Consider the following 57671-nt stretch of genomic DNA (forward strand, 5'->3'; position numbering starts at 1 on the left):
CCCTATCCTCAAGGTCATCTTCGGTCAGATAATGCAATAACTGAGCTTGGTAAATATGTAGGGTCATTTATAGGTCTCGTATTGATTGGTAATGTAGTGAATACTAAATAAAATAGATACAACACCTCAACTCGCAAGGCTGGCAGGTCTTTCTCGCTTGCTATGCAGCTGCGCCACTTTTCGATGCTTCAAAATTCCCCACAACCACGCTCGCTGTAGCGCCTTTAGAGTAGACCAACGTTGAATTAGAAGACAGTGGGTTATGACTGATGATAATTCTGCAAAATTTGAGAGGCAATAGATACGGCAACGGCCATCGGCTCTTTACCACCGATCGGCAGTCCGATTGGCATGGTCAATTTATCGACTATATGCTCACTATAACCACGATGAAGCAGACGGTCTTTAAAACGTTTTGCTTTGGTTACTGAGCCAATACAACCAATATAGGGTATTGAGACTCGTGGATTGTCGCTGTCTGTTATAGCGTTATCGTTATCCAAATCGTTATCCAAATTGCTAGCTAAGATATTGTTATCTAAAATCACATCTACAGACGCACGTACCAGTTCAAAATCGACACCGTGGTCATGGGTCATGATAAGAATAAAACGCTGAGTGCCTGAGCAAGGTGAAGAATTTTGAGAGTTATTAGTGATAAACGGAAGAATAAAATCAACAGGTTCATCACTAACATGCGGACGAATATGCGCAGGAAGTTGATAAAGAACAGGTTTCTTTAAATTTAAAGTGGGTTGATCGGTTTGATTCGATGTATCTAATAAATAAGGCTCAAACATCTCAGCGCGACTGTCGACCCAGTCCACTTGGCAAGGCAATTCAGCAAGTACAGTCATCAAAGCCGCTGCCACATGCCCTGCCCCAAATACCAATATCGATAGCGGGGGTGTCACATTAAAGCACTCAAACATGACGGTGACACTACCCCCACAGCACTGTGCCAACTTGGCACCAAGGGGATAATGCTTGGTGTAAACCGTATCGCGGCGTACTGCTTTGGCTGACTTCGATTCCATTTCGCTGTTGAGGTTTTTTTTAGAAATCTTTTCTTTTTTAGAGCTCTTTGATGCGGTTGCCTCTATCTCACCATTGAGTAATTGCCGCGCAGTAGTCATAACGTCATGCTCAAGCCCGCCGCCGCCCAGCGTGTCACAACAGCTATCAACAGTGATAACCATTTTGGCCTGTAACGCTCGGGGCGCTGAGCCATTGACCGCGACAACAGTCGCCAAAACGTGCGCAATACCTTGCTGCTGGTATTGCGCTAGACCGTCATACCAACGTGTGGGCGGCATTGTCGAAGCTGATGATGAATCATTCACTGTGTGCAGGCCCTCTAGCCGTTGACACGTTAGGATGTTCTATCGCTTCAGGCTGGTCGTCCGTTAATTTACCTTCGACCTCTGGCGGATTGATATCTTTACCATGAGGCACTTGCTGCGGCATCACTCGATCATCATCAATACCACAATCATCATCAACCGGAGTCAAGCTATCAATAGTGTCAGCGTCTACCTTAATGTTAATTTCCCATTCTTGCCCTTGCATGCGCATCACCGCTTTTAGCACGGCTTCTGGGGTCGCAGGCATGGTAAGCTCTGGGTTTTTCTTATAATGACCCAAGCTTGCTACCGCATTATTAATAGCGCACCAGACGCTAGCGGCTAACATCAATGGCGGCTCACCCACTGCTTTAGAATTGTAAATCGTCTGCTCTTCATTTTTACGCTCAAACAGTTTAACCTGCCACTGCTTCGGCAAATCGTGAGCGGTAGGAATCTTATAATTGGCTGCACTATTGGATGCTAAATTTCCCTTTTTATCCCAAGTAAGTTCTTCAGCCGTGAGCCAACCCATGCCTTGAATGAAGCCCCCTTCAATCTGACCGATATCAATGGCAGGATTAATCGACTGCCCCACATCGTGTAAAATATCACAGCGCAGTACCTTGTACTCACCCGTCAAAGTATCAATCTCAACTTCAGCGCAAGCCGCACCCAATGCAAAGTAAAAGAACGGTCGACCCCAAGCTTTGGAGCGGTCATAAAATATCTTCGGTGTTTTATAATAACCGGTAGAAGACAGACTGATACGATGCTGATAAGCCAACTGAACCATCTCAGCAAAGGTGACATTTTCTTTATCACCGATATAAACATGATTACGCTCAAACCGTATATCCTCTTGTGCAACCTCAAAATGCTCAGCAGCAAACTCGACTATGCGCCCCTTAATCGTTAGACAGGCGTTTTGCGCCGCTTTACCGTTGATATCCGTACCCGATGAGGCGGCAGTCGGTGAGGTATTGGGTACTTTATCCGTCTGCGTTGCTGATACTTTAACGGTGTCTAAATCAACGTCGAATTCATTGGCGACGATTTGGGCAATTTTGATATATAACCCCTGCCCCATTTCCGTACCACCATGATTGAGGTGGATACTACCATCGGTATAAATATGTACTAGAGCGCCCCCCTGATTCAGCGTCTGCACTGTAAATGAGATACCAAACTTCACAGGCGTTAAAGCAAGACCAAGGCGCTTATCGCTACCTTCAGCTTCGGCTTGCTGATTGGCCTCCATAATTTGCTGGCGGCGCTTATCATAATCACAATCTTCTGCCAGCGTATTGATGATAGTTGCCAAATCAAAATGCTCAATCGGCTGGCCGTAATGGGTGCTTTGACCATTTTGATACAGGTTATTTAGACGCACTTGTAACGGGTCTTTTCCGAGAGTATAAGCGATATCGTCCATCATGTATTCAGCAGTGATCAGACCTTGCGGCCCGCCAAAACCTCGAAAAGCAGTGTTAGATACCGTGTGGGTCTTGCAACGATGTCCTGCGACATGGGCGGCAGGATAATAATAGCCATTATCACAGTGAAACATCGCTCTATCGACGATAGCATCGGATAAGTCTGGTGCATAACCACACAATCCTGCCAACTGCATATCGACCCCAAGCACTTGGCCTGACTCATTCACACCGACTTCATAACGATTGGCGAATTCGTGACGCTTGCCGGTCACTACCATGTCATCTTGCCGATCTAGACGCATACTGACTGGCACATTATAGCGTTTGGCGACGATACCGCACAGGCAGGCCCATGCTGCTGCTTGGGTCTCTTTACCACCAAAACCGCCGCCCATTCTGCGCACCACGGTATTGACTGCATGAAAGGGTAAATCTACCACTTCAGCGACCAGCTGCTGCACTTCACTCGGATGCTGCGATGAGGTATAGACCTCTAACCCGCCATCATCACAAGGCACTACGTACGACACTTGACCCTCAAGATAAAAGTGTTCTTGGCCCAGCATATGAATGTGCCCTTGGATGCGAACAGGTGCACCTTCAAGCGCAGCCTCAGTATCGCCACGCTGCATAGTATGGCTGGGACGAACAAAAGAATCCTGTTCTAACGCTTCATCAACACTAAGCACTGCTGGTAATATCTCATATTCTACAATGGCTTTGAGCACCGCTTTTTTTGCGGCACGGTGATTGGTGGCTACCACCACAAATAGCGTCTGACCTGCATACTCCGTGATTTCATCCACCATTAAGGGCTCACCGTCAAACACCGCACCGATATCGGTCTTGGCAGGCAAGTCTTTAAAACTTAAAACATCCACCACTCCGTCGGCATTTCTCACCGCACTCAGGTCCATACTCAATACGCGTGCATGAGCATGATTGCTTTTACCCACTGCTAGATGCAAAGTTTCTTGCGGCTTTAAGATATCATCCACATAAGTTGCCGTCCCCATGACATGACTGATCGCACTGTCATGCTTGGCTGAAGTACCGATTTTATTTTTGGCTGGACGTACTCGGCGGATGCTGTAGCTGTCAAATAACGAAGATTCATGGCTCATAGTGGCGCTCTCTTTTATTGATGCTCTTTTATTTTAATAAGATTTGTGCTGTAGCAACTTTATAGTTGGCAAATCATAATTAGTACTAAATAAAATGGATGCCAATAAATTTTCGTATAGCAGGTAAAAATTTTTCTAGCTTACTGTGTGACTGCGTCACTCCAGAGGCTTCGAAAATTTCTCCCAGCCATACTGACTTTTTTAAAGTGACTAAACTGTAGCCTGTTAGGCCTTCTCAGTTTGCAAATTTCTTACTAATTTCTTGCCACACTTAATCAATAAACGCTGTACCACATGCAAGCGATATTCACGACTGGCTCTAACATCCGTTAATGGTGAAACGTCTAGAGGTAGCGCTTGTGCCGCCTTCTCAAAACTTGCAACTTCGATAGGTTGGTTGGTAATCACTTTCTGACAATGTGCCGCTAATAAGGGTATCGCTGCCATACCGCCTAGACCGAATCTTGCTTGATTAATGGTTGTACCATCCGCTGAGAGTTCTATTTTTGCCGCGACTAGACAGGCAGAAATATCATCTTCGTAACGCTTACTAATCTTGTGAATAAATAAATGCTGATTATCCTGCATAAGTGGAATATGAATAGCGACCACATAACTGCCGGCTCGCAGCTTAGTCTTTTTATAATCTAGGAAAAACTCTGATAAAGGTATTATTTCGTCAGTACAAGACTGTTCGTTACGGTCACTGTCACCGTTAGCCTTGCTATTAGTATCAGGGCCGCAATGACGCAAATGAATACGCGCTTCCAATGCCAGTAAAATCGGCGGTAAATCACCGATTGGAGAGGCATTGGCAACGTTGCCACCAATGGTACCCATGTTACGGATTTGCGGGGAGGCAATACGCTCGAACAGCTGAGCAAATTCAGGAAAATACTGTTCAAGTACCGGTAGCATTCCCTTATAGCTCATGCCAGCCCCAAACACCAAATCCTGCCCCACCGTTTGAACTGCTGCTTGCTTAGCATCACTGTCAGTGGACTCATCTACATCGGACAGCGACCAAGATTTCAGCTCCTCAATAGCCGACAGCTGAATAATCACTTCATGATCGACCAAGTGCTGAGTCACGCTCAATCCCAAGTCCGTGCCACCTGCCCAAATAGTCGCTTTTGGATTCGCAGCTAGAACCTGATTAAGTTCCTCAATAGATTGTGGAATAAATAGTTTCCGCGATCCTTCAGTAAGCGCAGGTTCTATAGATGCGGTTGATGACTCTTTCGTGCTTATCTTATTATTCGTGTCAGTACTTATACTTGTGTCAGCACTTATATTGGTACTTATATTGGTACTGCTATTGCTACTTGCCATCGCATCAGTAGCTAAGTTTATGGTTAGATCTTTCACTGCCGTCTGATTGGCTTCTCTTTGCTGACCAATTCCCTCCATCGCCAGACCTGCCTCAATGATAGGTCGATAACCAGTACATCGGCACAGATTGCCTGATATTGAGGCAACGATTTCATCATAACTTAGGTCGTCATAACTTAAATTATTCTCGCTTGGCTCATTCAGCCCTTTTTGTACACGATTATTTTCATAAACGCTTGCTAGCGACATGACAAACCCAGGCGTACAAAAGCCGCACTGCGAACCATGACACTCAACCATCGCTTGCTGTGCCGGATGCAATAGCGCACGCTCTGGGTGATTCTCAGGATTGTCTGCCAGATAAGAAGCCGTCATAAGATGATGACCATCCATCAACGACAATAGAGTAATACAAGAATTCAACGTATAGAAAGGTTCTATGCTATTGCTAGCGTTGCTACTAGAGCTATCAGTAGCGTTAACAGGTAAGCGTTGCGCCATAATAGTACAAGCACCGCAATCCCCACTGCCACAACCTTCTTTGGTATCCGTTTGACGCACGTGTAAGCGTAGGTACTCAAGCACCGTCGTATTAGGGTTGAGGTGGGTTAGCTCGTGGCGCTTTCCGTTCAGATAGAAATTTATCATAGCAAGACTCGGCTAAAGTAGAATAATAAGACGACACTTAACGACATCTGAAAACTCAAATGGTTTTTGAAAGCTCAAACGGTTAGCGCTGGCTCTTAATAAAAAGTAGGAGTAAAGTTAGCAATCATAGGGACAGAGGGTATTATAAAGCAGTAAAGCGAGTAGCCCAAAAGCTAGGCTTATCATTTAGCTGATACATACACTCGGAACTATATTGTGATACTAAAATTTGTGATAAGAAAAATTTAAATATGATTAATCATCCTTGATTAATATGGCCGTAAATTGATGCATAGGCCGTTTTTTATAATACACACTACATAAAAAAGCGGTTCTAACTGAGTTATATTATTTGTTATCAGCGTTTACACAGCTCTCAAATAGTGCTTGGACAGTGTTAAAAAACACTTAAGAGATTTTAAAAGTTGAAAGTTTCAAGTCAACTGACACTTGACTATATGGTCAGCTATTAACATATTATCACTACTTCTATTCACTTTACAACTTTTAAAAAAGAACAATAGCGATGATTAAACCAAATGAGTTTGATAAAAAAATAGATTTAACTTAGACGCTCATAGCTACATTTTTGATTTGCGGTATTGGTTAGCGTCCGTCCAAGATATTTACATCCACATCTTTATCTAACAACTGAAAACAGAACTGAATTACGGGAGCATCGACCATATTACCGTCGATTTTAAATACTGCCTGTCCACTGCTCTTGTATTCCTCTACTACACGTTTAGCAAATTCAATCTCGGCATCTGATGGTTGCAGAGCTTGCTGGACGATAGCCACTTGCTTAGGATGAATACAAAGCATGCCGGACATACCCATCTGTGACCACAACTGCACTCGCTGCCCAAGACCTTTGTCATCGTTAAAATCTGTATAGACGCTATCGATAGGCGCTAATAACTGATGAACCTTTGAGGTAAGCAGTAGCTGATAGCGAATTTGATTGGCAATAATATCGGCTGCAGCCGTACCTACCTGTACTTGTAGATCGTTGCATAAGTCTAGAAATCCATAGCTAAATGCGACCAGTCCTGATACTTTTGCCATGCTATCGATTTGATACAGGCCAACCGCACTCTCTACTAATGCAATTACCGACAGACCAGTAAATTCATGGACACGGTCAATGTTTGAAGCCCGCTCAGCTTTAGGTAATATGACTCCAGCAAGTTTAGGCATCTGCTGACAGATTTCTAAGTCTTCCTCGAAATCTACACTACCCGCCTGATTGATCCGAACCCAAATAGGGTGATAGTCCTGACTGTCATAATAGCTTCGTAATGCTTCGCGAGATTTTGCTTTGTCTTGCTGGGCAACCGCATCTTCTAGATCAACGATAACCGCATCTGCGCCACTGGCGAATGCTTTTGCAACCCGATCTATTCTAGTGGCAGGGACAAACAACCAGGTCTTGATGTTAGTAAAATCGTTTTTAGAAACGGCTGTATTATTAATATTGTTGTTACTGTTTCTGTTATTGTCGATAAGTGATTGCATGCTGGGCTCCGTCCTTGAGTGTTATGATCGATTCAAAACACAAGAGATACATTTGTAGCAACGTGCCACTATGCCATTTCTAAATTAGATTAACTATAGCCCTTACTATAACTAAATAAAAAACCGCATGCTATTTATATAAGCATACGGTTTTTAGTAATAAATCTAGTTCTGGGTGACGAGAGGTTAACTAAGCCAACATGCCGCCATCAACTATTATAGTTGCGCCGGTCGTATAACTGGATGCATCAGATACCAAATACAAAACCGTTCCCGCCATTTCGTCAGGGTCTGCAACGCGCCCTAGTGGGATTGCTTTAAGCGCCATATTTAATACTTTATCATTATTGGTTAAGGCAGAGGCAAACTTGGTATCCGTAAGGCCGGGTAACAACGCATTAACGCGAATATTTAATGGGCCACATTCTTTAGCAAAAGACTTAGTCATACTAATAACCGCAGCTTTGGTAATTGAATAGATACCTTGCTTATCGCCAGCCACCACGCCATTAACCGATGCGGTATTTAATATGACACCACCGCCCTGCTCTCGCATCATTTTGCCAGCAGCAGTCGACATAAAGAAATAACCGCGAATATTCACATCGACTGTCTTTTCAAAAGCTGCTAAGTCGGTATCTAAGATATGACCATAGTAAGGATTTGCCGCCGCATTATTCACTAAAATATCAATTTGACCAAACTCGCTTTTGATATGTTCAAAGATAGCGGCTATTTGCTCCATTTCTCCCACATGACAAGGGAACGCACTGGCCTTGCCGCCATCCACGACAATACTATCCGCAACCGCTTGGCAAGCATCTATTTTACGGCTAGAGACAATAACGTGGGCGCCTCTTGATGCAAGCAAGCGCGCAATAGACTCGCCAATACCGCGGCTTGCGCCGGTAACTAAAGCAATTTTTCCGGTTAAATCAAATAAATCTTTCATAATTATTCCTTATGTCTTTTTGAAAAAGCATCTCTATTAAAAAGCATGTCTATTAAAAGTATCTTTATTAAATAGCGTCTCTATTAACGTTGCTAATAACGTCTTTGATAAACAAACAGTTTCTTTGTAAAAAAAGCCCAATCAAGAATTAGGCTTCTAATCGTCTGTTTACGTCTATTTATAGGCCGTTACGCCAGCATGCCGCCATCAAGCGTAAAGGCATGACCATTCATGAAGCTGCTCTCGTCGCTCGCCAGCCATGCAATAGCCCCTGAAACCTCATCAACAGTCCCTAAACGGCGCAACGGACTCGCTTTTATGGTCGCTTGTTGAGCGCGCTCATCCATATTTGCCATGGTGTTACGTACCATCGGCGTATCGATAAAGCTTGGGCATACGGCATTAAAGCGAATATTTGCACGAGCGTATTCATGAGCAGCAGACTTGGTAAGTCCCATGACCCCATGCTTAGCGGCGCTATAGGCCGAAAGCAAAGGCGCAGAACGTAAACCCGCGATAGAGGCGACATTAATCACGTGCCCGCCGCCATTAGGTGCCATACAACCGACAGCGGCACGCATACAATGCCATACGCCTTTTAGATTGACAGCTATATTGCGGTCAAAATCCTCATCACTAAGCTCATGCATGGGCGCAGGTTTGTGATCAATACCCGCATTATTCACCACCACATCAAGGCCGCCCAGCTCCGTCATAGCAAAAGCAAACAGTGCTCGTACTTCATCGCCACTGGTGACATCTACCTTTTTGAATAATAGGGTATTGCCAGCATCTTGCCCTTGCTTGGCAACGGCATGCCCCAGCTCTTCCGCCAAGTCGCCAATCACTACTTTAGCACCGCGACTCGCCAGCAACAGCGCGCTTGCCGCGCCGATTCCAGAAGCACCACCGGTAATTAAAATCCGTTTACCTACTACATTACTAGCTACATCTGATGCAATTCCGTTTGTTGTCAGTGTCATGATTTATGCCTCTACCTTAAGTACCAGTTTGCCGAAATTTTTACCTTTAAAGAGCATCATTAATGTATCAGGGAACGTCTCTATCCCCTCTACGACATGATCTTTGACGGTCATTTCACCTGACTGTATCCAACCTGCAATCTCTTTCATCGCCACTGGATATTCTTTGATATTGTCAAATACCACAATACCTTCCATACGAGCACGATTGACAAGCAACGCCAAATAGTTTGATGGCCCTTTAACCGCTGTGGTGTTGTTATATTGACTGATAGCGCCGCAAATAACGATACGAGCGTGCAGATTAATTTGCGTGAGTACATCATCTAAAATATCACCGCCAACATTGTCAAAGTAGACATCGACCCCTTTGGGACAAGCTTCTTTTAGGGCTTTTTTCACATTCTCATTCTTATAATCTACAGCCGCATCAAAACCAAGCTCATCCACTAAGAACTTGCATTTTTCTGGGCCGCCTGCGATACCCACAACGCGGCACCCTTTGATTTTAGCAATTTGTCCTACCAAACCACCAACCGCGCCCGCAGCACCAGATACCACGACAGTCTCTCCAGCTTTTGGCTGTCCCGTTTTTAATAAACCAAAATAGCCAGTCATGCCAGGCATACCTAAAACGCCCAAGTAGTAAGGCAATGGCGCTAGATTGGGATCAACTTTGTACAAGCCATTACCATCACTAACCGCATAAGACTGTACGCCATTATGACCACAGACATAGTCACCCGCTACAAAACCATCAAGCTTACTCTCAACGACCTTGCCCACAGTACCGGCGCGCATGACATCACCAATTTGTACCGGCTCTATATAAGACTTTGCATCATTTAGCCAGCCACGCATCGCTGGATCCAATGAGATATACTCAATTTTAATGAGCAATTGGCCCTCTTTAATGGTCGGTATTTCAGACTCAGTATAATCCCAAGTATCAGCGCTAGGTTCGCCAACGGGTCTTGCTTTGAGTCGCCATTGTTTATTCATTGTTGTCATATGTCTCTCCTTAGAACCAGTCAGCTTGCATATCCGTGCAAACAGAATTGGTGTTGGTTAAAATTGCTATATCGCGTTTTATAGTGGGTAATTCCCAATCAATAAAGTATTTTGCCGCTTGTATCTTGCCTTTATAAAAGTTCTGTTTTTCATTGTCTTGCGTATCACTTAGCAACTGTTCGGCTTTGCTGGCTTGACGAATCCAAATCCAACTCACCACAATGGAGGCGAAAATATTCATCAGTGCTTGTGCATTACCGGTTAGCGTTACCGCCTTTTCAGTCGTTAGCACTTTACTAAGATGCACCAATACCTCATGCAAATGACCCATATAAGGGGTGAGTTTGGCCGCGAGTTGTGCGGATTCTGGCGTGCTGATATTTTCTAAATCGTGAGTGATTTCACGTTTTAATATTTGAATACCAAGGCCTTTGTTTTGCCACAATTTACGAAATGACAAATCTAAAGCTTGCACACCATTCGTGCCTTCGTGAATGGGATTAAGACGATTGTCACGCCAAAACTGCTCAGAATAATACTCACGTGTGTAGCCTGCGCCGCCCAATACTTGAATACCCAAGTCATTTGCTTTGGGCCCATACTCAGAAGGCCATGCTTTGATGACTGGCGTTAACAAATCGAGCAACTCTGATAGCTCGGCTTTAAGCGTCTCATCGTCACTGGTGTTGATACGGTCGATAAGGTTTGAGCCATATAAGCATAAAGACATACCGCCTTCGGTATAGGCTTTTTGTGCCAGCAGCATGCGCTTCACGTCACCATGATTGATGATAGCGGTGGCATCATGCTCAGGCTTGTTATTGGGTGCAATTCTGCCTTGCATTCTATCTTTGGCATACGCTAAAGAATATTGATAACCGCGATAGCCAATCATCGCCGCGCCAAAACCAACCCCTATTCGAGCTTCGTTCATCATTTTAAACATATAACGTAAACCAAAGTGTGGCTCACCAACCAAGTAGCCATAACATTCGTCTTTATCACCAAAACTTAATGCCGTAGACGTGGTGCCTCGATAACCAAGTTTGTGCAACAATCCGGTTAAATGCACATCATTGCGCGCGCCTATTGACCCCTCTCCTTCCAAGCGATATTTAGGTACCACAAAAAGTGAAATACCTTTTACACCGCCTGGCCCGCCCGGAATTTTGGCCAATACCAGATGGATAATATTGTCAGATAATTCATGATCCCCGCCTGAGATATAGATTTTGCTACCCTTTATGCGGTAAGAGCCGTCATCTTTTTCGATTGCTGTGGTTCTGATGTCTGATAGCGAAGAGCCAGCATGCGGCTCGGTCAGAGCCATCGTTCCGGTAAATTCGCCGGTCAACATACGCGGCATAAAAGCGTTTTTGATATCGTCACTAGCGAAATGTGAGATTACATTAATCGCTGCTGATGTCAAAAATGGATAAGCCGTGGTTGAGGGATTGGCCGCCATAAAATAACCAGCTACTGCCGTCATTACGGTTTCGGGTAATTGCATGCCGCCTTGTTCGAATGAATAACGACCAGCGATAAACCCCGACTCTCTAAACGCATCAAAAGCGACTTTAACATCGTCTATCATACTGACTTTTTTACCATCAAACTGTGGCTCATTCTGGTCTGCGACGTGGTTGTGCGGCAAAAAAAGATTGGTCGCCATCTTGTTTGCGGTGTCCAATACGGCATCGAAAGTAGCACGATTGTGTTCTTCAAACTTAGCACTATTGCAAAGACTTTCGGCATCCAATACATCATACAATTGAAAAGGAAGCTCAAATTTATTAATAAGCGTATCTGTTGCCATAGTATTTTCTCTTTAATGGGGCTAATAGGTTATGCTGATAGGGTCACATACTCATGGTTTATGGGTTGAGTCTGTTTGCCGACAAGAAACAGTAGAGACAACTCAAAACTAATAAATAAGTGGTGAATTAATACTAGTCTAGTTTTTACCTTTATCGTATTGTCATTTATGACATAATTATGGTGAAATAAGACATCGATAGCCAATAAGATGAAACTATATCTATATTGTCTCGTGTGGCTGGGAAGAATAGCTAAAGGAAGATAAAAAAACCTATGCCCTACTCTAATGCAAAGCCTTTTAAGGTCATTATTCTCGGGTTTGATGGCGTGCTTGGTAGCGTACTATCTGGCGCATTAGACTTATTTTCATTTACTGGTGTCAGTTGGCAACGATTCTTGGGTCAAGCGGTAGAACCAAGGTTCGATGTGCAAATTGCCAGTTTGCATGGCTTAGACATTAGGTGTAGCAACCGTTTGATCCTGCAAGCGCACTGCGCTATCGAGGATGTGACGCACTGTGATTTATTGCTAATACCCACTATTGGGGACTCAATCGATAAGGTACTGATGCAAAACCTGAGCTTACTGCCTCATTTAAAGCGTCTGGCTAACACACAGGCAGATATTGCCAGTAATTGTAGCGGGGCGTTTTTTTTGGCCAAAGCAGGTATTCTTGATGGCCTAACCGCCACCACACATTGGGGATATGCGAGTAAGTTTAAGACAGACTACCCGCTCGTTGATTTGCAGGAGAATCAGCTTGTAACGCAGGCAGGCAATATATTTTGCGCGGCGGGCGGCAGCGCCTTTTATGAATTGGCATTGCTGTTAATAGAGCGCTATTGCGGACGAGAAATCTCCACCCAAGTGGCAAAAACGCAAATCATTGACAGTAAAAGAGGCAGTCAGAACAGTTATACCAACGTGACCCTATATAAGCCTCATTCAGACCATCTAGTAAAACGCGTGCAAGCGTTCATCGAGGACAATTTTGACCAGCTGATACAAGTGAGGGATTTGGCGGCTATGGTTAATATCACGCCGCGGACGTTGAACAGACGGTTTCAATCCTGTATGGCCATGCGTCCTATTGAGTATATTCAAGCAGTAAGGATTGAGCAGGCCAAACGCTTACTAGAATCAGGGGATGTGACGATAAAATCCCTTGCTGATCAAGTCGGCTATAGCGACATATCATCATTTACGCGCTTGTTTAAACGCGCCACAGAGCTGACACCAAAGGAGTATCAAAACAAGTTTTCCCGTATGTCCATTTGATGGTACTTCCACCATATTTTTTACGACATTACTTGTTGCTCTGCGCGCAAATTTTTATTGGTAAAATAGTAACGCTGGGTCAGTAACGTACTATCTAGCTATATAAATAAAAACACCCATAAAATAAAACGCTACCCTAAAGATGGCATGAAAGCCTGCTTCAGGATAGCGTTGATTGACGACGGAGACTTACCAGTAGAACCTAGCAGCTGACTATCAACTCTATCTAATGCGATTAGTTGGGTAAGAGAATGTGCTTGCTCTTTTGATAAGCTGACAGACCATCAGGGCCCAGCTCGCGGCCAATGCCACTTTGCTTAAATCCACCCCAACCTGCTTCAGGAAGGACGATTTGTTGCTCATTAATCCAGAGATGACCTGCCTGAATTTGCAATGCCATTTCTATCGTTGCTTGTTCATCAGCGCTAACAATAGTCGCTGCTAACGCAAATTTGCTATCGTTCGCTAGGCGAATGGCTTCGGTATCATCTACAAAGGTTGTACTCACGAGTACTGGCCCAAACACTTCTTCTTGCCATAATCGGCTGTCCGTTGGTACCTCTATATAAATCGTTGGACTGGCAAAATAGCCTTGACTATCCAACACGTTATTACCGGTGAGGCAGTCAAGGTTTTCTTCAGCAGCAATATCGAGGTATTTTTGTACCTGCATTTGCTGTTGTTGACTGACTAGTGGCCCCATTTGGGTATCAGGATCAAAGCCGTCACCCACTTGCAGGCTGTTTGTTTTAATCTTTAGCTGTGTAAACAGGTTTTGTGCGATATCACTATGGAGTAATAATCGTGAGGTTGCAGAGCATATCTGACCGGCATTGGTAAATATACCACCAATAATTAAATCACAGGCATGGTCTATATCAGCATCAGCGCGAACGATAATGGCAGACTTGCCACCAAGCTCCAGACTGATATCTTTTATACCTTTGGCCGCTTGAATCATGACCTTCTCGCCAACCCCATTACTGCCCGTGAAAGAGATTTTATCAATCAGGGGGTGGCTGGTTATCGCTGCTCCTACTTCGGCGGCGCCTGGTAAGATATTGACCACTCCTTTTGGTAAGCCGATAGCAGACAATATATTACCCAGCATTAATTCCGGTAGCAAGGTCACCTCAGACGGCTTTAAAATTACCGTACATCCAGCGGCCAAAGCGGGTGCTAATTTCCAAGAGGTCGTCACCATAGGAAATTTCCAAGGTACGATGAGCGCACAGACCCCAATAGGCGCTAATGTCTTGAGTAACCGAATGCCTGCCTCATTGGTAGTAACCTCAGTCAAGGTTGATTGACTGACAATCAGATTGGCATAGTAACGATAGCAAGCGATGGCATCACCGACATCTATTTTTGCTTCTTCAATTGGTTTGCCGCTATTTAAAGCTGACAACCCGACCAACTTATTAAACTGTTGCTCCATAGCGTCCGCAATAGCGTTCAGATAGTCGGCACGCTCGCTTACTGTGGTTTGTGACCATGACAGTAAAGCATTAGAGGCGGCAGTAGCCGCAGCATTTACCTGCGCTTTGCTACACAATTGAGTAGTAGCAATGACTTCGCCTACGCTTGGGTCATACAAAGAATGGAGACTGGCCTCGTCACGATTGTATTAATAGTAGTGCACTAATAACTAATACAGCAAATGCGCAACTGAAGTGATGACCACTAAGCTAATGAGCGTACGGATAATAAAGATAATAAACAGCTCTAATACATTAAGCTTAATATTTGACTTTAAAATTAGCGCGCCCACTTCAGACATATAAATAATCTGGGTGATGGATGCCGCCCCGACGATAAATCGCGTCATCTCACTTTCAATACTTTTGCCAACCAATGCCGGTAAATACATATCAGCAAAGCCCATAATCATAGCAGGCGCCGCATCAGCAGCTTCTGGAATTCTTAATAACTCAAGCAGCGGTACTAAAGGTGTGGCCAACCAATCAAAGACAGGGGTGTATTCTGCCAACCCTAAACCAAGTACACCGATAGCAAAAACGACCGGTATAAGTCCAAAATAAATATCAAATAAATTCTTCAAGCTATTCTTGAACACGCTACCCAAACTCGGCATAGAATGTGCGCGCGTCACGGCGCGATTCAACGCCCATTGATAGGTACTGTACTGAGTAGGAATCCCTTCATCTAACAGACACTTACCAGAATGGTAAGTGTCTGGCTTCAATGACAGCGGTGGTATGCGGGGCATAATAATAGCTGCGATAAAACCAGTCAGAGCGATGGTTAAGTAGAAAAAGACAAAGTTATTATCCACACCGATTGTTTTGGCCACCACATAAGTAAAGGCTATCGAAGTCACTGAAAAGGTAGTGGCAATAATGGCCGCTTCACGTTGGCTATAGAAGCTTTTGTCATACTCTTGCATCGTGACCAGCAGACCAATAGAGGCCGACCCAAACCAAGAAGACATGGCATCAACCGCTGAACGTCCCGGTAGTTTGAATAATTTGACAAACATTTTACTAGCCAATGTTCCTAGAAATTCCATCAAACCAAAATCAGTTAAGAAAGGTAAAGACAAAATCGCAAAAAAGAACAACGGAATCAAAATGGGAACTAGATCTTCAAAGATGACCCCACCGGTATTACGATTAATAATAAATTCAGGACCTATTTGTAAAAAGATCATCCAAATAAATAGCGTCCCTAAAAAGCGCGCCGCTAGCCAGAACCAATCGACGTCGAACATGCTTTTTAATAGAGAATCTTCAGGCAAGTTAGGTCGCAATACTTTCATCGCTAGTGCCCCTACAAAGGAGGTCGTCACTATTCCCAGCACGACATAAGCGACATAACCGCCTATCAGTCCTTGTAAGGTATCCGTTAACACTCCGAGTAGGATTGTGACCTTGCCATCCCATTGAAATGGAATGATAAATAGCGCGATACCCAGTGCTGAAAACAGCATAAACTTCCACAACGACGCTCGCCATTTCTCTCCTTGTGGCGTTCTTGGGTCGACAGTATTGGTACCTAACACTGGCTGCTGCGATTTTGTGATATTAACCGTCATTTTATTCCTCCATGAAAGGCGTTGAGCGCCAATTCTTCCATTTAGCTGTCTGACCAATCCCTGGATTCAGCGAATTGGTCGGATCTAGTTTTTTATAAAACCTATTTAATGCAGACTTAGCACTATAAATATGACCCACATTGTGCTCAGCGGGATACTCGATTTGGCGCTGGTCATAAAAATTCAGTAGTTCTTCCTTGAACCTTTTTGCGTCGATATCAGGGTACAAGAGATAATCTTGGTGCATGACATGACAAAAAAAGTGTCCCAGATAGAACTGGCTTTTCACTTGTTGTCGTAAATCTGTTGGCAGGGTCTCGTCCCAATCTATGGCGTTTCTAGGCAAAGCGATATCTGTAGAGACCAGCTCGCCAAAATCTTTATGGTTTAGATTGTGATAGCGAAACATGGCAGCCGTTGCGGCACTGCGAAATACCAACAACGCTGCTCCCTCTTTCGGGGTACACGTGTGTAGTGCCCCGTCATAGTGCTGCATATGAGACTGCAAAAATGCTTGAGCGGCATCAATATTGTCATCAGCCACTTTGATAATTAGATGGTATTTATAAGCACGAGACTGATTGGCAAGCGGTTTAGGTAACGAGGCTGGCATAAAGGTAGACGCCAGCTGTAGCAGACGATCTGGCAAAGTCTGTGGCAGATGCCATTTCTCCAAATAATAGCCAATTTTAGCTTGCAGTCGATACAAGGCCCCTATTTTACTAGCCGGCAATTGACTCATACTGAGGCAAGTATCTCGCCCATAGCGCAAAGTGATGTCGTTATAATCTTTATGCATATACTCTGCCAAGACCGGCAAGTTCAATTCACTCTTAAGCCACTTTCGTCTTAGCGTGGTTAAAGCTTCGGCCTGGTCAGTAGAGATATAAAAAGTTTGCTCTTGAGTGGTTTTAGCAAATGTTGCCACTCTGACGGCAAATACAATCAACTTCCCTGCTGAGCCGGATGCTTCAAACAGACCGCTAGGATCATTGTTATATCTTGCTGGTGTAGAGGACTCGCAATCGCGGACCTTATTCTGATAGTGATGGTTTGCGCAAGCTCTATCAGCTGTAGCGCTGTCTAGGATTTTGTCAATCTGGCTATCATTCTGATCACCAATTTGACTGTCAACCTGATCGAGCTCACCAAATTGACCTGACTGTAAATTATTTAAAATATCTTCTGACGTATCACCGAGCGCTAGCCCTAAATGATTGATAAGCTCAAATGGCCCTGAGGCGCTGCGTCTTGCGTACAAGGCCATTTCGGTATAAGCAGGACCGCGCTGAACCAACATACCGCCTGAGCTATTGCAAATGCCACCAATCACTGATGCACCGACACAGCTAGAGCCCAATACTGAATGCGGCTCACGGCCCATAGGGGCTAGGATAGAATCTAATTGTTGTAGGGTGGTGGTAGGTAAGGCAATCGCCTCTGTAGCGTCGTTAAGGAGATGAACACCCCCTAATAACTGCATAGATATCACTACCACTGGCCGATCATAGTCGCCAAAAGGTGTTGATCCTCCGGTAAGCCCAGTATTGGCGGCTTGAGCAACAATAATGGATCTGCCTCTGCACAGATATTAATAACTCGCCAAAGCGCTACTAACGAATGCGGAACGATCACTGCCAGCACTTTAGGCACGGCGTCATCATTAATTATTCCGTGAACGTAAGCTTGTTGTTGGCTCAGTTTTGTCAGCACGTTTTTGCGCCCAATCGCTTCTATAAAATCAGCTATAAGGTCAGCTAATAAGTGAGACGAGTTTTTATAATGTGACACTATAGACGCTCTTCCTTGATCGACTAAATCTCAGCGCATTTAGCTAAAATAAGTAAAGGTCTTGCCCATCTCGGCAATGAAATCATCGGCTTCATCGACTTCATAAATAATCGGTTGCTGGCCTTTAATATCCTGTTGCAGAGCTTCTATTAACTGCTGTTTCCCAGTGATTCTGCGATAGCCGGCTCCAAAGCCTGCTGCCAGTGGCTCAAAGTTAGGGGTTTTAATATTGACTCCAATTAACGGCAGCCCCCGCTCTTCCATATAGCGACGAATCTCTCCATAGCCTTGGTTATTCCACACTAATACAATAAGCGGCAGTTCAAGCTCTGCGGCACAGATGAGCTCAGCTATCGTAAACTGAATACCACCGTCGCCGATTAGACTAATCACCGGATCATTTGTCGCTAGCATGGCACCGATAGCAGCGGGCAGCCCATAACCTAAGGTGCCAAACCCGGTCGATGAATTAAACCACTTGCGGGTACTTAAAGCCTCAAATCCATGATTGCCGCTATAGACAGGCTGTGTTGAATCACCAACGATAATGACGTCTTTTACTTCATCTCGAATCAGCTTAAGTAGGGCATTTTGACCGGCAAAGCTTGCCGGCATAGACTCTATCAGTGCCTGCTTTACCTGAGCTACTTGCTCTTTGGCCTTATGATCTAAACCTTTATTTTCTAAGCGCTCGCACAATCCAGTAATGGCCATTTGGGCATCGGATAATACAGCAATATCAGCTCTAAACGGACGTTGTAGCTGCTGGGCATCGCAGTCAATCCGAATGAGTGTGCCATTAATACGAAAGCCACCATCAAACACCACATCGTAATCGGTTTCGCCAAGTTCGGTACCGATTGCTAGCACCGCATCTGCCTCAGCAATAAGCGCTCTGCCTGCTTCCAACGACTGATTGCTGCCCAAACTTAATGGGTGAGCAGGCGGCAACAGACCTTTGCCATTAATGGTCAAAAATGTTGGCACATCTATGAGTTCTGCGAGTTTCTGCGCATCACTATCGACAGCAACACAGCCGCCACCGTAGAGTAAGACTGGTTTTTTTGCGGTCTTTAGACACTCAATAATTAAATCCATTTGCGCTGGATTGGGCAGTGGTCTCATTACCTGAGGCAGCATTAAACTATTTGAATCGGTGTCATTTTTTGCAGGTGGCTTGGCCACATGACTGGCATCTGCTGTGATTACATCAATAGGCAACTGAATATGGACCGGGCCTGGACGGGCACCATTAAATAAAGCAAAGGCTTCAGCGATGACTTTAGGCAAAGCTTCAGGTTGCCAGATGGTTTTGCTAAACAGTGCAACTTTACTTACCATGCCTTGCTGATCATGCAGTTCATGCAAGTGCCCTTCACCACTGCCTGTATTATCAATTTTATTGACACTAGAAATTACTAGCATCGGTATAGAGTCAGCCGCTGCTTGCGCCATGGCGGTCATGATATTAGTCATTCCAGGGCCAGTAATAATAAAGCAAACCCCAATTTTGCCAGAAGCGCGATAATAGCCATCGGCCATGAATCCAGCACCTTGCTCATGACGCGGCGTAACGTGACGAATATTGGTATTCGGTAAGCCACGATACAGCTCTACGGTATGCACGCCAGGAATACCAAATACGGTCTCTACCCCGTAATACTCCAGCCACTCTACTAATAGCTCTCCACAGGTCAACGATGGAATAGTTGGCGGCGCAGCCGCTGTTGGCGTCTGTATCGATTGCGTCATGAGTAAGTCATCCTAAAAAATTCACTGAATGTTTAATTAATTATTAGTTTTTAATAGTTATCAAATACTAAGCCTAAATGAACCTTTAAGAGGGTTTTAAAAGTTCGTTGTGTTTTATCCTCGCCATTGTAATGGTGAACGGCTACCAGCTAAACAATCGTTAATAGATGGCTTTGACTTTTTCGTCGTAGCGCACACCCGGTAAAATACACAGCATCTCGAACAGTAAGTTTGCCGCTAGCACAGAGGTGTTACCAAATGGATCATAAGGTGGTGACACTTCTACCAAGTCGCAGCCAACCACCTCTAATCCACGCATACCGCGAATAATTTCTATCGCTTGGGTTGACGTCAGGCCACCAATTTCAGCCGTTCCGGTGCCAGGAGCAAATGCCGGATCAATACCATCAATATCGAAACTTAAGTAGACCGGACCATCCCCTAATTTTTCTCTCACTTCTGCCATCAAGGGTGCCAGTGACTTGTACCAGCATTCCTCAGCAGGTACGACGCGAAAGCCTTGCTGAGTTGACCAATCAAACTCTTCAGCACTATAACCGGTACCGCGCAAACCAATCTGTACTACCCGATTGCCATCAAGCAAATTTTCTTCAACAGCACGTCGAAATGGTGTGCCATGAGCAATTTTTTCACCGAACATATCATCGTTAATATCAGCGTGGGCATCTATGTGCACCATGCCTACAGGGCCGTGTTTTTTGGCCAGTGCCCGTAAAATCGGTAACGCAATGGTATGATCGCCGCCCAAGGTCATCGGGATGGCATCATGACTGACAATTTTATCGGTATAAAATTTCTCGATAATATCGATGCTTTTCAACAAGTTAAACGTATTGATAGGCACATCACCAATATCGGCGACTTGTAACGATTCAAATGGGGCTGCGCGAGTAGCGACGTTGTAAGGGCGTATCATTCTAGATTCATCACGAATTTGTCTAGGGCCCAATCTTGCCCCGCTACGGTTTGAGGCACCAATATCCATAGGCACACCTACAAAAGCGGCATCTAATCCTTGGGCATCAGTCTGAGTTGGCAGGCGCATCATAGTAGCAAAACCGCCAAATCTTGGCATCTCGTTACCGCTTAGCGGTTGATTAAATTTCATAGATCACATCCTTGATTATATTTATCGTACCGTTTATTGGAATAAACAATCCTTTTACATACCTTCACAATACCTAAATATAAGCACTCAAACCATGTTAAAATTCAGAAGTAAACTTCTAATATTTCGTAGTAAGTGATAGTTATTACTTATATTCAGAAGTATATTAACGGTCAAATAACTAGAACACCTCTAGATAAAGGTATTGATAGTTTAAAGAATAGTGTAACTACTTGATTTAAAGATTATACATTTTTTATTAAGTGACTCTTTAATTGGCTCTTCATTAGCATATACAGCATAAGAGTCTTAGAGACATTTAGAGTACGGATAAAAAGTACGGATAAAAAGTACGGATTAAACCTAATAGTTTCTCTTTTTTAATAAATTTATTCTTTTATATAGCGTGAATAGTTATGTTCGATGAATTAATAAAAATAGACGTTAAAACCCTACGTAGCTTTATGGCTATCGTGGAATGTCAGGGCGTGACTGCTGCCCAATCTCGATTAAATATCACGCTCTCCGTTATCAGTGGCCATCTCTCGCATTTAGAGGATCGACTAGGAATGACGTTATGCCATCGTGGCCGTGGCGGTTTTAAACTGACAGAAGATGGCATTGCCGTTTATGAGGCCTGCTTAAGCTTTCAAGAAGCGGTCGCGAATTTCGAGCATCAGCTGCATTATATTCGTCAATTGGATTCAGTGCGTGGTGGTCATATTCGATTGTGTTTGGCAGACCAGCTGCCAACATCTTTTTATGAAGCTTTACGTCAATGTCTGTCAACAAGTTACCGTAAAAATCCTCTCATACACTTTTCTATTGACGTGCAGAGTCCAGAAAGCATGTTAGAGAACCTAATTGGCAATGAAAGTGACATTGGGGTTGGTTATTTTGGTAGCTTTCCGCCTTTGCTGACTTTTAAACCGGCGTTTATTGAAAAGCAGGTGGTGTGCTGTGGACGGGAACATGAGCTATTCCATCAAACGGATATACTAACTTTTGAGGCATTAGAGCAACAATACTCTTGGGTCAAAAGAGGCTATATCGTAGATCATAAGATTAATCATATTCGTCCTAGGAAGTTAACTGCTACCACTTACCATATGGAGGCCACCGCACAGCTCATTCTTGCCGGCCATCACGTCGGCTATCTGCCCAACGACTTGGCAAAGCATTATGAAGGAATGGGACTCATTAAAATTTTATTGCCTGAAGAAGCAAGTTACGATGTGAAGCACCATTGGGCATATCGAGAAAACTTGCATAAACACGTGGGAGATTTTTTAGCTCAGATGACTGATTTATTATTTGAACAGACGCAAAATTATTAATGGGTATCAATTATAGAGACCACACTAAGAGCTGTTAAACATTGAGATATTATTGTAGATAAATAGTGGCAAAAAAATAGCGTTTGCTATGCCTTGTATCCTGCTCAAAGAAAAAGGTTGGTGCAGACTAAGACCTATACTGTTATAGCTTACTATCTATGGCGATGGCAATCTTATGCGTACGATAAAAGACTCATTATGTCGTATACTTATTAGTTATATATCAAACATATCGGTTGTTCTTGGCGTAAGTTATACGTCTGCTGCGGTAAGCGTAATACTGTTTGTAAAGCTCGTCAGCAACAGTTTGGCATTAGTAATACAGTATCTAAGTACTTCTTACATAATGATAATAGTTTGCATCTAAAATCATCTTTATTCTAACACTCTGAATTGATAGCCTATGCGTCACAAACAGTCCCGAACAGAGGAAGAAAGAAGAAATACTGGCGAAAAATTAGTATGTACTCAAGGCAATGACTTTTACTCGGAAGGTAAAACCTACACCGTAGGCAAGATCGTTAATGACAAGTATTTTCAGGTATTAACGGCCAGTAATGATGACCACTGGTATGCAACCTTAGATGATAATGGTATATATGTGAGTTTTGACTCTGTGACAGCCAAAAGCAGTAAAGCTCGGTTTGATGAAATATCTGATAAGAGTATCGTGTGAAGTACGTTTTTTAATTAAGATACAACAATTGAGTCATTATAAAACATGACTTCTTAGTTACTTGTTAGCCCCTATCAAGTGATGTTCTATAGCCATTTTTATGGTTAAAAACTGCTATTTATATCTACGACTCAACTGTCATTATTTAAACAAAAACGCTAGACAAAAAATTAGCAGACTTAAGTTATTTCTTAAGCTGCTAATTTTTTATAGCTGATCTATATATTAACTCAATACCGCTTTGATATGATCTGCCAAATCATTGGCCATCACATCGCATTCTATTTCATCATCTGACTCGACCATCACTCGAATCATGGGCTCAGTACCTGACTGGCGAATAAGCAGACGTCCACGTCCCTCTAAGAGGGCCTGCGCTTTATCAAAAGCTAAAACTAACTCTTCATGCGCATAAGGATCTTGCATCTGAGCTAGGCGTATATTAACCAGCTTTTGCGGCAATACTTCAAAGCCTTCGGTCAGGTCGCTGAGTGCTTTCTTTCTTTCTTGCATTACTGCCAGTACCTGCAAGCCTGCAATGATAGCGTCACCGGTGCGGCTCTTATCTAAACAGAGAATATGTCCTGACGGTTCACCGCCTAAGATCCAATCCTTGGCTTCAAGCTCTTGCATCACATAGCGATCCCCTACTTTTGCACGAACAAAATCAATATCTTTTGCTTTTAATGCCAACTCTAAGCCCATATTGCTCATTAGCGTGCCCGCTACTCCAGTTGCAGGCATTTGACCTTGAGTGGCGAGCACATATAGAATACCATCGCCATCGATTAGCTTGCCATTCTCATCTACTAAAACAATACGGTCACCATCTCCATCAAGAGCAATGCCAACATCAGCGTCATGATCTAAGACTGCCTGTTGTAGCCCTTCGGGATGAGTGGAGCCACAGTCGGCATTGATATTGAGACCATCAGGTGTATTATTAATAGCAATCACCGTAGCGCCCAGCTCACGCATGACCCTTGGGGCCACACTGTAGCCTGCTCCGTTGGCACAATCTACTACTATCTTTAGCTGACTCAAGTCATATTGATAAGGAAAACTGCCTTTACAGAACTCGATGTAGCGGCCTTTGGCATCTCCGATTCGATAATTTTTACCCAACTGTGCCGGATCAAGTATAGGCATTAATAAACTATCACCTTCATCGTCCGCCGCACTCATGATAATTTGTAGCTTATCGTTGATTGCGTTTTGCATCTGATCAGTCAGCTTTTTACCGTCCGCTGAAAAGAACTTGATACCATTATCATAATACGGATTATGCGACGCTGAAATGACAACGCCAGCATCCGCATGAAAGCTACGGGTCAAATGAGCAATAGCAGGTGTCGGCAAAGGTCCTAGCAAATGTACATCTACGCCTGCCGCATTAAAGCCGGCTTGTAGTGCCCCTTCAATCACATAGCCTGAAAGCCGAGTATCTTTACCGATGACTACACTGGGTTTGCGCTCAGGATTATCGTTATTTGCTATTAGCACCTGTCCCGTCGCATAACCTAACTTTAAAATAAAATCGGGCGTAATAGGCATTTTGCCAAACTTGCCGCGAATACCATCGGTGCCAAAGTAGCTCATTATTAATAATCCTTATGTTAAAAGTGAAAGGCCAGACGTGCTCGCAGGCTAGAGTATCTACTGCTGTCTTATTTTACAAAAAAAACAGCCAACAATGAACGAGCATTGTGGGCTGTTTGTATCTTAAAATCTCTGAAATATAAAGATTCACGCTTTTACCACTGTTATTTAGTCGACTCGGTAGTTTGGTGCTTCTTTGGTAATTTGAACGTCATGGACATGCGATTCTTTCATGCCAGCCGAGGTGACTTTGATAAACTGAGGTTTGCTACGCATCTCTTCAATAGTCGCACAGCCAGTATAGCCCATTGACGAGCGCAAGCCGCCAACCAATTGGTTAACGATACCTGCCACTGGACCTTTATAAGGAACGCGACCTTCGATGCCTTCTGGGACGAGTTTTTCGACCCCATCTTTGGCATCTTGGAAGTAGCGATCTGATGAGCCGTTCTGACCTGACATTGCACCTAAGCTGCCCATACCGCGATAGGCTTTATAATAGCGGCCTTGGAACAGCTCAACTTCACCTGGCGCTTCTTCTGTCCCCGCCATTAGTGAACCGACCATGATGCACGAGGCGCCAGCAGCGATAGCTTTTGCCATATCTCCTGAATAGCGAATGCCGCCATCAGCAATCAGTGGAATGCTGTCTTGTAACGCACTAGCTACGCTATCGATAGCTGATATTTGTGGCACACCAATACCAGCGATAATACGGGTAGTACAAATAGATCCTGGACCGATACCAACTTTAACGGCATCAGCACCAGCGTCACGTAAGGCTTTTGCCGCATCACCCGTTGCGATATTGCCACCGATGACTTGAACATGTGGAAAGTTCTTCTTAATCCAAGATACTTTATCAATCACACCTTTTGAATGTCCGTGCGCCGTATCAACAACAATAACATCTACGTCAGCAGCGATTAACGCTTCAACGCGCGCTTGGGTGTCTGCGCCAGTACCGACGGCCGCGCCAACACGCAAGCGACCATGATCATCTTTACAAGCATTTGGGTTGTTTTCAGCTTTAGCAAAGTCGTTAACGGTAATCAGACCGCGCAGACGAAAGTCGTCATCAATAACGATGACTTTTTCGATACGGTGTTCATGCAGTAGTTTCTTAATATTCTCGTTGCTTTCACCTTCATGAACGGTGACCAGCTGTTCTTTTGGGGTCATGATATGGCTGACCGGTAATGATAAATTGGTTTCAAAACGCCAGTCACGATGGGTAACAATACCGACAACTTTATCAGTACCTTTCTCTACTACAGGCACACCTGAGATATTATTATCTTGGGTCAATCTTAATAGCTCACCAATAGTCATCTCTGGATGGACAGTGATAGGATCAACTACTGTACCCGCTTCGAATTTTTTGACGCGGCGCACTTGAGTAGCTTGCTTATCGATATCCATGCTTTTATGCAAGATGCCCAACCCACCTAACTGTGCCATAGTAATGGCCATTTCAGACTCAGTAACCGTATCCATAGCAGCAGAAATTAGCGGTAAATTCAAGGTGATACTTTTAGTCAGGCGAGTAGACAGATCGGCCGTTTTTGGCAGAACTTCAGAATAGGCTGGTAACAATAAAACGTCATCAAAGGTGAAGGCTTCATGGACAATACGTAACATACATACCCCTAGCGGTGGTTATTTTGATGGGTGGGAGCTCAGTATTAAGGACCTCAATTAACAGTATGGCAGTCAGCAAACGCTAAATACAGATTCTAGGTATAGGCGCTTACTAGAGTCAAAGGCTGTTTCAATGAGTGATCAGTAATGCGGTAATGCAAATGTAGCATCGACCGCTTCTTAATGACTCAGTTATCCCTTAAAAATAACGCCATATTATAACAAATAAGCCCGCCTCTCGCATAATAGTTTTGTCAGCTTACTTTACAACGGCGTGCCTGTATTCCAATATTGTATACTCAACTGACACTCAAATAAGCAAAATTTATAATTTGTGCTACTAAAACAACTTTTGGGATAATGACCATTAAAAATGTATCTATTAATGGCTGTCTTTAAAGGTAAAACGCTCCGTTGGCAGATACTCTTTTTGTTCCTGATGAATATAGCTGAGCATTTCCTCACGCACGCTGCTTGCTAATACCCAAGCATTGTAAGGGCTATTTGCGGCCTGACTGCCCCTTATTTTGATACTATTTTCACTGACTGATACTACAAATAGCTCAGGCTCCGACTTCCCATCCCATAACTCGTTCGCCTTGACCACTTCAATATATTTTTGGCGTATAGTGTCGATATCAGCACCATAATCAAGATGTAAATACACCACACCAGTTTGGTGCGATTCGGTATGCGACCAGTTTTCTATGATTTCGGTAATAAGATAGCGCATCGGGACAATTAAGCGCCGCTCATCCCAGGTTTTTAGCACCGCATAGGTATAGCGTAAATCTTCGATAGTGCTCCAATGACCTTCCATCATCACTGTATCACCAATGCGTACTGGCTGGGTGATTGCCACCTGTATACCCGCGATAATATTGCCCAAGCTAGGCTGCGCGGCAATACCAATAACCACACCAGCAATACCTGCTGAGGTCAATAAGGTCTTACCAAGCCCATCAATATTGGTAAATTCACTGAGGCCAATCCAAATACTGCCCAGAATCATCACAAAGATAAACATGCGCCGAAATACTGATACATAAGTACGGCGGCGGCGTCCTTTATCGAAGTTCTCTTCACTTAAATTCTCAATTTGTAAATCTTGATAGCGATTGGCAAAAAAGTTGATGACTCGTATTCCGAGCCACAGCGCGCTGAATACCAAGCCAATCCAAATAATCGGACGGGTGGAGGACGCCACGGCATCTAAATAAGGAAAGCCACCGGAGACTAGAGTGAATACTAAAGAAAAACTGATGGTAAACGTCAACGGCACGGTCAACTTACTGACCAAGTCCGCCACACTATTACTACTACCAACATCGATAGTGTATCTTTTGTCGGCTGCAAACCGGTTGATAATTTTTTCGGTTCCTGTACTCAGGAACCAACCCACGCCCATAGTAAATGAGAAAAATAAAACGAGCGCTAAAAACTCCCATACTGCAATACTAAAAAACCGTAGCCCCATCCAAGTAGGTAAATAACGCTCAAACTGCGTGGGTTGATATTGATCATAAAGACTGTCGATATTACCGACCGTTTGCTCAGAAAACACCCAAATTGGCGCATTATCCTCAACTCGCACACGTTGTAAATACATAGGTACACGGCGCTCACGGTATTCCATGTATCCGAGCTGAATAGAACGTCTGGGAATGCCTGTCACGCTATTATTACTACCAAGAGGTGGTTCAATCAAACCATCGGGACGATCGGGCAACTTATCAAAGACATACAGCTTTTTTTTGGTTAATAAAAAATCTAAACGCTTGGATAACTCAAGTGAGCGACTAAGCTGCACATCGCTATCAATCAAATTCATATTTAGCGCATAAGCGGCCAAATCAAACTGTTGCTTCATAATGGCCGACTGAAAAAACTCCAAAGTGGCCAGTGGCGTTGATAAGTTAGGCGGCTTAGACAATGACGGTAACCCACTGTTGAGAGCGTCTAGCGGATAGTAGCTTTCATTGTATTCTCCTGTTAGGCTCGCCTCCCCTTGCAAATGCCCTGCTTGCTGCACAGCCGTTTGTTCAGTAGGGTTAATCGTTTCACGAGCTATTTCAGAGAGATCAATATTTTTATTTTTGATAGTCTCAATCTTCTGGGCGGCGTAATCAGCCAAGTTATCTGGCTCATATTTGGTTTGTGCTGACGGATTGCGCTCCTCATTGTCATTGGCGGCAGCATGGGCAGGAATGTAAAGCAAACTAAGCAACATGACTAAGAAGCCAATCAATAACTTGACGCCATTGCTATTAGCCTTATTAATAAGATTATTAATGTGGCAAGCATACAGGTTATTATCCGCTGCTTTTAATTCACGATGATAAGTACAGGGATGACCAGTTTTAGTATTGATAAGCTTACGGTGGGTTTTCATAGCATTGAATTTATTGACCTGGATGTTAATCCAATTTAAAACAGTCCGTAAAAAAAAGCCAGCGTAAGCTGACTTAATTTATTAGTGTCCGTATTTAATATGAAGTATTCGTATTTAATAGTGAAAAATAGCTTTTACAATCACGATAACAACCTTTAACCACGACGCCACGTAGTACCAGTGCGACTGTCTTCAAGCTCAATACTGGCCTCTTTTAGCAGCACCCGAATCTCGTCGGCACGAGCAAAGTTTTTATTGGTTTTGGCATCGGCCCGTTCAATGATCAAATTATCAATATCAGAATCACTAAAGCCTGAATCCTGCTCATCACCGATAACGGCTTGTAAAAACTGCTGCACCGGCTGCTGTAATATATTGAGTACCTGTGCCAGAGCTTTTAACCGCTGCGCCAATTGCCATGCACTTTCCACGTTTTCTGCTTTAATAGCTTTGTTGATATCGCGTGCCAGCTCAAATAAGACACTGATAGCAGCTGAGCTATTAAAATCATCATTCATACCGGCAATAAAGTCTTGCCCTGCGGCGCTGGCATAAGCAGTATTAATAACAGTATTGTTAAGAGCAGTATCATTAATCGTTAAGGTCTCACCTTTTTGCTGCTCAGCTATTTTTAGAGCATGGTATAATCTACTTAGGCTATTATGTGCTTCATCTAGTGATACATCTGAGAAATTTACTTGGCTGCGATAATGGCTGGATAGTAAAAAGTAACGTACGGTTTCAGGGTGGTATTTTGCCATTACATCGCGAATGGTAAAGAAGTTACCCAAAGACTTGGACATCTTTTCGCCATCGACGTTGATAAAGCCCACATGCATCCAATTACGTGCATATTCGCAACCCGTACTGGCCTCAGACTGGGCAATCTCATTCTCGTGATGCGGAAACTGTAAATCATGACCGCCACCATGAATATCAAAGGTATTGCCCAAGCATTTGGTCGACATCGCTGAACACTCGATATGCCAGCCAGGACGACCTTGACCCCAAGGTGACGCCCATTGCGGCTCGTCAGGTTTAGCTGCTTTCCATAAGACAAAGTCAAATGGATTGCGCTTAACGGTTTCAACCTCTACCCGCGAGCCGGCTTGCATCTCATCTAAGTTGCGCTTGGACAATTTGCCATAGTCAGCAAAGCTATCGACGGCATAATAGACATCGCCATTATCAGCAGGATAGGCATAATCACCGGTGACTAGGGTCTCAATCATCTGCTGCATCTCATCAATATGATCAGTCGCGCGTGGTTCCGCATCAGGGGTTAAGCAACCAAGAGCAGCGGCGTCTTCATGCATCGCTTCGATAAAACGCTGAGTTAGTACGCTAATATCCTCGCCATTTTCTGCGGCACGAGTGATGATTTTGTCATCGATATCGGTAATATTACGGATATAATTGACCTCATAACCCAACTGCGTGAGCCAACGTACGGCCAAATCAAAAGCAACCAGCACTCGCGCATGACCAATATGACAATAATCATAAACGGTCATGCCGCACACATACATGCCCACCTTGCCGGCGTTGAGCGGTGTGAACGTCTGCTTACTTCCTGTCATCGAATCATAAATGGACAGCTGCGACATGGCATCGGCAAGAGGTGTGGTCATCATAAAATAGCCTTGTAAGTAAAAAATTATTAATAACAATATTAATAGCAATAAAAAGTAAAGTATTCGAAGTTTGCTATAACATCGTCAATCAGACAATATTTGCGCCAACTTATTAATGGCTTAATAGCCGACACCCTATTTTAACAAAAATCTATCTTAGCGAAAACAGCCGTAAAATACTACAATGGTCCTACCAATCGTAAGTGCTCACTTATAAATACTGAATGCTAACCACTTATCTTTCTACATAAGCCGCACTATAAATAACTGTAAAACAAATAAGGAATAATAATGGGCAATCGCTTAACTAAAATATATACCCGTACCGGAGACGATGGCAGCACCGGTCTGGCCGATGGTAGCCGCGTCAGTAAGGCTGATAATTTATTCAGCGTGATGGGTGATATTGATGAGCTTAACTCGCATATCGGCCTGGTACGTGCCCACTTTGCACAAGCGGTAGCAGCAGCGGATAACAATGCACAACCGTTACCTGACCGTCTACAACAACAAGATGGGCAGCCAGCAGGCGCTGATTTTACCCAAGCATTGGTTATTATTCAGCATTTATTATTTAACATCGGCGGTGAGCTTGCGATGCCAGAATATGAAGCGGTGCACGCCAGCCATATAGAATGGTTGGAGCAGCAGATCGATGCCATGAATACCACTTTGCCGCCTTTAAAAGATTTTATCTTACCGACAGGCTCAGTGCTAGTCAGCCAACTACACGTCGCACGTTGTGTCTGCCGCCGTGCCGAACGTCAAGCGGTGTTGTTACAGCAACAACGCCCAGAGGCGATCCGTAGTACCGCAGTAAGCTTAGTCAACCGCTTATCTGACTGGTTGTTTGTAGCGGCGCGATTCTGTACTGACCCTGAACAGGTCTCTGAAGTATTATGGGACAGCAAAGTTTTGCAAGATTTTGTAGATACTGATGCAGATACTAGTGCGGATACTAAAAAATAACGGGCTAAAACTCACTCATTTGAATGTGAAACGCTCACAGCCTTGATAAGGGTGCGGGCGTTTTGTTTTTATACCATTTTTTAAATCAAAATTAGGTTTTTAGATCAAAAGCAGACTAAGTATTTAGTAAGTGGCGCTCTCATCTTCGATGATCACCATATCAATACTGTCATCTTTAGGAACAGATGCTGGTGCTGCAGGCGTAGCTGGTATTTTAGCATCAGTACTCGGCGTCACAGCATTTTGAGGTTCGCTCGGACTGCTGCTTTGATTGTTGCCTTGATTAATAGTAGGCGGCGTTGCAGGCTGAGCAGGTGCAGATGGCGTCGCAGGTTTAGGCTGACGAATAGTCTGGTTTTCGTTGTTATTCTGAGCAGCTTCACGGCGACGTTCAGCTTCTTGAGCTGAGCGCTGCGCCCGCTGGCTATCCATAGCGGACTTCAGTACTGAGCCTGCCATGACATCTGATACTACCGTAATCAGTGCGGGCTGTCCGGCAATACGTATTCCTACTTGACCACCTTGGGTGCCAACGACATAAGTAAAGGTGTCATCAACGAGCATATTATTATTAATACGGATGTTGTCTTGGGCTAGGCGAGTCTGTAGGCTGGGCTGATTGTTCGCTGCCTGTACTTGACTGGCTTGATACAAGTCTTCACTAGGCAAAGTCATGCTAACGCTCGCTTGGCAAGTCGTTAATCCATTGGTATTGGCTTCTTGTAGTACTGCCGCATTTTGCACATCGATTAAGATGCCGTTTATTTTGCTACTAACAATAGCACTGCTTAGGCTAATTTCTGCCTCATTAGCATAGCTGGCAGCTAAAATTTGCGCTTGCTGATTGAGTGTGTTGCTGAGAGCATTTTTTAGGCGATCTTGTACCATTGGGTCATCACAATTGATGGCAGGCGCTACCGCACTATCATTAGCGATCGGCTGCTCGATGGTGGCATCTGCAGTTTCAATGCTATCCTCTGCATCATCTGAGCGGCTACACCCGGCAACGGCTATGCCACATATCAGACTGACACCAGCCACTTGTGGCCATTTGATCCATTTTTTATTCGCTGCGCTCATACTCAATTTGCTCCCGATTTACTTATACTTACCACTGTCGGCGGACAGTATTTGCCATTCATACCGCAACAATAGCCGTGATAGCTTTGAAAATCACGTTATTATACGGGGTTTGAATGAGATGGTCATTAGTGTAGCCCATTGACATACAAATAAAATCTATCAATGACCCCAAAACCTGTCTTTAGTTGCAAAAACATAACAAACCTCAGGGTAGAAGTTGCTTATAACGACACAATCAATAGTTAAGCTTGTTACTTAGCCTTTGAACTTGCTATTAAATGCTCAAGCCAATGCTAAATAACCCATAACTACGTACATTTTCCACAAAAAATTATAAAATGATTCTTATAAAATACATTAAAAATATTAAATAAAACTGTCGATAATAATAGCCTATGATAAATTTTAAAAACACTCGTCTCGTTGGTCATCGCGGCGCTCGCAGTGAAGTGCTAGAGAACACCTTATCCGGTTTTCAACACGCGCAACGTTTACAACCGCGCGGCTTGGCGGGGATCGAGTTTGATGTACAGCTGACTTCTGACGGGCATTTAGTCATTTTTCATGATGAGACTCTACAGCGGTTATGCGGTCTACCATCCCGTATTGATCAGCTTAACCTTATTGAGATTCAGCGTCACCTGCAGTCGGGCCATCAAATCATTACCTTAGATAAGTTATCGCAGGCACTGAGCGCCTCTGCTGACAGACCATCCGTTTTAAACTCATCCGCTTCAAAACTGTTGTCAACAGCACAGAAGCGCGCGCAGAACAATTTATTAGGTCTGCCTAATTTTCCCTCTTTTACTGAGACCACCGCTTTAAAATTACCAGCCAATACCTTGACTCAGTTCACTCATATTGAGTTGGAGATAAAAACCCACAACCGCACTGACTATCCAAAATTAATTAAAGCGTTGAAGCGCTACTTAATAGACAGTCCACTTGCCGGCCTACCTATTGTACTCACCAGCTTCGATGTGCAACTCCTCGCTCAGCTACAACGCGATAAATTATTGACTCATATCCCGCGTGGCTTGCTGGCACGCACACCAGAATTATTGGTGACCGCACCCAATACCGCATTGCAACTTGGCTGTACCCAGCTTGGTATCTATTATCTGCTACTTAGTCAGTCAGTGATTCAGCATTGTCATCGTTATGGTTTGCCAGTAAGTGCATGGACGGTCAATGATATTGAAGTGATTAAACAACTGGTAAAGTGGCAAGTCGATGTGATTATCACTGATATTCCAAGCCAGTTATTATAGATACTTGATTATGATAGTTTCTTATCTGATAACTGCTTGTTAGTGATCAATTAGTAATGGCAAGCGTTTAATTCTTTCGATTAACAGCTATTGATGATCGTCAAATTATGACAGACAAACCAATAATTATTACTATGCTAAAGATCTTATATTTACTCCTCAATATAGTCTTAAAAAACCAACATATTCCCAATGTTACTTACACTTTTGCCTAATGCCTGATAGGTAATAAGATATTTACGGAAATATATTCTATAATCCATACAAGTTATTGTTATTTAGCAATATTTTTATAGTGTATAGGTGTTCACTTTAGTATCTTTTTACTGTAATATAGAGGCTTAAATTAATACCGTTAGGGATATTATATGATTGCAAAAAAAGCACTTGGCTTACCGCTTAAAGGCTTACGTTTCGCTATCAAATCTGGTAACACGCTGGTACAAAATGCCACCACTCAGGTGACGCGTTTTAAGACACGCTTCGATGTTAATAAATCGGATAGCGCACTTCATGGGGAGCGCGCTGCGACGAGTGGATATGTCAATAATGCGTCTGCATCTAACAAGAATAGCGACGTGTCTATGAATGGGGCAATCGATATTCGGGAGCTCGAGTTCACAAAAGCGCCGATTAACTGGATACCAGCCGCACTTTTGGTAGCCACACCGATTGCTGCTGCAGTCATTACCCCCTGGTATCTAATGACTCATCAAGTCAGTGCACCCGTTTGGGGCGTATTTGGTGCGTTTATGGTATGGACAGGTATTAGTATTACCGCAGGCTATCATCGTCTGTTGTCGCATCGTGCCTATAAAGCACATCCGATAGTAAAAAACTTCCTTTTGCTTGGTTCTACACTAGCATTACAGGGATCAGCTTTTGATTGGGTTTCTGGTCACCGTAGCCATCACCGTCATGTTGATCACCGCTTAGACGATCCGTATTCAGCGCAGCGTGGCTTTTGGTTTAGCCACGTGGGTTGGATGCTACGCAACTATCCTAGCGGTAAGTTTGACTACAAGAACATCCCGGATTTGACCAAAGATAAAGTATTACAAATTCAGCATAAATATTATGGTCTTTGGGTATTGGCCACCAACGTTGGCTTAGTAGCTGCTATTGGTTGGCTGCTTGGTGATGTTTGGGGTACCTTAGTGCTGGTCGGTTTGCTACGTTTGGTACTGACCCATCACTTTACCTTCTTTATTAACTCGTTATGTCATATGTTTGGCACGCGTCCTTATACTGATACTAACAGTGCACGTGATAACTTTATGTTAGCGATCTTTACTTGGGGTGAGGGCTATCATAACTATCATCACTTCTTCCAATACGACTATCGTAACGGTGTGAAATGGTGGCAATATGATCCAACCAAATGGTTAATTGCGGGACTATCAAAAGTAGGTTTAACCACTGAGCTACGCACTATTGATGATACGACTATCAAGCATGCTGAAGTGCAAATGCAGTTTAAAAAAGCACAGCAACAAATCGATACCGTTAATGCGGTTGGTCTTGATATTCCTCATGCGATGCAAAGCTTCCAAGATCGTATTAAGTTTGAATACGATGCCTTTACGCAGACCGTAGAAGAATGGCAAGCGCTAAAAGCAAAATCTGTTGAGCTTAAAAAGACTGAATTTGCAGATCGCTTACATGAAGCTGATGAAAAGCTTAAGCTTGAATATGCCAAGATTGAACAGAAAATCCTTGAGCATAACGATAACTTAAAAATAGCGTTTCGCTCTATTGGTCATAGCAGTAAAGCCGCTTAAAGCTATATATAGTCAACTGAACATCTTTATTATGACCTTTTTCCTTCCCCTTGTCTTTTATAGATAGGGGTTTTTTTTGTGCTTTATTTTCTTGCGTGCTGTTCGCAAGCGGGACAGAGACTACAAAAAACTCACTCCTGTAGCCCAGTAACCTCAGGTCGTTTTTAAATTGGATTGACTAGAGCACAAGTTAAGCAAAAATAGATTACAAGACGCGGACAGAGCAAACAGGTGCAGCACTGATGCTATGCTATAGTGGTTTTATTACCTTCTTATATATCAATATTCATATCTCAACACTTGTATATCAATACTTATACTTCAATAGGAATCGCTTATATGCGCTATCAAAATACCTATGGCAAATTAGATACTCGCCTCTATCACAAGCAGCCACCAACGCCACTTAATAACCCACGTGTTGGTCATTTTAATACGCAAGTCGCGCAGCAATTAGGCTGGACAGAAGATAGCGATTTAATGGTGCGCTGGGTTGATATTGTCGGTGGTCATTATGTGCCTGCCGAGTTTGAACCGTTGGCCATGGCCTATGCCGGTCATCAGTTCGGACAATGGGCTGGACAATTGGGTGATGGCCGCGGCTTATTAATGGCCCAAGTCCTCGATAATAATGATCAATTGCAAGATTTGCATCTAAAAGGCTGCGGTCTGACACCCTACTCGCGGATGGGTGATGGACGAGCAGTATTACGGAGCACAATCCGTGAGTATCTGTGCGGTCATGCTCTGACTCAGCTCGATATCCCCTCCTCTAATGCGCTTGGCTTCGTGGTATCTGATACGCCTATACGTCGTGAGCGTATGGAAGCTGGTGCCGCATTGATGCGCGTCGCTGACAGCCATATTCGCCTCGGTCATGTCGAGTGGATTGCCAGCTTTGCCCCTGATTTACTGGGTGAATTTACTGATTATATGATTGATACTTATTATCCAGAGTGCCGTGACAGTGAAAAACCAGTATTGGCATTTTTGCAGGCAGTGGTCGAGCGTACGGCTCGTATGATTGCCGACTGGCAACTGATTGGCTTTGCTCACGGGGTAATGAATACCGATAACTTGTCTATTACTGGCAGCACTTTAGACTTTGGCCCGTTTGGCTTTATGGAGCGCTTTGATCCAGCTTGGGTCAACAATCATTCTGATCATACGGGACGCTATGCGTACCAAAATCAGCCAGCTATCGGACATTGGAACCTTAATGTTTGGCTACCGCACTTTATGCGCTTAACCCAAGCTGGGGTTACTCGTGATAGTTTGGCCGAGTGCCTAGCCCCTTATGAGCCCACCTTTATGCAGCATTATCAGCAAGGACTGTGCCGCAAGCTTGGGCTACCGCATCAGCCTGAAAGTTTAAAGTTAGCTTTTGAATGGTTAACTTTATTAGAAGATAACTTGCTCGACTATACCAACAGCTTTCGGGCGTTACTGGGGTTAATCGCCCCCAATGACCATCCTTATGAGCAGCAGCTACTGGCAACGATGATTGCTGAGCTTGACGGTGAGCCGCTACAAGTATGGCAAGATTGGAGTGCGCGTTATCTTGCGCAGATTGAGAATTTATCAAACGACCAAGTCATTAATGAGCTACAGACAAATAATCCGGTTTATATCTTGCGGAATAGTATGGCTCAGCACGCTATAGACGCGGCAGAACAAGGACAATTTGAGGAAGTGGACCGTTTATATACCTTGCTCGCCAGCCCTTACAGCGTACAAGATATTGCCACCGAACTTGACAGCAGACCGCCTGCTCCTAATGCGCCGCAAATGCCAATCAGCTGTTCATCATAACGTCGATGGCAGCTGTTCCTCATACATCGATAATAATTATTTGACTTAGCTTATTGATGACGACTTAGAAACACATTTTTTAGCATTATCAACTGGCTAAATAATGAATATCAATTTATTATATAACTTGCATCTTTAATCTTGCTTGACTAGCCAGTGAATTGTTAAAAGTGCTAGAATAACTATTTTGCAAGATTGCTTTTTTTACGCTGATGTCTATTGACTGAGCGGCACACTGCACTACCTTCTTAACTTAACGATACCCTTTAAATAGAAGCCCTCTAATCATCATATTCAACAATTATTTTGAGGCCTAAATGTTTTTGAGATAGGGACATTTTTGAAGCATAAACGTTAGTTTTTTTACCACCATTTGCTTTATTCCAATTTATTCCAACCATGGCAATTACTATGAATGACGATACCAATTTGAATACGGATAACCCTAATACCGAAAAAGAGCAGTTTGAACAAGCGGCTCTGCATTATCATTCACACCCACGACCGGGTAAAATCTCAGTCACGCCTATCAAGCAGCTGGCCAACCAACGCGACCTAGCACTGGCCTATTCGCCAGGCGTTGCCGTACCTTGTCTTGAGATTCAAAGAGACCCCACTTTAGCGGCTAAATATACGGTACGTAGCAATCTGGTTGGCGTTATCACTAATGGTACTGCGGTATTGGGTTTGGGTAATATCGGTCCCTTGGCATCAAAGCCGGTGATGGAAGGTAAAGGGATTTTATTCAAAAAATTCGCTGGTATTGATGTTTTTGATATTGAAATTGCCCAAAATGATCCAGACAAATTCATCGAAGCCGTTGCTGCTCTTGAGCCCACGTTTGGTGGTATTAACCTAGAAGATATTAAAGCCCCAGAATGTTTCAAAATCGAGCGCGAATTGCGCAAACGCATGAACATTCCTGTTTTTCATGATGACCAACACGGCACCTCTATCATTGTTGCTGCCGCGATGCTCAATGCTTTATTGCTTACTGGCAAAAAAATTGAAGATCTAAAAGTCATTTGTTCAGGTGCCGGCGCAGCGGCTATTTCATGCCTAAATATTATTTGCGCGCTGGGAGTTCAAAAAGACAATATTTTCGTTTCGGATTCACGCGGTGTTATTACCACCAGCCGTGAAAACCTTGATGAATCAAAGCAGCTCTATGCCCGTGATACTGAGGCCAGTACCATTGATGAGCTCATAGATGACGTGGATATGTTCCTAGGGTTATCTATGCCCGGAACCTTGACCGCGGATATGGTTCGCCGTATGGCCAAAGACCCTATCATCTTTGCATTGGCCAACCCGACGCCCGAAATTATGCCTGAAGTGGCGCACTCTGTACGTTCAGATGTCATTATGGCAACCGGTCGTTCAGACTATCCCAATCAAGTGAATAACGCTTTATGCTTCCCTTATATCTTCCGCGGTGCGTTAGATGTCGGTGCCACAACCGTTAACGAAGAGATGAAAATTGCCTGTGTCCGTGCGATTGCTGCTATGGCGCATGTTGAGGCGACTCCCACTAAAAACGTCAAAGACATTGAAAGCATGCAAAGCTTTGGCCGAGAGTACCTAATCCCAGGTCCACTTGAGCCAAACCTTATCATTGAAATCGCTCCTGCCGTCGCTAAAGCCGCTATGGATTCAGGTGTTGCAACGTTACCAATCGAAGATCTTGATGCCTATCGTCAACGTCTGTCTGAGTTCGTCTATAACTCAGCCTTTGTGATGAAGCCTATCTTTGCCCGCGCCAAATCAGATCCAAAACGTATCGTTTATTGCGAAGGTGAAGACAGTAATGTATTGCTAGCCGTACAAGTAGTCGTCGATGAACAGCTGGCCCAACCAATCTTGGTAGGCCGTCCTTCCGTCATCGAAAACAACATCGAAAAGCTAGGGTTACGTCTAAAAGATGGCGTAAATATCACTATTGTTAACATTGATGATGATCCACGCTACAAAGACTACTGGCAGGGCTATTACAATAAAAACAAACGTAATGGGGTCAGTGTCGAGCTTGCCCGTCGTGATGTACGACGCAAAACCTCTTTGATTGGCTCACTACTGGTCGAAAATGGCCATGCTGATGGTATGATTTGTGGTACGTTTGGTCACTATCAACTTCATTTAAAATACGTTCAAAACGTTATTGGTAAAAAAGAAGGTGTTAGCAATTTTTACGCAATGAATGCCGTCTTAATGCAAGACCGCAATATCTTTATTGCCGATACTTATATTCATGAAGACCCTACTGCCGAACAATTGGCTGAAATGACGGTATTAGCCGCTGATCAATTACGCCGCTTTAGCATTACCCCACGGGTTGCTTTAGTCTCACATTCAAACTTCGGTACTTCTGATCGTGCCAGCGCTGTCAAAATGCGCAAAGTGTATCAGCTACTGACCGATATGAATGTCGATTTTGATTTTGACGGTGAGATGCAAGGCGATGCGGCTCTTGACGAACGTATTCGTATAGAAGACTTGCCATCAAGTCAATTTAAAGGGGCTGCGAACCTACTCATCTTGCCAACGCTTGATGCGGCGAACATTGCCTTTAACCTGCTCAAAACAGCAACGGGCAGCGCGTCTATTGGTCCTATCTTGTTAGGCGCCAACAAACCTGTGCATATCTTAACGCCGTCAGCGACAGCGCGTCGTGTGGTCAATATGACCGCTCTTGCCGTGACTGAAGCACAGGATTTAGAAAGCGAAGCCGTCGCTGCTAACGTATAATTTAGAAATATAAGCAATATACCGATCTGCTACTATTATTAATTAATGGTAGCAGTCTGTTATACTAAAACCAGTCAATGCCATTGTAATAAGGGCGCTGACTGGTTTTTTTGGTCCAAAATTTAGCACAGTAAAAATTTAGCATATTAAAATTTTATAACCCTAATTCATAACAGTAAATAAAAGAGGTTACGATGCAAGTCTATCTGGTTGGTGGTGCAGTGCGTGATCAGCTGTTAGGACGTCCTATCAAGGATAAAGACTTTGTAGTAGTTGGTACGACCGTTACCGAGATGCTAGCAGCAGGCTTTCATCAAGTAGGCGCAGACTTCCCAGTGTTTTTGCATCCTACTAGTAAGGAAGAATATGCACTGGCGCGTACTGAGCGTAAACTTGGCCATGGTTATCAGGGCTTTAGTGTCCATGCCAGCCCAGAAGTCAGTTTAGCGGATGACTTGCAACGCCGTGATTTAACCGTCAATGCGATGGCCATTGAAGTGATTAGCCTCACGGATGATACGCCTATTAACGGTGAAGTAATTGATTATTATGATGGACTAGAAGACATTAGTAGCAGAACATTGCGCCATATATCAAGTGCCTTTAGCGAAGACCCACTACGGGTTCTTAGAACGGCGCGCTTTTATGGACGCTATTACGACTTAGGGTTTACCATCGCTGATGAGACCTTAACTTTAATGCGGCAATTGGTAAGCTCTGGTGAGCTTGCGCATTTGAGTGCTGAGCGTATTTGGCAAGAGTCAAGCCGCGCCATGATGCAGACCTCCCTCATGTCTATTGGCAGCAACTGTTTGAGAGCGGCGTATTAACCGTTTGTTTTGCCCCTCTACATCAGGCTTGGGGCAATGGACAAGTACGAGAGACGGTTCAAACCGCGCTCTATTTCGCCGGTCAGATGCGCTTAAATTTATCACAGCGTTGGGCATTATTGATGGCGAGTCTTGATCAGACGTTATTTAATGTTGATGACACTGATAGCACTGAGGCAACAAATACTGCCGTCAAAAATATTTCTAGTATAGGCAACACCGCTAAGGTACCTAAAGCGCAAACCCAGTTTGCTACCCTATTCGTTCAGCAAGCCGCAAAACTAAGCGCAATAAATGGTCTGACAGTGGCGCAAAAAGTTGATCTTATTCAAGCCTGTAGCGCCCATAAGGAGCCGGATAGACTCTCGCAGCTATTAGTGACTAGCCATGTATTACAACTGTCACAGCAACACCGTCAGATGATGTTAGCACTCAATAGCTTTCATGCCATTAGTATGGGCGACATTGCGCCCAATCTTGAAGGACCAGCTATTGGAGCGGCTCTACGTCAAGCGCGAATTGAGCATTTACAAGCACAGAGCATACCCAAAAACAAACCATAGAAAATAACTCATAAATAAGATTGTATAAAATAAGATTGAATTGAATAAAGTAATCTTGAATAACTTGAATAACTTGAATAACTTGAATAACTTGAATAAGTAGTATCGTTATGAATCAGCTATCCAACCATTCCGAATCAATCAACACGCTAGCGCCGGTCATGCTGGTCACCGGTAGCGCCAAGCGTATTGGTGCGGCTATCATTCGTGCCGCACATCGTCAAGGCTATCGGGTCATCATTCATTATCATCATAGCCAGTTAGAGGCCAATGCGCTGGCAGATGAGCTCAATCAGATTCGCGCCGACAGTGCTACCGTAATCACCGCCGATTTGGCAATTGTCAATGATTGCGATGCTTTAAATCAATTTACCGAAACCGTTATGGAGGCTTTTGGTCAGCTTGATGTATTGGTACATAACGCCTCGCGTTTTTATCCCACTCCACTTGGCAACATTGATTATGAGCAATGGGATGAGCTTTTTTTGACTAATGCCAAAGCACCCTTGCTCCTTAGCCAAGCGTTACACCCTTATTTGCAGATTCAGGGCGGTAGTATTATTAGCTTACTTGATATTCATGCTCATGATAAACCGTTTAGCAATTATGCTGTATACAATATGGCAAAAGCAGCGCACCGGATGATGGTAAAGTCTCTCGCGCTGGATATGGCACCTCATGTCCGCGTCAATGGGGTCGCCCCTGGGGTAAATGTATTACCGGAGACTGATAGTGATCAGGCGCTTGATGAGCAGCAGCAACACCGTATTGTTGCCTCTATTCCTATGCAGCGCATTGGTACGCCTGATGATATTGCTCATTGTGTGCTCTATTTAGCACAGGCCAGTTATGTCACTGGTGAGATTATAACCGTTGATGGCGGCCGCAGTCTGACTTTGGCTGGTAGTAATATTTAAGGAGCAGATGATCATATTTGAACAAAATACTAACTACTTAATATCTTTTACTTGAAAAACTAAAAAAATCAGGTATCATTGTGCGTCTACCGTTAGGGCCCATAGCTCAGTTGGTTAGAGCAGAGGACTCATAATCCTTTGGTCGTTGGTTCGAGTCCAACTGGGCCCACCATATTCAAACCCTTGTAAGCTACGTCTTATAAGGGTTTTTTATTGGCTATGGATTGGTGCAGTCTAAAAGTGTCGAATCTCTTCTTAACCTCGTCAGTTTGTAATTAGTCACAACTCTTGCACCAATCTTTCTAACAACGTAATGGCACGCTCTTGTCTGACCTGAGTAACACCTTGTCCTGCCCATAATGACAGATGTTCTGCATCCTCATTTTTCGCAGCATTAGCACGCATCGGACTAGTCATTGCATTTAATTGTGGATAAGGCGGCAGTTCATCTTTTTTATCGAAAACAGCAAAATCAAGTAGATATTCGTTCACAAGACCACGTGCCTGTTTGCCTGAAAACAGCCGAGTTAAGCGAGTTTCAGTACTCCGATTACCAAGACTTGTATCCAGTAGAGCCTGTTTATAAATGTCATTAATGCCGGATTCATCGGTAGTCAAAAACGCAGTACCAAGCTGAGCCAGCTGTGCCCCAGACGCTTGTATAGCCCTAATACCTTGCCCCGTCATTATGCCACCTGAAGCAATCAAGGGAATGTCAGTACAAGCACGCGTTTGCCCAATCAAAGTTAACAAACCTAATGGATCGGCCTCGCTTTCTGGCAACCAACCACCGCGATGTCCTCCAGCTTCCATTCCTTGTAAGCATACTGCATCCGCACCAATTTCTGCCCATGCCTGCGCCTCCAACGGATGATTGGCTGTACCTATAACGCAAGTCCCAAGCTGTTGTAAACGCTGTACTTGCTCAATACTAACAATACCAAAAGTAAAACTAACAACAGATACAGGATTTTCATAGAGTACTTGTAGCTGCTCAGCGAAACTTTGTGCTGGCCTATCAGGAAGCGCTGCTTTTATATGATGCTCTCTATAATACTGAGTGAGCCAATCTGGCATTGAGGTGTCAAAAGTACTGGCATCCTGGTCTGATAGCACCATTAGATTAACCATAAAAGGACGCTCAGTAAGTGTTTTTATCATATCAATTTGGCTATTTAAAGCAGCTGGTGCGGTCATGCCTGCCCCTAACGAGCCAAGGCCACCGAAATCACTAACAGCAGCAATCAGTTCAGGCGTTGTTGCACCGCCTGCCATTGGTGCTTGAATAATGGGGTAAGTTATTCCAAGTTGGTCTAATAACTTCATTGGTTATATTTCCTGTTGATAATATTTGGCTATGATTAAAGCATATTAAATATTAAGAGTACTTGCTGGATTTAATATCCGCGAACAAGTCATTTAGGTACTACTACCGTGTCAAGTAGAGCAGCGATTGCATGTAAACGATAAACAGATAAATGACAGTCGTCTAACAAAGCGCACTAGATGGTCGTTCGTTATGAGGTAAATAATCGATCTCATTCTTTAGTAAATACTTAGTTCCAGAGGTTAATAACTAGAACATATTGGCTCGTATAGTCAACTGTTTAATCAGAATCTTATTACTAAATGACGAAGTCAATATAGCAAGGCTAATATTGAGCATAGGGATACTCATACATACATCATATTAATTAAAAACTGTGTATCTAACTCTAATGCTTGCTGGCCTGTTTGCGCGGCTACGATGATACCCTCGCCAAACACAAATAGAGTATCGGCCTTCTGCTTAGCATTTTCTGCACTTACCTGTTCAAACTTATCAAGTAGCCATTGCCTAACCTCAGTTTTATGCTGTTTGGCTATTTGATGCGGGGAAGATTGAGCATCTGAATACTCTGCGCAAGCATTAATAAACATACAACCATAAAAGTCCTCTGATGACGTCCAGTCTTTTAGGAAGGCTAAGTAATACCTAGCAACATCTGCTGCTTCCTTAATCTCAAAACTATCCAAGTAATCTCTTAATTGAGTCATAAACATCTGATGACGATATTTAAGCACTTCTTCGATTAAGCCATCTTTATTACCAAAATGAGCATACAAAGTCCGCTTGGTAGTCCCTGCTTGCTTTGCTAATAGCTCCACTCCACTGTCGTGAAAGCCTTGCTTATAAAAGAGCTCATAACTTTTTTGTAGAATGGTATCTCGCAATTCCATTGGCTCTGTCTCCTGTTCTTTTCGTTCCTATTATTTTATTCAATAAAAAACTATTATTTATATATACCGTTCGGTATACTTACGTAATATACTGACCAGTATACCAGCAGTAATACTTTTAAATTGTTTATTTATTATAGGAGCTAGTATGCATTCATTTTTTAATTGGCGTAAGTTAAAAGGTCAAGTCAGCCAATGCCCGAAAAGGTTGCCGTTATCGATGATAGTAGTGGCTTGGCTGGGCGGCACTATCGCAACAGCAACGCTTGCTATATTAGGAGGCTCAATAGAACTCGTTATGATTCTAGGATCATTTGGTGCAAGTTGTTTACTGATATTTGCGTATCCTACCAGCCCTTTTGCGCAGCCAAGAAACGTCATAGGCGGGCATGTTATTGCGACCTTTACGGGACTGGTATTTATGACATTATTTGGTATTCACTGGTGGAGTATGGCAATGGCTGTAGGCACAGCCATTGCGCTAATGCTGATATTTAGAATGCCGCACCCGCCTGCCGGGTCCAACCCTTTGATAGTCATGCTCGGCGCGGTAAATTGGAGTTTTTTGATAACACCTACCCTGCTCGGCTCTATCGTCTTGGTAATAGTAGCGCTGATTTATAATAATTTAGGTAAGGATAAGCAGTATCCAACGTATTGGTGGTAAAAGCCTACCTTTGATAGAAGACAGGTATTTATATTTAATTATCTAAATACTCCCCTAACCAAGCCAAAAACTCATCGCTGGTCGTCGATACATTCAGGCGTAGATGCGTCGAGTCGTGAGCGTTGGGATGAAACAGTTGCCCCGGTGCGACAAGCCAGCCTTCCTTATAGGCATCCAACGCCAACTGCGCGGTATCTTGCCCAGTATCTACCCACACAAAAATACCTGCCTGCGTATGTTCCGGATAAACAAGCCCAATCTTAGGCAAGGCTTTACGCATCTTTTGGTGTGCCGAATACAGATGCTGCTGAACCTTTTTGAGCTGACGACGGTATTCTCCTTGCGTCCATAATCGATGGATCACGCGCTCCCCAAACTCTGGCGTGTTCATAGTACTTAATGTTTTAACCCTTAATACGTCATCAACAAACTCATCAGGGCACACCAGCATACCGACTCGCCAGCCTGACGCCATCGATTTTGAAAACCCTGTCGCATAAAACACCCGCTCGAACTGGTCGAGACTCGCATAACGCAGCGCCTGACCATTGGGCACAAAGGCGGCGTATAAATCATCCTCAAAAATATAAGCATCATGCTCATGTATAAGATTAAGCACTTGATGAGCACGCGCAGGATGCAAGTTATAAGACGTTGGGTTGTGTAGCACGCTGTTGGTTAAATATAGCTTAGGACGATGCGCTACAAATATCTTTTGCATCTGCTCGATGTTGGGACCTTGATGGTCGCGCTCGACAGCTACGACGTTTAACCCTTGTTGTTGTAAGCAGCTTGATAACCAATACCAGCCTGGACCATCAACCAATACGGTATCGCCTACTTGCGTGAGCAGTTGCGCGACCATCGTTACCGCTTGCGATACGCCCGCTGTCGTAATCACATTGTCCGCATGGGTTTGCATACCGAGCGTATTCAAATTCTGCGCTAACTGCTGACGTAGCGGCAAATAGCCTTGAATGTCACCATAATCATAGATAAAGCTATCCGCTTGTTGAGTCACTTGCCGGATTGCCCATTCCATTTTGTCATTGCGTACCCAATCACTTGGTAAAATCCCTGACCCTGGGGAACGGTCACGAGGGATATCACTAAACACCTGCTGCACCAACCAGCGCGTATCTATTACAGGGTATTTTGCGGTGATATCTGTATGACTGTTTGGCTCAACTGAGCTTGCCACCGCATTGACATAATAGCCTGAACTGGGCTTGGCTGTCAGCACATTGATGGCGACTAATTGCTCATATGCCTGCACTACCGTAAAGCTCGAAATATTCAGTAATTTTGCTAATTTTCGTACAGAAGGCACGCGCTGATTGGGCTGGTAAATTTGCCAGTCGATACGCTGCTGGAGCCATTCAGCAACGGCAGCGGTCTTGGTTAAATTAGGATTGAGCTTATAGGTCTCTACCATAACTGCATACGCTTGTTTTTGTATAAGTGGATAAATTGTTACGTTAGAACGAACTATACACTTTGTTCATTGCTGATGGAACTGTATCGGGTCTGTTATGGTTATTTGGACTATAGTTGGGTTAATCGATAAGGATTAAAACAATTAGGACGAGAACTAGAATGGCTATGACAGTGATGACAGCAAGTTTTGAAGGCAGTGTGATGGGGCTTGCTATTTTCATGCTGGTCAATTCAATCACGCCAGGACCGAATAATTTGATGTTGCTACATGGTAGCGTGAAGTGTGGGTTTTGGCAGTGTCGCTGGCATATGCTTGGTATTACCGTCGGTGTAACTATCATGCTTTGGCTTAGCTACTGGGGCATGTCAGCGTTAGTCGTCAGTTATCCTGCCATCATGCTCGTTATAAAAGTGTTAGGTACGCTATATTTATTATGGCTGACGTATCAGATGGCCAAAAGCGACTTTACAACGTTTGTTCATGAGGCGCTGCGACGAGAAGCATCAGGTGAGCAAGTGGGTAACGTGAAGCCGCGCTTTGGTGAATTACCCCTTACTTTTTGGCAAGCTGTCCTGTTTCAGTGGCTCAATCCTAAAGCATGGACGATGACCATGGTCGCACCAAGTGTGGCTATGTTCTATGCTGGCAGGCCGTGGTTGGACAATTATCCACTGCTAGCCGTATGCGCTGTGGTCAATATTCTATCGATTAGTTGCTGGGCAGCAGGCGGACATTGGCTACGCAAGTTGGTACATCTGCCCCTAGTCATGCGCGTAATTCACGGGGTAATCGTGCTAATGACGCTCTATTGTGCGCTGACACTTTGGATGTAAATAAAGACTGCTAATAACTAGCATTAAGTCACTAATATCCAATTACAATTATTTAATAATCATTTTTTAGGCCAACTATATGACCCCTTTACACATCGCATTAGCTGTATTAGTTGCCTTTATTTGGGGCGTGAACTTTACCTTTATTGCGTGGGGGCTTGAAAGCTTTCCGCCGCTAATGCTCACTGCCCTGCGCTTTTTCTTTACAGCCGTTCCACTGGTTTTGTTTCTCAAGCCGCCCAAGTTTAACCGTACGTTATTTATCTATGCCATCGGTACGTTTGTCATGCAGTATGCTTTTGTATTTACTGCCATGCATTTGGGTGCATCAGCAGGGTTGACAGCGCTAGTACTACAACTTCAGATTTTTATCACCGTATTGCTGGCGTATGTCATATTGGGTGAGGCAGTAAGTCGCATACAGATCATAGGTATGCTGGTCGGCGTACTGGGTCTAGGCGTGATCGCGCTAAATCTTGGCGGTGATATGCCTTTGCTTGGGTTTGTCTGTATCTTGATTGCGGCAATAGGTTGGAGTTTTGGCAACATTGCATCAAAACAGGCATCAAAGCAAGCCGCCATAAAGGTGACGCAGCAGGGATCTGGCGTGTCCATTGTCTCGTCTACTACTGGCAATAATAAGGTATCCGCGTTGTCTGCCCTAGCTCTAGTGGTATGGGGTGGTCTGATCGCCTGTGTAGTTTTGACCCTATCTTCTCTTATATTTGAAACTGATGCATGGCAGTTGGCGACGTTTAACGAGGCATCACTCAAGTCTTGGCTGTCGCTTGGGTTTATCGTGTACATCTCAACCCTTGTTGGTTTTGCACTGTGGGCGCATTTGCTTAGTCAAAATATTGCCTCTAAGGTTGTGCCGTTTGCTCTATTAGTGCCAGTATTTGGCATGACAACCTCGGTACTGTTTATAGGGGAAGTATTGACGTGGTGGAAGATGCTGGCAATGCTGTTGATCTTGTCAGGGCTGTTACTAGCAAATGTTAGGTATGGGCTAGGGAGAAAATCTGCTCATAAGTAGCAGTAAATAATCTAATTTGCCAGCATTGGTTTTATTAGGTTTAATTTTTTTAACAGTGAGCTCTACGAATAGAAAACCAGTCTATAAAAATAAGGTCGCTAAACCGAATGCATGAAAAACAAAATTTTAATAATATACTGGGATTTTCATTTGCTTTAGTAGCGGCAGCTCTTAATGCGACGATAGGCATATTTAGTGTGCTATTAATGAATACAGGTTTAAAAAGCAATGATATTGCCTTTCTAAAAACGATTATTGCTTTCATCTTGCTATCTGCGCTGTTAAGTAAAACGCCAAGACAAATTCAATATAAGCGGCTCATCACTACTGAATTTATCACTCTCAGTAACCATTCCAGTGATAAATCCAACAATAAGCGAATCATAGGGGCAGTTGCTATTTGTGCCTTTCTTGGCATTTTTACTTTATTCGTATTTGAGACCAAGGCTTATGAGTATGGCAATCCTGCTAATGTCGTGGTGATCTTAATGGCAGCAGCAACCATATCGGCAACGCTATTTGGCGCACTATTACTTAAAGAAAGACTATTATTAAACACCCTTATTGGTGTGTTATTGGCAGTCGCTGGAATATTTGTGATTTCGTGGACCAGTAGTGTAAATTTAACCTTGGTGTTTTTTGCAGTGATGGCAGGTAGCGGCTACGGGCTATTTTCAGTATTGATGCAGCGTTTTGGCTTGCAAGGCGGGATTTATTTAACCAAGTATTTATTACTATTTGGCAGCCTTTTTTTATTCATTCCTTTTATTGTCACCTTTGAGCCTGTCAATATAGGATATCAATCCATTTTGGGGCTGCTGGGCTTAGCTATTTTTCCAACTATTATAGGGTTTTATTGTACTACCAGCGCTTTAAAATACTTGCCTGCATCAAAGGTGCAAGTCATTGAATTATCAGAGCCTCTGTTTGCTATGTTTTTTGTTTGGTTGATATTGCATGAGGATGCAACTATGAGGTTTTGGCTTGGAGCAGGATTGGTTATACTCGGTATTTTAAGTATCACCAACTCCTCTAAAAAATCTGCTGAGTAAATAATAACGAATAAATATTTAAACACTATATCTCAACTGTCTTTTTTAACTATACGCTTCGTTGAAGGTGGGTAATTCTCGAGTAAAGACGCAGGACGTATAGGACGGCTGGTTAAGTTACCTCCGCAATTGGGGCAATGATTGTTTAAAACACTAGTCGTACAAGATGTGCAAAACGTACATTCAAAGCTACAAATCATTGCATCAGTAGCATCAGGCGGCAAATCTCTATCACAGCGTTCACAATTAGGTCTCAGCTCAACCATATTATTCTCCACTTTTAATTAGTAGTGTTAAGTGATATTGAATACCTTATTCAATATCAAACTCCATGCGCCTTGCCGTTGTTTGCATGGTTTGACTATCTAGTAACTTTTCCACACAGTACAGGCTGGCATGAATACCCGCACTTATCCCTGCTGATGTTACCAGCTTAGTAGTCTCGTCACTGGCATCGACAAAACGGGTATTAGCGATGACCTCAACATTAGGATAGAGGGCTAAATTATCCAAATCCATCCAATGGGTGGTTGCGGATTTGCCAGCCAGCAACCCAGATTGGGCTAACAGCAAAGCCCCTGTACATACTGAAAGCGTCAGCTCTGCTAGCTTGGATTGACTGATAATCCAATTAATAACTACTGGATTGTTTATCTCAACCTTTTCCGCGCCATAACCGCCAGGAATAACTAAAATGTCTATAGTGGGATGATTGTCGAAGCTATAATCAGGGATAACAGTTAAACTATTTCTAGCAGATATCGGCGCTTGATACTCGGCAATGGTAATAACGTTAAAGTGCTTATTATTGACGTTGTCTTCAGCTAATGAAAATACCTCAAAGGGCCCTGCAAAGTCCAATACTTCGACTTCGTTAAATAGTAATATCCCAACGGTTCGTGTTGATATCATGTTTTTCTCTCAAGTTGGTTTTATTGAATGAAACATCGCTTATTCATACGTTCATAATTAAACTAACCCTAGTTTACATTTTCAATTAGCGCTGCCATTTCATCCGCTTTTGTGGTTTTAAGCTGTTTAAGACCTGCAACCACCCCTGATCTATTATCAGTCGATTTATTTTGGCTCAACTTAAACTGCGCTTCAACATCGGTGATATCGACACGAATACCGACAATGGCTCGGCACATAGCTTGAATATACTTCTCTGGTGCATCATCAAGTGACCAAGGATTTGGTTGGCTAACTTCAAAATCAGCCGTTTGCTTTGACAAGATATCAATAAGCGCTTCTGGTTCAGTTATTAAGCTGACGTTACCAGTGACATGTATGCTGCGATAATTCCATGTCGGTACTTCTTTGTGCGTTACCGCTTTACTCGGATACCAATTAGGGCTGATGTAATGACCATTATCTTGAAAAACAATCAACCACGGCGCGCTAAGATTATCTCTATTATTAATCGCATTTACTTTGGCAATATGACCATATAAGCAACCAAACTTACTTGCATCATCCTGCCAGTACATCGGAATATGACAAGCTTCAAGTCGATTAGCAGTTTGCGTAATAACAGTAGCTTGAGGTTGATCTTTGATAAAGGCTTGTATAGTCTCAAAGTTGTTTTCTTTAAAAGGTTTAGGGGTGAACATCATAGGCTCCAAGTCGTTTTGTTATATACATGACCCCACTCTCAACTTCGAAAGGTATTGAAAAAAGAAGAGCACCTCATTAATCTATTGTTTTCGACCAAGAATACAACGGAGTCATGAGATGCCCATAGAAGAATTTATCATCAATATCTATTTAATGGTAGAGCATTACTACAAAACAATCGTCACCGAACCGTTACGAACGGGTGGTTATTCGCCTAAACTCAGTGATCCTGAGATTATTTGTATGGAAGTGGTGGGTGAGTTTTTAAATATGGACCAAGACAAACAGATTTGGCAATACTTTAAGCAGCATTGGCAAGCATGGTTTCCAGCGATAGGCTCATACCCTAACTTTGCTAAGCACTGCGCCAATCTATGGCAAGTCAAACAACGGATACACGATAAAGTCAGTGATATAGAAGGCCGTGACAATATTCATCTCATTGATGGCTTTCCCATACCTGTCTGTCATTATGGACGAGCTTATCGGCATAAAAACTATCAAGACCATGCCGCTTTCAGTTACCGTGCCGCCAAGCAAGAAAAGTATTATGGCTTTGAGGGACATCTACTGATTAACTTATCAGGCATGATTAAGGGTTTTACTATCGCCCCTGCTAATGTTGATGAAAGAGACGTTGCACCTGATATCACTGATAACATTCATGGTCTGCTTGGCGCTGATAAAGGGTATATCAGCCCTAAGCTCAATGACTACTATCACTCTCAAGGGATAGATCTACAAACACCATTGAGACGTAATATGAAAGATGACAGACATAAACCCCTACTAAGACGGTTAATGAAAGTCCGCCGTACGGTTGAAACCGTGATTGGTCAGTTGTCAGAACGATTTAATATGCAAAAGGTACGGGCTAAAGACTTATGGCATCTATCTCATCGGCTTATTCGTAAGATTCTGTCGCATAATCTGTGCTTTGTGCTCAATAAACAACTTGGAAACCCACCACTTCAGTTTGAGCTGCTTATTTTAAGTTGAGAGTGGGGTATACATGGAGTAATGGTATTACTTTACGACCTAACCGTACCGATGCATTTTTTAAAATTACCAACAAAGTGTATAGTTGGATAGCCCTTAACAATTATGTGCATAATATATGACTTCTAATAAGCCAACTACGCTATGAATGACACTCATTCGCTCAATCTTAATATCAGTAAAACCGCTGCTGTGGTCGAATGGATACAGCAGCGAATTGATAGCCAAATATATAAACCGTACCAGCGAGTGCCTTCTGTACGCAAACTAGCCACGATTTTGGATGTTTCGAGCTTTACTATAACTCAAGCTTATGAGCAGTTAGTCGCTACTAACGTGTTGACGGCTAAGCCAAATTCAGGTTATTACGTTTTACCTCAAGTCACTCAAAGTAGAAATCTAGAGATTTTGTATAAAGAACCTGTGGTCGATACTAGCTGGCTAGTACAGCAAATGTTTAGCGATGTTCCTAATCACCGAGCACCAGGTTCAGGTGAGCTACCTGTTGAATGGATTAAAAATGATAGGATGCAATGGGCGGTCAGGCAAGTTAACCAAGATATTGATAGCTTCATCTATAATTATGGTGACATTCAAGGCTACTTACCTTTGCGTGATCAATTGACCCAGTATTTAGATTTGCTAGGTATTCATACCAGCGTCGATAATATTATCACTACAACGGGGGTTTCGCAGGCTATTTTGACGGTTATTCAACTCCTATTAAACGTAGGTGATACGGTCATAGTAGATAGTCCTGGTTGGTATTGGACGTCTAGCACTTTGCAGCAGCAAGGTTATCATGTCGTGTCGGTTGCCCGCGATCATCAAGGCTCAAATATCGAACAGATGCAGCAAGTATTAGAGAAATATCGTGCTAAGCTATACATTACTAATAGCGTACTGCACAATCCAACCTCCTATAATCTGCATCCTGCCCGCGCCCATCAAGTTTTAAACTTAATGCATGAATACGATGCTTATATTTTTGAGGATGATTTGTACGCAGCGTTTTTACCTGATGAAAAGCCGCTTAGGTACGCTAATATAGACCAGTTTGAGCGGGTGTTTTATGCCACTGGTTTTTCAAAGTCGATGGCGTCAGGCTGGCGAGTGGGCATGCTGGTCAGTCCTGATAGATTTATCAATCAAATCCTTAATCTTAAAACCCTTAGCAACATGACGTCGCCAGAGTTTGGTGAGCGCGTTATTCATCGTTTATGGACGCATGGTGAGTATCGTCGTCAAATTAAAAAGGTGCAGCAGCAGTTATATACCGCTCATGAAAGACTGCGTAAAGCACTACCAAAGATTGGACTTATCTATCCTGAGCATACGCAAGCAGGAATCTTTATTTGGGTGGACACGGGGCAGGACACGGGGAACCTAGCACTGGATGCTTATAAAGAGAACTGGCTGGTTGCACCGGGGCAGTTATTCCATCCTGATGCCAATGTTTCGACATATTTGCGCCTAAATGTATCGACGACCAGTGATGAGTTTCTGAAGTGGTTGGGTGTGTATTTAAACCAAGTCAATAATTACTTATGAAAACTTACCTCGGATTTCAACACTTATTTTATAAGGACAACTTATGACTGCCGCTCACACGCCTATCTTTTGGCGCGATTCTAGAATGCCCCATATTGAGCTGCGTAAAGTCGCTGATGGGCGTAAGGTTTGTTATGATCTTCATAGTCATACCCATTGGTCTTTAGGCGCGATTACACAAGGCGTAAGTACCTTTATTTATCGTGATGATAGCTATCATGTCAGACAAGGCGATTTAGTACTGATGAATTCAGAATGGCCACATGCCTGCAACCCTATCGAAAACCAGCCTTGGGCTTATCTCATGCTCTATGTAGATACTACTTGGCTGACGCAGCTGCGCTATACAGAAGGCTTATTACAACAACCGCGCTGGCAAGATATCGCTAATGCGGTTATTACCGATAAGCACCTGTATCAAGGCTACTGTACAATGGCGGCGACCCTTTTGGACGACAAGCGCGAACTACTTGATAAGCAAACCAAAGTGGTTGAATACTTATCTGCTCTTATGCACACGCTTGATAATCAAAAATCGGTACTTGATAAACAGACGCCCGCAGCATTGAATAAATTAGCTAGTTACTTAAATGAGCACTGCACTGAGGAATTATCGCTTGATGAGTTATGTACATTGAGTGGCTATAGTCCAAGCCATCTTATTCGAAGCTTTAAGCAGTACTTTGGCATGACGCCCCATGCCTATATCGTCAATAAACGTATTCAATATGGACAGCGAGAGTTAAAAAAAGGCGTAGCTATTATCGATACCGCTTTAAGTGCTGGATTCGCCGACCAAGCGCACTTTCAGCGTACCTTTAAGCGTTTAGTAGCAGCCACGCCCAACCAGTATCGTAAGCCCTTACCCGAATAGTAAAAACAAGCAACTACCTGCCAACAGAACGGCTAACACTCGATTGATAGTCCGTAGATTTTTGGGTTGCTGGACTTGCTGTCTTAAAAAGGCACCAGCATAGACCCAACAGCTTAACGATAGCCAACATATTGGCAAATATAACGCCGCAAATAACCAAATCTGAGCAAGCTCTCCATTATTAGTATAAGCACCGATGCTAGCGGCAGAAGCAATCCATGCTTTTGGATTGAGCCATTGCATCAAAAACCCCGTAAAAAATCCAGGTACTTTTGCTATATCTTTATTATTGATTTTGCCATCATCACAGGCCAAGCGATAACTCAAATAGAGTAAAAAAGCGATACCTGCCCATGTCAGCCACTTCTCGAAAACTGGAAAAGTGACTAGCAAGGAGCTAAAACCGTAACCTATGGCTAAGAATAAGATAATAAAACCAAGCGTGGCACCAGTGACGAAAGTTAAGCCCTTGGATAGAGGGTAGCGCGCCCCACTGCTTAAACCAACGATATTTACTGGACCAGGAGAGATGGAAGCCACTAAAGCAAAGGCAGACATTGGCAAAATTAAGGATAAGCTCATGGCTGTTACTCAGTTAAAACATTGAGTCTGCCTGAGAGCTATTGTGAAATATTGAAGAAAATTACTTAAGAGATATCCTACCAGTAAATTGCGCGCTAGTTGTCATCCATACCTACTTTATCAAAGTGAATGCATCTTGAGACAGCTTAGAGGTGATAAGTTTAAATCAATCAGGGTGTAACGCTTGAGTTAAGTATGATGCAGAATAAGAGAGATAAAAAAATCTGCGAAGACTATTGGACATATAATAATAAAGTAGGTTTTATTAGACACATACAATCACTTTGCCAAAAATACGAGCTTAGTTCTCATATGTTATTTGAGACGATATCAAAATGCTACGCTTTTTTAGATGATGTTCTCTGTAAATACTGCGGAAGTGCTTGTCCGATTGAGGTGCCAGCAGATATTCCTTATATGCATTCGAAAATCGGTGGTGTTTCAAAAAGTATGCTGGCATTAGACGAAGCCATAGTTGATATAAAAGAACACCATATTGAACGTCTTAAAGTGATTGTCGAGTTTCTTAGAAAAAGCACAAGTCTTTCTAACTGCTCGCCTCAATCGGTGTCTTAAACGGCAATTATTACCTTCTATGCCAACAGTATATCTTTTACCAATCTGCTTAGGGTCTGCCTTGAAGGCAGTTTTAAAGCTATCCCAGTTGTCCATGCTGATTGAACCATAGCTCACCTTAAGTTTCTTAAGACGAGCTCGAAGCTTTTTAGCCGTGGCTAAAACATGGGCAACAATCTCACCAGTATCACGGTCATAGGCGTAGATTAACCATACCTTCTGCTTCTTGCAACGTACGTATGTCCAGAACTCATCAACTTCTAAACGCGAGTAGTAATGCTGCTTTGGTGAGGTCTTATAGATCGATGAGCCTATGGTGCTTAGTATCTTGCCAATGCTGACAGAGGTGATAGTGGCAATGTCTCTAACACTACAGCCTCGTACTATCATCAGTCGTATCTTATGCTCTATTTTAGAGTGGCAACCCTGATAGGTAATGGCGTGGTCGCCAATGAATTGACGTTTACAGTCTTTGCATTGGTAGTTTTGCTTACCATAGCTTTTTATACCGTTTTTCTTTAGACTAGGACTGTGGCAGTCGGGGCAATTAATCTCTATTTGTGTCTTCATAACCTCAAATATAGCATCTTTGCTTTGGCTGGCACCCCTCCTTTATTTACTCAGCATACTTTTTGATACACCACCCGATATTTTCAAGCGCCCATAAAAGCCCTGTTAAATAATTTTGCCCAAAAGTAGCTGTGGTTTCTTGATGAAATAATGCAACAAATGGTGATGGATTTGTATCAATGGCTGCTTCTACTGCTTGTAAGAAAAATATTGGGCTAGCTTCTGCTAATGTTGGCAATAAACTATCAAGACTTCCCCATCGTAGCCAATCACTTGCTTGAAATAAACTATGCACTGTAGTATTTGCAATGTGTTCAGCTTTGCCGTCTGAGCAGTTAGAAAGTGAGTCAGATTTATTACCTAAAAGGGCTAAGGTTTCCGCAACGCCCTGACGTAAACTATGGGAATGAGGTAAAAATTTATCATAGATGCTAGCCATATAACGTTCATCTTTTGGTAGGTCAAATGATGGATCATCAATTTGTAATATATCAAGAACAACCTGCATAAACCGTTCTAAATGATCGTCAAAAATCCTTGCTCCTAAGTCAGACCAAAGCTTTTTGCGATCTTTTATAAGCCACAGTCCATTTTTGTATGAGAAAGGAGTGTCATGAATAGCTAGCGTGTTTCTTAACTCCGCTATCCAAGTATCGTAGTCTTCACCCACAATAATAGATACGGCTTGTTTATCGGCTTCATTTTTTTCATTCCAACTACCAACCAGATTTGCAAAAGCTAGTTGCTCGGCTGATTTATGATTGCTCCAGTTAGTGGACTGAGCTGGTAACTGCGGAAGGTTAGCAATTGATGCTAGATGTTCAGGAAGATATGCCAATTTTGGTGTTTCAAAGTGTTTCTTAATATCTTCAGACAAATTCTCTAATGTAATAGTGCCTGCATTTTGATTAAACTGTTGAACTTCAGCAATTATTTTGCACCAAATTTCATGAGGTGATTGCTTGTCAAATTGAGCAATGTGCGATTGCATGAGTGAGGAAACGACACTCCCTTTCTTATCTAAATCATAACCTAGCAAATGAAAATGTTTTAAAAATTCAAAAAAATCATTGTCAGATATATCACTACCATGTGCTTTTTTGAGTTGGGATCTAAAAGCATCTCGTTTACTTCTTGCATTATTAGAGCTAAATTTTGCTCGATCAATTTGTCTAGAAAATTCAGCAAAATCCCGTGTATGACGCGCTTGTTCTAGAATAAAGTTGACACTAT

The 57671-nt window shown here is 43.2% G+C and carries 47 protein-coding genes and 1 tRNA gene (2 of these 48 only partly in view); 19 read left to right on the plus strand and 29 right to left on the minus strand.

Features of this window, described 5'->3' with window-relative positions:
- The 9 genes from guaD to U1P77_RS05585 form a co-directional block, all read right to left on the minus strand.
- Nucleotides 1–67, minus strand: the start of a protein-coding gene (gene guaD, locus U1P77_RS05545; RefSeq protein WP_321156372.1) for a guanine deaminase. 1340 nt of this gene lie to the left of the window's left edge; 67 of the gene's 1407 nt are visible here — the first part of the coding sequence; it begins with the start codon at nt 65–67; its stop codon lies off the left edge, out of view.
- Between the two features lie 193 nt (nt 68–260).
- Entirely contained in the window at nt 261–1343 is a 1083-nt protein-coding gene (locus U1P77_RS05550) for an XdhC family protein (RefSeq protein ID WP_321156373.1), read from the minus strand.
- Nucleotides 1336–3906, minus strand: coding sequence for a xanthine dehydrogenase molybdopterin binding subunit (gene xdhB, locus U1P77_RS05555; protein ID WP_321156374.1), 2571 nt, complete (start codon nt 3904–3906; stop codon nt 1336–1338). The genes U1P77_RS05550 and xdhB overlap by 8 nt, the downstream gene beginning before the upstream one ends.
- 225 nt (nt 3907–4131) lie before the next feature.
- Nucleotides 4132–5886: a xanthine dehydrogenase small subunit gene (locus tag U1P77_RS05560; protein ID WP_321156375.1), complete on the minus strand. Its 1755-nt coding sequence runs from the start codon at nt 5884–5886 to the stop codon at nt 4132–4134.
- Between the two features lie 606 nt (nt 5887–6492).
- A complete protein-coding gene (locus U1P77_RS05565; protein ID WP_321156376.1) occupies nt 6493–7404 on the minus strand; it encodes an HpcH/HpaI aldolase/citrate lyase family protein in 912 nt (303 codons plus the stop codon).
- A gap of 190 nt (nt 7405–7594) precedes the next feature.
- Entirely contained in the window at nt 7595–8356 is a 762-nt protein-coding gene (locus U1P77_RS05570; RefSeq protein ID WP_414479044.1) for an SDR family oxidoreductase, read from the minus strand.
- 188 nt (nt 8357–8544) lie between these two features.
- Complete coding sequence (locus U1P77_RS05575) at nt 8545–9339, minus strand: SDR family NAD(P)-dependent oxidoreductase (protein ID WP_321156377.1); 795 nt, start codon at nt 9337–9339, stop codon at nt 8545–8547.
- Nucleotides 9340–9342: 3 nt separating this feature from the next.
- Complete coding sequence (locus U1P77_RS05580) at nt 9343–10350, minus strand: NADP-dependent oxidoreductase (RefSeq protein ID WP_321156378.1); 1008 nt, start codon at nt 10348–10350, stop codon at nt 9343–9345.
- A 10-nt stretch (nt 10351–10360) separates the two neighbouring features.
- Nucleotides 10361–12166, minus strand: a complete 1806-nt coding sequence (locus tag U1P77_RS05585; RefSeq protein WP_321156379.1) for an acyl-CoA dehydrogenase family protein — start codon at nt 12164–12166, stop codon at nt 10361–10363.
- A gap of 275 nt (nt 12167–12441) precedes the next feature.
- Here U1P77_RS05585 and U1P77_RS05590 point away from each other — a divergent pair, with 275 nt between their 5' ends.
- A complete protein-coding gene (locus U1P77_RS05590; RefSeq protein ID WP_321156380.1) occupies nt 12442–13446 on the plus strand; it encodes a GlxA family transcriptional regulator in 1005 nt (334 codons plus the stop codon).
- A 235-nt stretch (nt 13447–13681) separates the two neighbouring features.
- Here U1P77_RS05590 and U1P77_RS05595 read toward each other — a convergent pair whose 3' ends face one another.
- The 6 genes from U1P77_RS05595 to speB form a co-directional block, all read right to left on the minus strand.
- On the minus strand, nt 13682–15043 hold the full coding sequence (locus U1P77_RS05595; RefSeq protein ID WP_321156381.1) for an aldehyde dehydrogenase family protein: 1362 nt from the start codon (nt 15041–15043) through the stop codon (nt 13682–13684).
- A 51-nt stretch (nt 15044–15094) separates the two neighbouring features.
- Nucleotides 15095–16501 (minus strand): YjiH family protein, encoded by a 1407-nt coding sequence (locus tag U1P77_RS05600; RefSeq protein ID WP_321156382.1) that lies wholly within the window; start codon nt 16499–16501, stop codon nt 15095–15097.
- A gap of 1 nt (nt 16502) precedes the next feature.
- Complete coding sequence (gene dld, locus U1P77_RS05605) at nt 16503–18089, minus strand: D-lactate dehydrogenase (RefSeq protein ID WP_321156628.1); 1587 nt, start codon at nt 18087–18089, stop codon at nt 16503–16505.
- On the minus strand, nt 17993–18292 hold the full coding sequence (locus tag U1P77_RS05610; protein WP_321156383.1) for a hypothetical protein: 300 nt from the start codon (nt 18290–18292) through the stop codon (nt 17993–17995). The genes dld and U1P77_RS05610 overlap by 97 nt, the downstream gene beginning before the upstream one ends.
- A gap of 39 nt (nt 18293–18331) precedes the next feature.
- A complete protein-coding gene (locus tag U1P77_RS05615; RefSeq protein ID WP_321156384.1) occupies nt 18332–20044 on the minus strand; it encodes a 5-guanidino-2-oxopentanoate decarboxylase in 1713 nt (570 codons plus the stop codon).
- A gap of 160 nt (nt 20045–20204) precedes the next feature.
- Complete coding sequence (gene speB / locus U1P77_RS05620) at nt 20205–21173, minus strand: agmatinase (protein WP_321156385.1); 969 nt, start codon at nt 21171–21173, stop codon at nt 20205–20207.
- Between the two features lie 416 nt (nt 21174–21589).
- Here speB and U1P77_RS05625 point away from each other — a divergent pair, with 416 nt between their 5' ends.
- Together U1P77_RS05625 and U1P77_RS05630 are read left to right on the plus strand one after the other, a co-directional pair.
- A complete protein-coding gene (locus U1P77_RS05625; RefSeq protein WP_321156386.1) occupies nt 21590–22510 on the plus strand; it encodes a LysR family transcriptional regulator in 921 nt (306 codons plus the stop codon).
- A gap of 403 nt (nt 22511–22913) precedes the next feature.
- A complete protein-coding gene (locus U1P77_RS05630; RefSeq protein ID WP_321156387.1) occupies nt 22914–23186 on the plus strand; it encodes a hypothetical protein in 273 nt (90 codons plus the stop codon).
- 225 nt (nt 23187–23411) lie between these two features.
- Here the strand turns inward: U1P77_RS05630 and glmM are convergent, their stop codons facing one another.
- The 4 genes from glmM to cysS form a co-directional block, all read right to left on the minus strand.
- Nucleotides 23412–24785: a phosphoglucosamine mutase gene (gene glmM / locus U1P77_RS05635; RefSeq protein ID WP_321156388.1), complete on the minus strand. Its 1374-nt coding sequence runs from the start codon at nt 24783–24785 to the stop codon at nt 23412–23414.
- 168 nt (nt 24786–24953) lie between these two features.
- Entirely contained in the window at nt 24954–26426 is a 1473-nt protein-coding gene (guaB, locus tag U1P77_RS05640; RefSeq protein ID WP_201558144.1) for an IMP dehydrogenase, read from the minus strand.
- A 382-nt stretch (nt 26427–26808) separates the two neighbouring features.
- Nucleotides 26809–28818 (minus strand): mechanosensitive ion channel family protein, encoded by a 2010-nt coding sequence (locus U1P77_RS05645; RefSeq protein WP_321156389.1) that lies wholly within the window; start codon nt 28816–28818, stop codon nt 26809–26811.
- A 155-nt stretch (nt 28819–28973) separates the two neighbouring features.
- The gene (gene cysS, locus U1P77_RS05650; RefSeq protein ID WP_321156629.1) at nt 28974–30449 is read right to left on the minus strand and encodes a cysteine--tRNA ligase; all 1476 of its coding nucleotides are present in this window, start codon (nt 30447–30449) and stop codon (nt 28974–28976) included.
- 294 nt (nt 30450–30743) lie between these two features.
- On the opposite strand from cysS, the gene U1P77_RS05655 reads away from it, so the two are divergent.
- Nucleotides 30744–31421, plus strand: a complete 678-nt coding sequence (locus tag U1P77_RS05655) for a cob(I)yrinic acid a,c-diamide adenosyltransferase (protein ID WP_321156390.1) — start codon at nt 30744–30746, stop codon at nt 31419–31421.
- 123 nt (nt 31422–31544) lie between these two features.
- On the opposite strand, the gene U1P77_RS05660 is transcribed toward U1P77_RS05655, so the two are convergent.
- Complete coding sequence (locus tag U1P77_RS05660; protein WP_321156391.1) at nt 31545–32501, minus strand: hypothetical protein; 957 nt, start codon at nt 32499–32501, stop codon at nt 31545–31547.
- Between the two features lie 398 nt (nt 32502–32899).
- Here U1P77_RS05660 and U1P77_RS05665 point away from each other — a divergent pair, with 398 nt between their 5' ends.
- From U1P77_RS05665 to U1P77_RS05695, 8 genes are all read left to right on the plus strand, one after another.
- Nucleotides 32900–33775, plus strand: a complete 876-nt coding sequence (locus U1P77_RS05665) for a glycerophosphodiester phosphodiesterase (RefSeq protein WP_321156392.1) — start codon at nt 32900–32902, stop codon at nt 33773–33775.
- A gap of 584 nt (nt 33776–34359) precedes the next feature.
- Complete coding sequence (locus U1P77_RS05670) at nt 34360–35556, plus strand: acyl-CoA desaturase (protein ID WP_321156630.1); 1197 nt, start codon at nt 34360–34362, stop codon at nt 35554–35556.
- A 339-nt stretch (nt 35557–35895) separates the two neighbouring features.
- Nucleotides 35896–37368: a protein adenylyltransferase SelO gene (locus U1P77_RS05675; RefSeq protein WP_321156393.1), complete on the plus strand. Its 1473-nt coding sequence runs from the start codon at nt 35896–35898 to the stop codon at nt 37366–37368.
- A 411-nt stretch (nt 37369–37779) separates the two neighbouring features.
- The gene (locus U1P77_RS05680) at nt 37780–40113 is read left to right on the plus strand and encodes an NADP-dependent malic enzyme (RefSeq protein WP_321156394.1); all 2334 of its coding nucleotides are present in this window, start codon (nt 37780–37782) and stop codon (nt 40111–40113) included.
- Between the two features lie 194 nt (nt 40114–40307).
- The gene (locus tag U1P77_RS13535) at nt 40308–40943 is read left to right on the plus strand and encodes a tRNA nucleotidyltransferase/poly(A) polymerase-related protein (RefSeq protein ID WP_414479045.1); all 636 of its coding nucleotides are present in this window, start codon (nt 40308–40310) and stop codon (nt 40941–40943) included.
- Nucleotides 40865–41506, plus strand: a complete 642-nt coding sequence (locus U1P77_RS13540) for a hypothetical protein (protein WP_414479046.1) — start codon at nt 40865–40867, stop codon at nt 41504–41506. The genes U1P77_RS13535 and U1P77_RS13540 overlap by 79 nt, the downstream gene beginning before the upstream one ends.
- A gap of 110 nt (nt 41507–41616) precedes the next feature.
- On the plus strand, nt 41617–42423 hold the full coding sequence (locus tag U1P77_RS05690) for a pteridine reductase (protein WP_321156395.1): 807 nt from the start codon (nt 41617–41619) through the stop codon (nt 42421–42423).
- Between the two features lie 95 nt (nt 42424–42518).
- Nucleotides 42519–42595 (plus strand) — tRNA-Ile (locus U1P77_RS05695).
- Nucleotides 42596–42702: 107 nt separating this feature from the next.
- Here the strand turns inward: U1P77_RS05695 and U1P77_RS05700 are convergent.
- Nucleotides 42703–43749 (minus strand): NAD(P)H-dependent flavin oxidoreductase, encoded by a 1047-nt coding sequence (locus tag U1P77_RS05700; protein WP_321156396.1) that lies wholly within the window; start codon nt 43747–43749, stop codon nt 42703–42705.
- Nucleotides 43750–44097: 348 nt separating this feature from the next.
- Nucleotides 44098–44643, minus strand: a complete 546-nt coding sequence (locus tag U1P77_RS05705) for a TetR/AcrR family transcriptional regulator (protein WP_321156397.1) — start codon at nt 44641–44643, stop codon at nt 44098–44100.
- Between the two features lie 148 nt (nt 44644–44791).
- On the opposite strand from U1P77_RS05705, the gene U1P77_RS05710 reads away from it, so the two are divergent.
- A complete protein-coding gene (locus tag U1P77_RS05710) occupies nt 44792–45310 on the plus strand; it encodes an HPP family protein (RefSeq protein ID WP_321156398.1) in 519 nt (172 codons plus the stop codon).
- Nucleotides 45311–45344: 34 nt separating this feature from the next.
- On the opposite strand, the gene U1P77_RS05715 is transcribed toward U1P77_RS05710, so the two are convergent.
- Entirely contained in the window at nt 45345–46745 is a 1401-nt protein-coding gene (locus tag U1P77_RS05715) for an aminotransferase-like domain-containing protein (protein WP_321156399.1), read from the minus strand.
- Between the two features lie 161 nt (nt 46746–46906).
- Here U1P77_RS05715 and U1P77_RS05720 point away from each other — a divergent pair, with 161 nt between their 5' ends.
- The 3 genes from U1P77_RS05720 to U1P77_RS05730 all read left to right on the plus strand — a co-directional run bounded on the left by U1P77_RS05720 (nt 46907) and on the right by U1P77_RS05730 (nt 49669).
- Nucleotides 46907–47581 carry a LysE family translocator gene (locus tag U1P77_RS05720; protein WP_321156400.1) on the plus strand — a complete coding sequence of 225 codons (675 nt, stop codon included), beginning with the start codon at nt 46907–46909 and terminating at the stop codon, nt 47579–47581.
- Nucleotides 47582–47660: 79 nt separating this feature from the next.
- Nucleotides 47661–48617, plus strand: coding sequence for an EamA family transporter (locus tag U1P77_RS05725; protein WP_321156401.1), 957 nt, complete (start codon nt 47661–47663; stop codon nt 48615–48617).
- Nucleotides 48618–48724: 107 nt separating this feature from the next.
- The gene (locus U1P77_RS05730) at nt 48725–49669 is read left to right on the plus strand and encodes a DMT family transporter (RefSeq protein WP_321156402.1); all 945 of its coding nucleotides are present in this window, start codon (nt 48725–48727) and stop codon (nt 49667–49669) included.
- Between the two features lie 32 nt (nt 49670–49701).
- On the opposite strand, the gene U1P77_RS05735 is transcribed toward U1P77_RS05730, so the two are convergent.
- From U1P77_RS05735 to U1P77_RS05745, 3 genes are all read right to left on the minus strand, one after another.
- Nucleotides 49702–49935, minus strand: coding sequence for a DUF1272 domain-containing protein (locus U1P77_RS05735; protein WP_321156403.1), 234 nt, complete (start codon nt 49933–49935; stop codon nt 49702–49704).
- Nucleotides 49936–49981: 46 nt separating this feature from the next.
- Nucleotides 49982–50581, minus strand: coding sequence for a DJ-1/PfpI family protein (locus U1P77_RS05740; RefSeq protein WP_321156404.1), 600 nt, complete (start codon nt 50579–50581; stop codon nt 49982–49984).
- Between the two features lie 68 nt (nt 50582–50649).
- Nucleotides 50650–51285 (minus strand): FMN-binding negative transcriptional regulator, encoded by a 636-nt coding sequence (locus U1P77_RS05745; RefSeq protein WP_321156405.1) that lies wholly within the window; start codon nt 51283–51285, stop codon nt 50650–50652.
- 118 nt (nt 51286–51403) lie between these two features.
- Between U1P77_RS05745 and U1P77_RS05750 the strand changes: the two genes are divergently transcribed.
- The 3 genes from U1P77_RS05750 (at nt 51404) to U1P77_RS05760 (ending at nt 54710) form a co-directional block, all read left to right on the plus strand.
- Nucleotides 51404–52285, plus strand: a complete 882-nt coding sequence (locus tag U1P77_RS05750; RefSeq protein ID WP_321156406.1) for an IS982 family transposase — start codon at nt 51404–51406, stop codon at nt 52283–52285.
- 144 nt (nt 52286–52429) lie between these two features.
- Nucleotides 52430–53836, plus strand: a complete 1407-nt coding sequence (locus tag U1P77_RS05755) for an aminotransferase-like domain-containing protein (protein ID WP_321156407.1) — start codon at nt 52430–52432, stop codon at nt 53834–53836.
- 43 nt (nt 53837–53879) lie between these two features.
- Nucleotides 53880–54710, plus strand: a complete 831-nt coding sequence (locus tag U1P77_RS05760; protein ID WP_321156408.1) for an AraC family transcriptional regulator — start codon at nt 53880–53882, stop codon at nt 54708–54710.
- Here U1P77_RS05760 and U1P77_RS05765 read toward each other — a convergent pair.
- The 3 genes from U1P77_RS05765 to U1P77_RS05775 form a co-directional block, all read right to left on the minus strand.
- Nucleotides 54699–55292, minus strand: coding sequence for a LysE family translocator (locus tag U1P77_RS05765; RefSeq protein WP_321156409.1), 594 nt, complete (start codon nt 55290–55292; stop codon nt 54699–54701). The genes U1P77_RS05760 and U1P77_RS05765 overlap by 12 nt on opposite strands.
- A gap of 459 nt (nt 55293–55751) precedes the next feature.
- Nucleotides 55752–56438, minus strand: coding sequence for an IS1 family transposase (locus U1P77_RS05770; RefSeq protein ID WP_321156410.1), 687 nt, complete (start codon nt 56436–56438; stop codon nt 55752–55754).
- Nucleotides 56439–56484: 46 nt separating this feature from the next.
- Nucleotides 56485–57671: the 3' portion of a hypothetical protein gene (locus U1P77_RS05775; RefSeq protein WP_321156411.1), read on the minus strand. Its footprint extends 400 nt past the window's final position; only the last 1187 of its 1587 coding nucleotides appear in the window; its start codon lies beyond the right edge, outside the window; its stop codon occupies nt 56485–56487.

This window comes from Psychrobacter sp. LV10R520-6 (genome assembly GCF_900182925.1).
Taxonomy (GTDB): domain Bacteria; phylum Pseudomonadota; class Gammaproteobacteria; order Pseudomonadales; family Moraxellaceae; genus Psychrobacter.

Excerpts from the sequence above, each read along its gene's own strand:
- U1P77_RS05755 (WP_321156407.1), top strand. The coding sequence starts at position 52,430 with ATGAATGACACTCATTCGCTCAATCTTAATATCAGTAAAACCGCTGCT.
- U1P77_RS05575 (WP_321156377.1), bottom strand. The coding sequence starts at position 9,339 with ATGACACTGACAACAAACGGAATTGCATCAGATGTAGCTAGTAATGTA.
- U1P77_RS05600 (WP_321156382.1), bottom strand. The coding sequence starts at position 16,501 with ATGACGGTTAATATCACAAAATCGCAGCAGCCAGTGTTAGGTACCAAT.
- U1P77_RS05690 (WP_321156395.1), top strand. The coding sequence starts at position 41,617 with ATGAATCAGCTATCCAACCATTCCGAATCAATCAACACGCTAGCGCCG.
- U1P77_RS05625 (WP_321156386.1), top strand. The coding sequence starts at position 21,590 with ATGTTCGATGAATTAATAAAAATAGACGTTAAAACCCTACGTAGCTTT.
- U1P77_RS05715 (WP_321156399.1), bottom strand. The coding sequence starts at position 46,745 with ATGGTAGAGACCTATAAGCTCAATCCTAATTTAACCAAGACCGCTGCC.
- U1P77_RS13535 (WP_414479045.1), top strand. The coding sequence starts at position 40,308 with ATGCAAGTCTATCTGGTTGGTGGTGCAGTGCGTGATCAGCTGTTAGGA.
- U1P77_RS05700 (WP_321156396.1), bottom strand. The coding sequence starts at position 43,749 with ATGAAGTTATTAGACCAACTTGGAATAACTTACCCCATTATTCAAGCA.
- U1P77_RS05655 (WP_321156390.1), top strand. The coding sequence starts at position 30,744 with ATGGGCAATCGCTTAACTAAAATATATACCCGTACCGGAGACGATGGC.
- U1P77_RS05630 (WP_321156387.1), top strand. The coding sequence starts at position 22,914 with ATGCGTCACAAACAGTCCCGAACAGAGGAAGAAAGAAGAAATACTGGC.
- U1P77_RS05680 (WP_321156394.1), top strand. The coding sequence starts at position 37,780 with ATGAATGACGATACCAATTTGAATACGGATAACCCTAATACCGAAAAA.
- U1P77_RS05560 (WP_321156375.1), bottom strand. The coding sequence starts at position 5,886 with ATGATAAATTTCTATCTGAACGGAAAGCGCCACGAGCTAACCCACCTC.
- U1P77_RS05760 (WP_321156408.1), top strand. The coding sequence starts at position 53,880 with ATGACTGCCGCTCACACGCCTATCTTTTGGCGCGATTCTAGAATGCCC.
- U1P77_RS05590 (WP_321156380.1), top strand. The coding sequence starts at position 12,442 with ATGCCCTACTCTAATGCAAAGCCTTTTAAGGTCATTATTCTCGGGTTT.
- U1P77_RS05645 (WP_321156389.1), bottom strand. The coding sequence starts at position 28,818 with ATGAAAACCCACCGTAAGCTTATCAATACTAAAACTGGTCATCCCTGT.
- U1P77_RS05660 (WP_321156391.1), bottom strand. The coding sequence starts at position 32,501 with ATGAGCGCAGCGAATAAAAAATGGATCAAATGGCCACAAGTGGCTGGT.
- U1P77_RS05735 (WP_321156403.1), bottom strand. The coding sequence starts at position 49,935 with ATGGTTGAGCTGAGACCTAATTGTGAACGCTGTGATAGAGATTTGCCG.
- speB (WP_321156385.1), bottom strand. The coding sequence starts at position 21,173 with ATGAAATTTAATCAACCGCTAAGCGGTAACGAGATGCCAAGATTTGGC.
- guaB (WP_201558144.1), bottom strand. The coding sequence starts at position 26,426 with ATGTTACGTATTGTCCATGAAGCCTTCACCTTTGATGACGTTTTATTG.
- xdhB (WP_321156374.1), bottom strand. The coding sequence starts at position 3,906 with ATGAGCCATGAATCTTCGTTATTTGACAGCTACAGCATCCGCCGAGTA.
- U1P77_RS05765 (WP_321156409.1), bottom strand. The coding sequence starts at position 55,292 with ATGAGCTTATCCTTAATTTTGCCAATGTCTGCCTTTGCTTTAGTGGCT.
- U1P77_RS05720 (WP_321156400.1), top strand. The coding sequence starts at position 46,907 with ATGGCTATGACAGTGATGACAGCAAGTTTTGAAGGCAGTGTGATGGGG.
- U1P77_RS05750 (WP_321156406.1), top strand. The coding sequence starts at position 51,404 with ATGCCCATAGAAGAATTTATCATCAATATCTATTTAATGGTAGAGCAT.
- U1P77_RS05705 (WP_321156397.1), bottom strand. The coding sequence starts at position 44,643 with ATGGAATTGCGAGATACCATTCTACAAAAAAGTTATGAGCTCTTTTAT.
- U1P77_RS05725 (WP_321156401.1), top strand. The coding sequence starts at position 47,661 with ATGACCCCTTTACACATCGCATTAGCTGTATTAGTTGCCTTTATTTGG.
- U1P77_RS05710 (WP_321156398.1), top strand. The coding sequence starts at position 44,792 with ATGCATTCATTTTTTAATTGGCGTAAGTTAAAAGGTCAAGTCAGCCAA.
- U1P77_RS05585 (WP_321156379.1), bottom strand. The coding sequence starts at position 12,166 with ATGGCAACAGATACGCTTATTAATAAATTTGAGCTTCCTTTTCAATTG.
- U1P77_RS05770 (WP_321156410.1), bottom strand. The coding sequence starts at position 56,438 with ATGAAGACACAAATAGAGATTAATTGCCCCGACTGCCACAGTCCTAGT.
- cysS (WP_321156629.1), bottom strand. The coding sequence starts at position 30,449 with ATGACCACACCTCTTGCCGATGCCATGTCGCAGCTGTCCATTTATGAT.
- U1P77_RS05745 (WP_321156405.1), bottom strand. The coding sequence starts at position 51,285 with ATGATGTTCACCCCTAAACCTTTTAAAGAAAACAACTTTGAGACTATA.
- U1P77_RS05730 (WP_321156402.1), top strand. The coding sequence starts at position 48,725 with ATGCATGAAAAACAAAATTTTAATAATATACTGGGATTTTCATTTGCT.
- U1P77_RS05675 (WP_321156393.1), top strand. The coding sequence starts at position 35,896 with ATGCGCTATCAAAATACCTATGGCAAATTAGATACTCGCCTCTATCAC.
- U1P77_RS05665 (WP_321156392.1), top strand. The coding sequence starts at position 32,900 with ATGATAAATTTTAAAAACACTCGTCTCGTTGGTCATCGCGGCGCTCGC.
- U1P77_RS05670 (WP_321156630.1), top strand. The coding sequence starts at position 34,360 with ATGAATGGGGCAATCGATATTCGGGAGCTCGAGTTCACAAAAGCGCCG.
- U1P77_RS05615 (WP_321156384.1), bottom strand. The coding sequence starts at position 20,044 with ATGACGCAATCGATACAGACGCCAACAGCGGCTGCGCCGCCAACTATT.
- U1P77_RS05580 (WP_321156378.1), bottom strand. The coding sequence starts at position 10,350 with ATGACAACAATGAATAAACAATGGCGACTCAAAGCAAGACCCGTTGGC.
- U1P77_RS05740 (WP_321156404.1), bottom strand. The coding sequence starts at position 50,581 with ATGATATCAACACGAACCGTTGGGATATTACTATTTAACGAAGTCGAA.
- U1P77_RS05570 (WP_414479044.1), bottom strand. The coding sequence starts at position 8,356 with ATGAAAGATTTATTTGATTTAACCGGAAAAATTGCTTTAGTTACCGGC.
- glmM (WP_321156388.1), bottom strand. The coding sequence starts at position 24,785 with ATGAGCTACTTTGGCACCGATGGTATTCGCGGCAAGTTTGGCAAAATG.
- U1P77_RS05565 (WP_321156376.1), bottom strand. The coding sequence starts at position 7,404 with ATGCAATCACTTATCGACAATAACAGAAACAGTAACAACAATATTAAT.